36 protein-coding genes and 2 tRNA genes (1 of these 38 only partly in view) are annotated in these 45,371 nt (G+C 47.7%); 28 read left to right on the plus strand and 10 right to left on the minus strand.

Going from position 1 to position 45,371, the window contains the following annotated elements; genetic code table 11:
* The 4 genes from CIK04_RS15165 to CIK04_RS15180 form a co-directional block, all read left to right on the plus strand.
* A protein-coding gene (locus tag CIK04_RS15165; protein WP_225459864.1) for a hypothetical protein crosses the window boundary here: on the plus strand, nucleotides 1–333 show its 3' portion. The gene continues 117 nt to the left of window position 1, outside the view; the window shows 333 of its 450 coding nt (coding positions 118–450); its start codon lies beyond the left edge, outside the window; the stop codon is at nucleotides 331–333.
* The gene (locus CIK04_RS15170) at nucleotides 334–1,386 is read left to right on the plus strand and encodes a sulfate ABC transporter permease (RefSeq protein ID WP_097352210.1); all 1,053 of its coding nucleotides are present in this window, start codon (nucleotides 334–336) and stop codon (nucleotides 1,384–1,386) included.
* Between the two features lie 334 nt (nucleotides 1,387–1,720).
* The gene (locus tag CIK04_RS15175; RefSeq protein ID WP_097352211.1) at nucleotides 1,721–3,157 is read left to right on the plus strand and encodes a glyceraldehyde-3-phosphate dehydrogenase; all 1,437 of its coding nucleotides are present in this window, start codon (nucleotides 1,721–1,723) and stop codon (nucleotides 3,155–3,157) included.
* A 335-nt stretch (nucleotides 3,158–3,492) separates the two neighbouring features.
* Nucleotides 3,493–3,720, plus strand: coding sequence for a hypothetical protein (locus CIK04_RS15180; protein WP_011081691.1), 228 nt, complete (start codon nucleotides 3,493–3,495; stop codon nucleotides 3,718–3,720).
* Here the strand turns inward: CIK04_RS15180 and CIK04_RS15185 are convergent.
* Nucleotides 3,717–4,589: a LysR family transcriptional regulator gene (locus CIK04_RS15185; RefSeq protein WP_097352283.1), complete on the minus strand. Its 873-nt coding sequence runs from the start codon at nucleotides 4,587–4,589 to the stop codon at nucleotides 3,717–3,719. The genes CIK04_RS15180 and CIK04_RS15185 overlap by 4 nt on opposite strands.
* 104 nt (nucleotides 4,590–4,693) lie before the next feature.
* On the opposite strand from CIK04_RS15185, the gene CIK04_RS15190 reads away from it, so the two are divergent.
* Both CIK04_RS15190 and CIK04_RS15195 read left to right on the plus strand, forming a co-directional pair.
* Nucleotides 4,694–5,950, plus strand: a complete 1,257-nt coding sequence (locus CIK04_RS15190; RefSeq protein ID WP_097352212.1) for an adenylosuccinate synthase — start codon at nucleotides 4,694–4,696, stop codon at nucleotides 5,948–5,950.
* Nucleotides 5,951–6,141: 191 nt separating this feature from the next.
* On the plus strand, nucleotides 6,142–6,615 hold the full coding sequence (locus CIK04_RS15195) for a peroxiredoxin (protein WP_017421631.1): 474 nt from the start codon (nucleotides 6,142–6,144) through the stop codon (nucleotides 6,613–6,615).
* Nucleotides 6,616–6,698: 83 nt separating this feature from the next.
* On the opposite strand, the gene CIK04_RS15200 is transcribed toward CIK04_RS15195, so the two are convergent.
* From CIK04_RS15200 to CIK04_RS15210, 3 genes are read right to left on the minus strand one after another with little or no spacing between them, the layout of a single operon-like run.
* Nucleotides 6,699–7,313, minus strand: a complete 615-nt coding sequence (locus CIK04_RS15200) for a LysE family translocator (protein WP_026050675.1) — start codon at nucleotides 7,311–7,313, stop codon at nucleotides 6,699–6,701.
* A gap of 57 nt (nucleotides 7,314–7,370) precedes the next feature.
* Complete coding sequence (locus tag CIK04_RS15205; protein WP_097352213.1) at nucleotides 7,371–8,312, minus strand: LysR family transcriptional regulator; 942 nt, start codon at nucleotides 8,310–8,312, stop codon at nucleotides 7,371–7,373.
* The gene (locus CIK04_RS15210) at nucleotides 8,305–8,763 is read right to left on the minus strand and encodes an Lrp/AsnC family transcriptional regulator (protein ID WP_045610537.1); all 459 of its coding nucleotides are present in this window, start codon (nucleotides 8,761–8,763) and stop codon (nucleotides 8,305–8,307) included. Before CIK04_RS15210 ends, CIK04_RS15205 begins: the two co-directional genes overlap by 8 nt.
* A 255-nt stretch (nucleotides 8,764–9,018) precedes the next feature.
* Between CIK04_RS15210 and yjeH the strand changes: the two genes are divergently transcribed.
* Nucleotides 9,019–10,272, plus strand: coding sequence for an L-methionine/branched-chain amino acid transporter (gene yjeH, locus CIK04_RS15215; protein ID WP_015728177.1), 1,254 nt, complete (start codon nucleotides 9,019–9,021; stop codon nucleotides 10,270–10,272).
* 13 nt (nucleotides 10,273–10,285) lie between these two features.
* Here yjeH and CIK04_RS15220 read toward each other — a convergent pair whose 3' ends face one another.
* Both CIK04_RS15220 and CIK04_RS15225 read right to left on the minus strand, forming a co-directional pair.
* Entirely contained in the window at nucleotides 10,286–11,047 is a 762-nt protein-coding gene (locus CIK04_RS15220; RefSeq protein ID WP_038939603.1) for a class II glutamine amidotransferase, read from the minus strand.
* 12 nt (nucleotides 11,048–11,059) lie between these two features.
* Entirely contained in the window at nucleotides 11,060–12,517 is a 1,458-nt protein-coding gene (locus CIK04_RS15225; protein WP_176463351.1) for a PLP-dependent aminotransferase family protein, read from the minus strand.
* Between the two features lie 122 nt (nucleotides 12,518–12,639).
* Between CIK04_RS15225 and CIK04_RS15230 the strand changes: the two genes are divergently transcribed.
* Nucleotides 12,640–13,311: a pyridoxamine 5'-phosphate oxidase family protein gene (locus CIK04_RS15230; RefSeq protein ID WP_097352215.1), complete on the plus strand. Its 672-nt coding sequence runs from the start codon at nucleotides 12,640–12,642 to the stop codon at nucleotides 13,309–13,311.
* Here the strand turns inward: CIK04_RS15230 and CIK04_RS15235 are convergent.
* Complete coding sequence (locus CIK04_RS15235) at nucleotides 13,308–14,318, minus strand: AraC family transcriptional regulator (RefSeq protein ID WP_038939606.1); 1,011 nt, start codon at nucleotides 14,316–14,318, stop codon at nucleotides 13,308–13,310. The two genes, CIK04_RS15230 and CIK04_RS15235, sit on opposite strands and share 4 nt — an antisense overlap.
* A 106-nt stretch (nucleotides 14,319–14,424) precedes the next feature.
* Between CIK04_RS15235 and CIK04_RS15240 the strand changes: the two genes are divergently transcribed.
* From CIK04_RS15240 to CIK04_RS15265, 6 genes are all read left to right on the plus strand, one after another.
* Complete coding sequence (locus CIK04_RS15240) at nucleotides 14,425–14,754, plus strand: hypothetical protein (RefSeq protein ID WP_017421622.1); 330 nt, start codon at nucleotides 14,425–14,427, stop codon at nucleotides 14,752–14,754.
* A complete protein-coding gene (locus CIK04_RS15245) occupies nucleotides 14,751–15,974 on the plus strand; it encodes an HlyD family secretion protein (RefSeq protein WP_097352216.1) in 1,224 nt (407 codons plus the stop codon). The genes CIK04_RS15240 and CIK04_RS15245 overlap by 4 nt, the downstream gene beginning before the upstream one ends.
* A gap of 140 nt (nucleotides 15,975–16,114) precedes the next feature.
* Nucleotides 16,115–17,461, plus strand: coding sequence for a magnesium transporter (locus tag CIK04_RS15250; protein ID WP_011081708.1), 1,347 nt, complete (start codon nucleotides 16,115–16,117; stop codon nucleotides 17,459–17,461).
* A gap of 568 nt (nucleotides 17,462–18,029) precedes the next feature.
* Nucleotides 18,030–18,932, plus strand: a complete 903-nt coding sequence (locus CIK04_RS15255) for a GyrI-like domain-containing protein (protein WP_176463352.1) — start codon at nucleotides 18,030–18,032, stop codon at nucleotides 18,930–18,932.
* Between the two features lie 287 nt (nucleotides 18,933–19,219).
* Nucleotides 19,220–20,458, plus strand: coding sequence for a cytosine permease (codB, locus tag CIK04_RS15260; RefSeq protein WP_097352217.1), 1,239 nt, complete (start codon nucleotides 19,220–19,222; stop codon nucleotides 20,456–20,458).
* 9 nt (nucleotides 20,459–20,467) lie between these two features.
* Complete coding sequence (locus CIK04_RS15265; protein ID WP_097352218.1) at nucleotides 20,468–21,745, plus strand: cytosine deaminase; 1,278 nt, start codon at nucleotides 20,468–20,470, stop codon at nucleotides 21,743–21,745.
* Nucleotides 21,746–22,067: 322 nt separating this feature from the next.
* Here the strand turns inward: CIK04_RS15265 and CIK04_RS15270 are convergent, their stop codons facing one another.
* Complete coding sequence (locus CIK04_RS15270) at nucleotides 22,068–24,428, minus strand: Lon protease family protein (protein ID WP_039537266.1); 2,361 nt, start codon at nucleotides 24,426–24,428, stop codon at nucleotides 22,068–22,070.
* Nucleotides 24,429–24,696: 268 nt separating this feature from the next.
* Here CIK04_RS15270 and CIK04_RS15275 point away from each other — a divergent pair, with 268 nt between their 5' ends.
* Nucleotides 24,697–25,197 carry a hypothetical protein gene (locus CIK04_RS15275; protein ID WP_017421616.1) on the plus strand — a complete coding sequence of 167 codons (501 nt, stop codon included), beginning with the start codon at nucleotides 24,697–24,699 and terminating at the stop codon, nucleotides 25,195–25,197.
* Between the two features lie 14 nt (nucleotides 25,198–25,211).
* Nucleotides 25,212–26,840 (plus strand): ABC transporter ATP-binding protein, encoded by a 1,629-nt coding sequence (locus CIK04_RS15280; protein ID WP_080527429.1) that lies wholly within the window; start codon nucleotides 25,212–25,214, stop codon nucleotides 26,838–26,840.
* Between the two features lie 181 nt (nucleotides 26,841–27,021).
* Here CIK04_RS15280 and CIK04_RS15285 read toward each other — a convergent pair whose 3' ends face one another.
* Both CIK04_RS15285 and CIK04_RS15290 read right to left on the minus strand, forming a co-directional pair.
* Complete coding sequence (locus CIK04_RS15285; protein WP_097352219.1) at nucleotides 27,022–29,058, minus strand: prolyl oligopeptidase family protein; 2,037 nt, start codon at nucleotides 29,056–29,058, stop codon at nucleotides 27,022–27,024.
* A gap of 234 nt (nucleotides 29,059–29,292) precedes the next feature.
* Nucleotides 29,293–30,192: a LysR family transcriptional regulator gene (locus tag CIK04_RS15290; protein WP_097352220.1), complete on the minus strand. Its 900-nt coding sequence runs from the start codon at nucleotides 30,190–30,192 to the stop codon at nucleotides 29,293–29,295.
* A 212-nt stretch (nucleotides 30,193–30,404) separates the two neighbouring features.
* Between CIK04_RS15290 and CIK04_RS15295 the strand changes: the two genes are divergently transcribed.
* From CIK04_RS15295 to CIK04_RS15350, 12 genes are all read left to right on the plus strand, one after another.
* A complete protein-coding gene (locus CIK04_RS15295; RefSeq protein WP_097352221.1) occupies nucleotides 30,405–32,099 on the plus strand; it encodes an L-lactate permease in 1,695 nt (564 codons plus the stop codon).
* Between the two features lie 146 nt (nucleotides 32,100–32,245).
* Entirely contained in the window at nucleotides 32,246–33,001 is a 756-nt protein-coding gene (locus tag CIK04_RS15300) for a (Fe-S)-binding protein (protein WP_017421611.1), read from the plus strand.
* Nucleotides 33,001–34,431: a LutB/LldF family L-lactate oxidation iron-sulfur protein gene (locus CIK04_RS15305; protein WP_097352222.1), complete on the plus strand. Its 1,431-nt coding sequence runs from the start codon at nucleotides 33,001–33,003 to the stop codon at nucleotides 34,429–34,431. Before CIK04_RS15300 ends, CIK04_RS15305 begins: the two co-directional genes overlap by 1 nt.
* Complete coding sequence (locus CIK04_RS15310) at nucleotides 34,428–35,087, plus strand: lactate utilization protein C (protein WP_038969091.1); 660 nt, start codon at nucleotides 34,428–34,430, stop codon at nucleotides 35,085–35,087. The genes CIK04_RS15305 and CIK04_RS15310 overlap by 4 nt, the downstream gene beginning before the upstream one ends.
* A 311-nt stretch (nucleotides 35,088–35,398) precedes the next feature.
* On the plus strand, nucleotides 35,399–38,239 hold the full coding sequence (locus CIK04_RS15315) for an FAD-binding and (Fe-S)-binding domain-containing protein (RefSeq protein ID WP_097352224.1): 2,841 nt from the start codon (nucleotides 35,399–35,401) through the stop codon (nucleotides 38,237–38,239).
* Nucleotides 38,240–38,364: 125 nt separating this feature from the next.
* Entirely contained in the window at nucleotides 38,365–39,120 is a 756-nt protein-coding gene (locus CIK04_RS15320; protein WP_038968158.1) for a helix-turn-helix transcriptional regulator, read from the plus strand.
* A 125-nt stretch (nucleotides 39,121–39,245) separates the two neighbouring features.
* A complete protein-coding gene (locus CIK04_RS15325; RefSeq protein WP_097352225.1) occupies nucleotides 39,246–41,312 on the plus strand; it encodes a VIT and VWA domain-containing protein in 2,067 nt (688 codons plus the stop codon).
* 182 nt (nucleotides 41,313–41,494) lie between these two features.
* Nucleotides 41,495–43,366: an MFS transporter gene (locus CIK04_RS15330; RefSeq protein ID WP_097352226.1), complete on the plus strand. Its 1,872-nt coding sequence runs from the start codon at nucleotides 41,495–41,497 to the stop codon at nucleotides 43,364–43,366.
* A gap of 94 nt (nucleotides 43,367–43,460) precedes the next feature.
* Nucleotides 43,461–44,093, plus strand: a complete 633-nt coding sequence (locus CIK04_RS15335) for a cobinamide adenolsyltransferase (RefSeq protein WP_026130926.1) — start codon at nucleotides 43,461–43,463, stop codon at nucleotides 44,091–44,093.
* Between the two features lie 302 nt (nucleotides 44,094–44,395).
* The gene (locus CIK04_RS15340; RefSeq protein WP_097352227.1) at nucleotides 44,396–44,977 is read left to right on the plus strand and encodes a porin family protein; all 582 of its coding nucleotides are present in this window, start codon (nucleotides 44,396–44,398) and stop codon (nucleotides 44,975–44,977) included.
* Nucleotides 44,978–45,173: 196 nt separating this feature from the next.
* A tRNA-Ser gene (locus tag CIK04_RS15345) sits at nucleotides 45,174–45,264 on the plus strand.
* A gap of 32 nt (nucleotides 45,265–45,296) precedes the next feature.
* Nucleotides 45,297–45,369: transfer RNA gene (locus CIK04_RS15350), tRNA-Phe, on the plus strand.
* Nucleotides 45,370–45,371 lie beyond the last annotated feature (2 nt).

Raw genomic sequence — 45,371 nt, forward strand, 5'->3', positions numbered from 1 at the left:
TTAAGCACCAGCCAAGTTAAGATGATTTATCGCGGCAAAATGACGCAAATCGATGGCATTCCTTTTGAACTGCTCGATTTGCCCGCTTCGTCGCAACAACGTAATCAGTTTTATCAAATTTTATTGAACAAAACACCGTCACAAATGGCCGCTATTTGGGCCAAACAAACCTTTTCAGGACGCACAAAACAACCTTTTCAGCTATCGGAACAAAGCATTAAAGAGGTAATGGAATGGCTAGCCATTACTCCTTCCGGCATTGCTTATTTCCCAGCGAATGAGGTACCCAGTGACGTGCATGTGCTCTACCAATTTACGACTGAGGAAGAATAAATGAGGCTTAAATTTATTTTACCCTTGTGCCTACTCTGCTCTCCGGCTTACGGAGAATGGACGCTGTCGGACCAACTCACCATCAGCGGATTTGGCTCACTTTCTGCGAGCAAAAGCGATCAAACGACGCCGATCATCCAAGAAAAAGAATTTACTGATGAATGGTGCTACGACTGTGAAACCACTTTGGGCCTGCAATTGGATTGGTCGATGAATGAAAACTGGCGAGCATCGCTACAAGTCGTCAAGCAACCTCGTGATCACTTCTCTGAGCCCTCACTGGCTTGGGCTTTTGTGGAATATCGCTGGGATGATTGGAGCACCAAAATAGGCCGTCAGCGGATTCCTCTTTTTCTTATGTCTGAATACTTGTTTGTCTCACAGGCTTACCCATGGCTTCGTCCTCCTATCGATGTCTATGAAAGCGTGTTAGGCATCTCCAATTACGATGGCTTGTCACTGGACATGCAAAAGTGGCTCACTCCAGACATTCCGATTCGCCTAGCGAGCTTTGTTGCGAAGTCGAGCCGCGATGACTACGTGCTTTATGGTGAACCGCTCATCATCGACACCGACATTGCTTATGGCATCACCACCGAAATCGATTTTGATGAAAATCTGGTTAGGGCTGCAATCATGCACACCGTGTTTGAACAAACCTATCCAGCGAGCACCATCATTCCTGGAGGTGAGCAAGCGTTAACCTTGTTTAGTCTAGGTACCATTTACAACTGGCAACAGTGGCAATTTATTGCTGAGTTGCTTACAAGCAGTCGCTATCACTCCAATTGGTATGCCAGCGTTAACTACCAATGGAACGATCTCACACCCTATATCACCTACAGCCAAAGGAGAAAATCTGTCGAAAACGAAACATACAGCATAGGCTTGAAATACTCTCTATTGCCTAATTTGAGTGTTTATGGCGAATGGCTTTACATACAAAGCTCTAAAACTGTGATTAGCGGCCACTTTACTCAGCCTCAACTCCCACCAAACGAGTTGGTTGGTGAGGTAAACCTATTTAGCCTCGGCTTATCGTTTACTTTTTGAGTGTTAAAGTCGATCCATGTCTTACTTAAAGTGCAATAATTGAATTGCGTTACAACTCATGAGTGCTTTTATACATTATTTTCACAAAATAAGTTTCTGAGAATGAAAATGTCAATACGTATTTCGTTGTTCAAACCAACCAGATTACGGCTTAATTTCAATCAGTTACAGACATTTTATCTGTTTTATTTTTCCTAGCAGAATAACAACTTGCCGTGTAAACTCCCGCCACATAAATATTACAAGACTATTACAACCCTTATCCCTGCTTTCTGTTCCCCCTACATTCAGAAAGTAAGGTCAGCCCCAAAAACGTGAAAGGTCTAATACAAACATGAGTCCAGAGAAATATCTCCAAGACTGGCAAACCAGCCAAACGATTGCGGAATCCATCACTCCACTTATCGGCAAGCTGTACCGCCAAAAAGGTGTCGAAATCATTCTTTTTGGTAAAACCCTGATCAATGCAACCACCATCGACATTCTCAAAACTCACCGTGTCGCTCGACACTACACTGGCACTCCTCTTTCTCTTGAGCAAACACTACCTATCATCGAAAAAGTATGTGACATGAGCATTTCTGCTTGTCGTGTTGATGTTGGCCAACTTGCTCATCAATATTGGGAAAGCCATGACGATGTGTCTGCACTGGATGACTACTTACAAACCGCGTTAATTGGCGCATTGGATGTAGGTTCTTCGCTCGCATCACGAGATGTTGTGTTGTACGGTTTTGGCCGAATTGGCCGTCTATTAACCCGCCTTCTTATTGAAAAGAGTGGCCCTGGCTATCCACTAAAACTGCGTGCCATTGTTGTCCGGGGTGGACGAGATGGTGATTTGCAAAAACGCGCAAGTTTGCTTCGTCGTGACTCTGTACACGGCCAATTCAACGGCAGTATCGTCATTGATGAAGAAAACAGCGCATTGGTGATCAACGGCAACTTCGTTCAGATCATTTATGCGAACAAACCTGAAGAGGTCGACTACACCGCATATGGCATTCAAAACGCCTTAGTGGTTGACAATACTGGCGTGTGGCGTGATGCAGAAGGCTTAGGCCAACATTTGCAATGCCAAGGCGCTGCGAAAGTCCTGCTGACTGCACCAGGTAAAGGGGATATCAAAAACGTCGTATTTGGGGTGAACGAAGATGTGATTAAGTCAGACGACACCATCATCTCTGCCGCAAGTTGCACCACCAACGCCATCACACCAGTGCTGAAAGTGATTAACGACAAATATGGCGTCATCTCAGGTCACATCGAAACGGTGCACTCTTACACTAACGATCAAAACTTGATCGACAACTTCCACAAGGGCGATCGTCGTGGTCGAGGCGCGGCACTGAACATGGTATTGACCTCAACGGGCGCAGCCAAAGCAGTAGCGAAGGCACTGCCTGAACTGGCCGGGCGTTTAACTGGTAATGCGATTCGCGTCCCAACCCCGAACGTATCGATGGCAGTTGCTAATCTCAACCTTGAAAAAGGTACGACAAAAGAAGAACTTAACGAGTATCTTCGTGAAATGGCGCTGGCTTCACCACTTTCTGCACAAATTGACTATACCGATTCGACAGAGATTGTTTCTAGCGATCTGGTCGGCTCACGTCATGCGGGTGTTGTGGATGGTCAAGCAACGATTGCACAAGATAACCGCGCAGTGCTGTATATATGGTATGACAACGAGTTTGGCTATAGCTGCCAAGTTGTTCACTGTATGGAACAAATGATGGGTGTTCGTTATCAGACTTTCCCTCGTGTGTAATTAGCTTGCTCCACAACTAACGACACCTTGATAACGAAGCCACCAGCGGGTTTGTTTACCTACGACAAAGCCGCTGGTTCAAATATTTGTTCTCTTATAACGACAATAATAATCTCTCCCCCATTGCACCTGTACCCCCTGATACAGGTGCCTTTTAACCATCATATCGTTGTGTTGATCTTACCTTGTGGCCGTGGAAGCACATATTGGCTTTCCTCATCGACGAGCCAACTTGGTCAAATGTCAGCGCTTTGTACTTTTTGAATCATATTCATATTTCGTTCATCTTCACCACCGCAGTATGACTCCATAGAACAACCAAAGAGGCAATATTTATGAACCGCATTATTATGACTGCACTGACTGCGATTACCGCTCTGTTCACGCTCATGTTCAGCTTGCTCTTGGCAATTCCGTTGACCATCGTCGCTCTGATCACCGGAAAAAGAATCGAAAAGCAGCTAAAACAAGCCGCGCAACAAGCGCAAGCACAGCGCACACAACACGATGACGGCCAGCAGCACCGAGTCATCGATGGTGAGTTCGAAGAAGTCTCGCGTTAATGCCAATCGGTCGATTGCGCATACTCTTCAACCCACCCAAGTAATTGCTTCGCCGCTTTCGACAGAACTTGGTTTTGTCGCACGATATAGCCAAAGTCGGTTGCAGGAAAATCCTCCAAGTGCGTGACTTTCCTGCTTAACGTGGTTTTGGTATGCAAAGAAAAATCCGGCACAATTGCAGTACCAAATCCAGCCTCTGCCCAATCGATTTGCGCTTCGACACTCCCCACTTCCATCACTCGAAAACGAGGCAGATGCAATTTCGGCAAAGAGGCATCAATCAGCTCCCGTGTACGAGTATCGTGCCCAAGCAAGATGAGTGTGGGCTTATCTTGCATCTCCCATGCTTTATCCAACAAATCATCACCAAACGCACACCATTTAATCTGAGTCAAAGGCGTGAAGTGTAGCGGTTGACTCTCTTTTTGTGCGATCACAAAACCAATATCAGCACGGGCACTTTTGACCAATTCGACAGCTTGAGAAGAGGTGGTGTTAAACAAGGCTAAATCGATACCCGGATAGTCATTTTTGAAGCGTTGAAAAGGTTCAATCAGCAGCAAACGCGAAACAATGTCACTGGCTGCAATCGAGAGTGTTCCTTGCGTTAATTCATTGATGGCATTGAGATCGGATTGACAAATTTGCAGCTCATTGAGCATCAACTTGGCAGACTTTAACAATCGACGCCCCGCTGGCGTTAACTGAACTGGGTTTCGTTCGATCAATTTGGCTTTGGTTGTCTGCTCTAGCTGTTTGATATGCAGGCTGACATTGGGTTGTGTCATGTGCAGTTCATTGGCAGTTTTGCCAAAATGTTTCACTTCCGCCAAGGTAATAAACGTCTTCAACCAGTTCAGATCCAACACCGCCGACTCCATATGAGTTTCTTATTGACTTGATGAGTATAATTAATTTCTCTTATTAAGACTATCACCCTAAGATGCTTTGGTCTTATTTCGGAGGAATTGTCATGACGTCTATCGTTGTTGTGGGTGCAAACTGGGGTGATGAAGGTAAAGGCCGCATCGTTGATTTTCTAGCAGAAAACGCAGCGGCTAGCGTACGTTTCCAAGGTGGGAACAACGCAGGTCATACCGTAGTGAACCATTTTGGTACATTCAAACTTCATCAACTTCCTAGTGGTGTCTTCAACCCAGGTTGCCTTGCGGTGCTTGGCCCTGGCATGGTAATTAGCCCAGCACTGCTTACTCAAGAGTTGGCAGAAGTTGAACAATCTGGCGTGAAAGTGAATCTGTGCATTTCTGATCGTGCAACGCTGTGTCTACCGCTTCACGCACTAGAAGATACCCTAGAAGAACAACGCCTAGGCGACAAGGCTTACGGTTCCACTCGTCAAGGTATTGCTCCGGCTTACGGTGACCGCGTGATGAAAAAAGGCATTTTGCTGGGTTGGCTAAAACAACCAGAAGTGTTGGTCGATTGCCTGCAATTTATGTTGGATTGGAAACTGCCTCAACTACGCGCACTCTACCCTGAGTTCAAATTTGCGCAAACGGCGCAAGAGATGGCCGATTGGCTACTTGAGGTATCTGCCCCTTGGCGTGATGCGATTTGCAACGTGTCTGTTCCTTTAAAAGCACTGCAAGCAGAAAACCAAAGTCTACTTTTCGAGGCCCAACTGGGTGCAGGTCGTGATTTAGTGTATGGCGAATACCCATGGACAACCTCTTCTAACGTGGTTTCTGCCTACGCAGGCATTGGTAGTGGCTTACCAGCCCTTCGCCCAGAGCGTGTTATTGCTGTCGCTAAAGCCTTCAGCTCATCGGTGGGCACAGGGACGCTGATCACCGCAATGGAAGAGCAAGATGCGTTCCGTGAAGCGGCGAACGAGTTCGGAGCAACAACTGGCCGCCCTCGTGATATGGGTTACTTCGATGCCGTAGCCACCAAAAATGGGGTTGAACTGCAAGCCGCAACTGAAATTGCGCTGACCAAACTCGACTGTTTGACTGGCCTTGACGATCTGAAAATCTGTGTGGCTTATCAAGGTGATCACAGTGAGAACCCAATTTGGCCTCAAACCGCAGCGTTAGCACCGGTTTACGAGAAAATGCCAAGCTGGAGCGAAGACATCACTGCCTGCCGTCGTTTTGAAGATCTGCCTAAAGCCGCTCAGCAATATGTATTGCGTATTGAAGAACTGATGGGCGTTCCAGTGAGTATGGTCTCTGTTGGCCCTGGTCGCGAGCAAATGATCCTTCGCTAATCGATAGTCAATGGCTTAAAAAAATCCGGGCTCGCCCGGATTTTTTGTCTCTACCGATATCGACCCTCCCCAAACGCGCTCAACTAGGTGAAGAGCACTATCTCGATTAACCCCGCTTTTCATCCGTATTTAACTGATTGATTTCGTACTACACTGCTTGAGAACTCAATTCGTCAAATAAGGACAATAACATGATCGCTCAAGGCCAAACTTTACCTAACGCTACACTGAGCCAACTGACCAAAGAGGGAATGGTTCATCACCCTGTTTTAGAGCTGTTTGCTGGCAAAAAAGTCGTGCTTTTCGCCGTACCTGGGGCGTTCACCCCAACCTGTTCAGAAGCACATTTACCAGGTTATATCGTACTGGCTGATCAACTTAAGGCGAAAGGGGTCGATCTGATTGCCTGCGTTTCTGTCAACGATGCGTTTGTGATGAAAGCCTGGGGTGATGCACAAAACGCGGAAGAAATTCTGATGCTGGCGGATGGCGACGCGAGCTTTACCAAAGCGCTCGGCTTGGAAATGGATACCGCTGGGTTTGGGGGCCTTCGCTCTCAACGCTACGCGATGATTATCGACAACGGCGTGGTAACAACCCTGAATGTGGAAGCGCCAAAATCATTTGAAGTGAGTAACGCTGAAACGATTCTAGCTGCGCTTTAAGCCGCTTAAATCCAAAACAAAACGCAAGCTCTGACGCTTGCGTTTTTCTTGTTGCTCATCGGTAGCTAACGATTACTCGGCCATTACACCGTCATCACCACACGCGCTGCCAGCAAAATCAGCACCACGCCTGACAGGCGATCGATCAACTGTGCTTTGGAGCGAATTTTGTCCACTACTTTTGAGCTCGATAACACCAAGGTGATAAAGGTATACCAGAGGCCATCAACGATAAATGGCGTCGCGACGATAATCACTTGATTACTCAACTCATTCCCCAGCGCCACAAACTGGCTAAACAGTGCGATGAAAAACAGCGCAATTTTCGGACTGAGAATAGAAATCAAAAAACCTTCTTTGGCCGACTGCAAAACCGTCGTTTGCTCCCCCGATTCCAACTTGGCCGCCACACCACCTTTAGAGCGCAGCGCGTTGTAACCCAAGTAGGCTAAATAGCCCGCACCTGCGTAACTAATGGTTTTGAACAAGAGTGGGGATTGCTGTAACACCACCGCCAAACCAATTAAGGTCACGAAAGCGTATATCCCTATGCCAAAAGCGTGTGCCCAACTGGTGGCCAAACCATTGGCTCGCCCACCCGCTAACGCATGCTTCGCGACAATCGCCAAACTTGGCCCCGGCGACATCGCGCCCAAAATGCAGATCGTAAAAAGTGATAACCAAACTGTGAATGTCATAATCTTCTCCTGTGATGATTCACAGTAAGTCAATTTTCAAATGAACTGAAATCAAACTTAATCATGATTACCATGATTTGAAATCATACCTATTGAATACTCGCAACTCAGCATGACGCGGGTTACCTTCTCTCGTGCCCATCGATGAGCTGAGTCATGATCGTATTTGGGGTGCCACATTAACCAATATTGATGAATTTCCGTTTCAAACGGCAATGGGCAATGGCAAATAGGTTGACTCTTCGCCAAGTTCACTGCGATATGTTCGGGCACCACCATCAAGTAATCACTTTGAATCAGGACGTTCACCGCAGCGGAAAAGAAAGGCACTTGTAATGCAATGTGACGTGTTTTGCCCAACTTTCTTAATACACTGTCGGTTGCCGAGTCCTTATCACCACCGCCAGTCACTTTAATGTGCGAGTAGCTCAGCATCTCTTCCAAGCTCAACGCCACTTTGTCCGATAACGGATGGCCTTGACGCATCACACACACCGAGTAATCTTCACCGATTTTCGTGTAGGAAAGCTCTTTGGGAGGAGATGGCAACATGGTCGATGCCAGATGAATGCCCGTGTCGAGCAGGCTGTCTAAATATTGTGGCTGCCAAAGCCGGTAGGACAATGTCAGACGCGGGGCCTGCTCTATCAGAATACTGGAGAGCGTCGGTACAATGAACTGCGCAACATAATCGCTCGACGAGAGCACCAATTGCCCCTGCCAATCTTGCGGGTTAAATGCCTGATGATCAAAGAGGTGTTCAAACTCACTCAGTAACTGCACTAACTTAGGACGCAGCGCTTCTGCGTGTGGCGTCGCAACAAGTCGGTTACCTTCTCTGACCAACAGAGGGTCAGCGCAAAGTTCTCGTAACTGGGCCAACTGACGACTCGTCGCAGATTGCGTAATGTGTAATCTGTCGGCCGCTCGGCTAACATGACACTCTTCGAGCAACACGAGCAAAGAACGCAGTAAATTGAGATTGATGTTGTTAAGCATAATCAGACACTTTGGTGGTATTAAAGAACTCCGTAAGTACCGTATGAGTAATAACGTGTTTCAGTTCTGGGAAGGCTTGTAACTGCTCTCTGATCTGGTTCAACCGTGTCATGGTCGTCACCTCCACATAGAGCATCATATCCGTTTCACCACTGATCGCGTGGCACCACTTCACTCCATCGATAAGATAAATTTCCTTGGCATACGCTTCGCAATGATGGCTCGAAGCCGAAGTATCAAACTTCAACGCCAGATAGGCGGCAATTTTTTCGCTGGCCTTCTCCTCCGCGATATCGGCGTGGTAACCCAAGATCACCCCATCACTTTCCAACTTTTTGATTCTGGCCGTCACGGCAGAACGCGACAGATTGACCGCCTTCGCCATGTCAGTCACAGAGCTACGTGCATCGTTTCTCAGTATGGTGAGGAGCTGTTTATCAAATTTATCCATTTCTTCTCTGTGGTTAGCATCCCTAATCTCTCTCCCATTCTACTCACAACGCTCAATTAGTGAAGCAGTGAAAATCCACTTGGCTCTATTTGCCCGAGCCGCCACTTTGACGGCAATTGGCAACAAAAGCGTCAAAATGTCGGTGCGCAACATCACTTTGCTAGCTGCCATTTTCTGCAAAAGTCGATATGCTTGGTTAGCGCTTCCATTTCCATAATTATTCATTTTCTATGGAAGCGGCACAGGGAGCGTGTCATGAGTGAACTCAAACAAGAAATTACACTGTTGTCAGGAATTGGCCAGTTATCCACCACCTTGATGGGAACCGGATTGTTTATGATCCCCGCCATCGCCGCCAGTATTGCTGGTCAATATTCCCTCTGGGCTTGGTTGTTTCTGTTTGTGCTTATTTGCCCAGTGGCCCTCACCTTTGCTCAACTTGGCAAGCGCTACCCCAACGCCGGTGGTACGGCTTATTTTGTTCGCCAAGCGTTTGATAAACGCCTAGAAAGCGCGGTGGCATGGCTGTTTGTCTCGGTGATTCCCGTCGGGGTTCCCGCTGCGATTGCGCTCGCCGCTGGCTTTTTGCAGCAGTTACTGCCTAGCGCACTCAATCACGCCTTGATGGCTCAGTTGATCACCGTCGCGTTATTAGTGGCGGTCAACTTGCTCGGCGCACGCTCTTCCGGACACTTACAAACGCTGATTGCTCTGGCTATTTTCGCGCTTGTTGGCGCTTTCTTATGGCGCGGGGAAGTCAGTGTCGAGGATTTGCACATGCCCATTCTTACCAGTGACTCGCTCCTGCCTATTGGCGCAGCACTGGCGGTGATGTTTTGGTGCTTTGTCGGCATCGAAGCCTTTGCTCATATGGGGGAAGAGTTTAAAAATCCACAACGCGATTTTCCCATCGCTATCGTCATTGGTTGTTTTGTCGCGGGTGTGACGTACTGGGCTTGTTCGGTGGTGATACTCAAATTTGGCGCTTACGGTAGTGCTGAGTTTGACAGTGCTTCGATCCCTTGGCTAAGTGAGCAACTGTTTGGTACGCAAGTCAAAACACTGATCAGCGTGATTGGCTTTTCCGCCTGTTTTGCCAGCATCAATCTCTATACCCAGAGCCTCTCACGCATGATCTGGGCGCAAGCGAGAGAACATAATCCAAGTGGAAAAATGGCAAAAATTTCCCGTCGCGGCGTGCCCATCAACGCAACCTTAGTGGTGGGGTTGGTTTTGGCACTCGCCTGTCTTGTTGGCGAAATCTCTGGGCTCGATTTAGAGTTTTTCCTTAAATTGGCCAATAGCGTTTTTGTCTTAGTCTATCTGCTTGCTATGCTGGCCGCCTTCAAACTGCTGAATGGCCATGCGAAGTGGCTTGCAGGCGTCTCATTGATACTCTGCTCCTTGGTGTTTGTTTGTCTTGGTTGGTCAATGCTGTATGCACTGAGCGTTTTTGCTCTGTTTTTTCTGCAAGCGAAAAAGCAAATGAACAAGGCTGAGTCGGTTTAACTCAGCCAATAAGTTAGGCAATCGGATAACTAGTCACCGCGCTACCTTGAATGTGGGTGATGGTTTGGGGCGCAATCACTTGCCAACGGCACTGACCGTCCAGTGGTTCCGACGCGAGGATGATCGAATCTTGGCAATCTTGAATAAACACCGTCGGTGGGTCGCCTGCCGAGGCGTATCTCACGACCCAAAACTCGTCACCGTTTGAGATGCACATCGACGCTTTAAACGGCTCTGTGATCGCTTTTTCCTGCATGATTTGGTTCACTTCGTCAATCGTCTGTCGAATGGCGTTTAAGGGATCATGCTGAAGCCCATTTTTCATCATCAACAAAAAGATCAGCTCGCTGTCTGTGGTTCCGCGACGTTTGAGGTAAATCGCTTCGGGCAGTAATCGCTCTAAAGCAAACTTCACCGCGGCAAATTGACCTATCTGACCATTGTGTAAAAACATCCATTGCTCAAGGATGAATGGGTGGCAGTTAGAACGTGATACCGAAGTGCCCGTCGATGAACGAACGTGAGCCATAAAGCGATGAGAGCGAATGTGATGCGCTAATGAACGCAGATTTTCGTCCCCCCAAGCGGGAAGTACCTCATGGAATTGCCCTGGCGTTGCCCGCTCGGTATACCAACCTAAACCAAAACCATCGGCATTGACGCGGGTCACCGCTTTTCTCGCTTCAAGGCTCTGATGCACTAATGAATGTTCTGGTTCATAAACCAGTTTGTCGAGATAGATAGGCTCTCCTTGGTAGGCCAACCAGCGACACATAGATTTGCTTCCTTATTGATGGGACGATATTTGCTTAAACAAGCTTGCCAGTAGAGCGAGCTTGGCGTCAATCTCTTCCTCTGCCACATTACCGAATCCTAATACCGCGCCCTGCCAATCTCGTGGCGCGCAGGCTTCACTTTCATAATAGCTTAAAGGGCGAATCACAATGCCTTGCTTTAAACCTGCGGCGGCCCACTGTTGCTCCGAAGGCCCTTCGAACCAACGTACGGTCACATGCAACCCTGCGGCTTGGCTGATCACTTCCAAGCGCTGAGCAAAATGGCGTTCAATGCTCGTCACCATCGTTTGGTACTTCTGTGCATAGAGGCGACGCATCTTACGGATATGACGCATTAACGCGCCATCGGCGATAAATTCCGCCAACGCAGCCTGAGTATGGGTAGGCGAATCGCCACTCAAGGCATCTTTGATTTCGCAGCCTCTATCCACCAGCTCAGGGGGCAGGACAAGGTAGCCAAGTCGCAAACCGTTAAACATGATCTTACTAAATGAACCAATATACATAACGCGATCACTAGCGCCAATTTGGCTGGCTAGCCCTTGCAAGCTGGTATAGGGGCGATGCGCAAACTGGAACTCGCTGTCATAGTCATCTTCAATAATCCAGTGCTGTTTCACTCGGGCCCACTCAATGATTTGCACTCTCTGCTCAGTGCTTAAGGTGGTGCCCATCGGGTATTGATTGCTCGGCGTCAGGTAAACAAAGCGACACTTAGAAGCGAGCACGTCAGCAACATCAATGCCGCTTCTCACTGCGACGCTAAGCGGCTCCATCGGCATGCCCAATAAACAGGCCACTTTGCGCATTTGACTGTAACCCGGTTGCTCCATTAACAGTCGATCGCTTGCTTCTTTTGCGCACATCAGAGCAATGGTTAGTGCCTGCTGCGCGCCAGAGGTAATAATGATTTGCTCCGCTTGGCATTTCACAGAGCGACTCGACGCCAAGTAATCCACCAAGGCGCACCTGAGGGCGTAATCCCCTTTGACGATTTGATTGCCTAAGATGGTGCGCCGCGAATGTTGGCGTTGTAGATATTTTTGCCATTCAGGCAGCGGGAATTTTTCCAGATCCGGTACGCCGGGCGCAAAAGCTCGGTTGATCTTGATGGGTCCAAGTTCTGCTGTGAATTCCGCAATGCTCTTTTCTTGAGCTGGCGAAATCGCCATCTCTCCCAGATAGTGCTCTGGTAACTCAACCGCGACGTAGTAGCCCGAACCAGCTCGGCTTTCAATGTAACCCTCCGCACTAAGTTGCTCGTACACCGCGATGACGGTGTTGCGGCTCACATTGAGCGCCTGAGCTAACTTACGCGTGGCAGGCAAGCGCCCCTGCTTATTCCAAAGCCCGCGCGTTATTTTTTCTCGAATAGCGTCGTAAAGATCTCGCTGTAACACTCCTGTTTTTGGCGTCAGTGTCAGATCGCCGATTTCAATCGGTAGCATGGTCAGTCCCTTTTCCAATTGGATCTAAACATAAATCAAAATTGGACCTTATAGATAGACCAATTTGTATTTATTGTGCTTGTCATCTAAGCACTTCGCACGAGCACTAAAGGGAGAGAAGTATGTTGTCAGCAACGGACAGGACTCAAATTAAAAAAGCGGCACGTAAAGCAGTGCACGACGTCGAGCAGTTACATCGGATCATTGATGAAAGCTTGATCGCTCACATCGCCATTTCGGATGCCTCGGGACCCATTGTCATTCCGATGCTTGCTTGGCGTGTCGACAATCAAGTCTATATTCACGGCGCACGGAACAGCCGCTTAATCAAAGCACTGAGATCAGGGCAAAACACCTGCCTGACCTTTACATTATTCGATGGCTGGGTGTTGGCACGCTCTGCCTTTCACCACAGTGCGCACTACCGAAGCGCGGTGGTTTTTGGTCAATTTAACGTGATAGAAGAGAATACAGAAAAGGATCGCTTGTTGAATCATTTTATTGAGCAGATTGCCCCCGGTCGCACCGAGCAGGTTCGCTTAAGTAACGAAAAAGAGCTCAATGCCACCGAGCTGCTGGCCATCGGATTGGAAGAAGCGTCGGTGAAAATCAGTGCATTTGGTGTCAATGACGATAGCAGCGATCTCGATCGCCCCGTTTGGGCGGGCATCTTGCCCTATCGAACCGTTGTGGGGCCATTAGTGGGTGTGGATGAACAAGAGGGCCTAATTCCACAACCAAATTACGCATCAGCGTATGGGAAACGATGGTTTTCTACCCCGTTGAACGACTAACGAACATCGTGGAAACGCTGCAGGTACTCTTTGGGCGTGACTCCACGATGTTTCTTAAACATGCGGTTGAAGCTGGCGATATTGGTATAACCTAATCGCCGAGAAACGTCCTCAATGGTAACCCCTTGAGTGAGCGCATTGACCGCTTGATTACTAAGAACATATCCACAAACCGTCGAAAAATTTAGCCCTAGCGCATGCAATCGCCGCTGCAGTTGCTGTTCTGACATAGATATCAGTTCCGCAACTCGATTGAGCGTTGGTAAACCATAATGACAGCTGTAGTTGACCAGCTCGTAAATCGATTTTAGCTCATCGTCAGGTACTGGCATGTTGAGTAAATCATCCAGATCAGCAAAGTTCATTGCCAGCCGCTTGTTGGCTATTGTTTTTTTCTGCCTAACGGCCAAACGCTCGTCAGAATGAATCCAAACTTCCGTGCGCTTGTGATTCCAACCGATTTCACAACCAAAAAAATCTTGATAACGCTGACGATTTTGTCGTGAGCCTGAAATCATCACCCGTTTTGGGCAAAAGTCTTCACCAAGATATTCACGTAATACTTTGGTCATAAACACTGCGATGCGAATACTATCGTGAACTTTCACATCGGAGTGAATAAACGGATTGTCGTAAGTCCATTTGAGGATGGCGCCAATCTGCGCTCCCGCCAAAAACGCCCCCGATTGCAGACAGCTAACGCCATAGTTGATGCGGCGGATGGTTGTGGAGAGATCATGCCCCGAAAAAAGCCAGCGCCCTACCGCACCAAATTTTGCTATGTCCACTCCACTGGTCAAATTAAGAATGAAATCGGGTTCAGTCACCTGCTCCAACTGGGCGTACATCCGGTTCACTTCAGAAAGCGGGATCAGGTTCATCGGTTGCTTAAACACAGAGTGCGGAATGACCAGTTGCTCGTTGTCCAAGCCATACATCTGCTTCGCATTGAAGTAGAGATTCACTATAGAAATGGCGCGGATGAAGCGCACAGATTTGATATCCATAAACAGATCACGTCAATTAGAGCTAAATTTTGAATTAATCTGTCACAAAGGAAGACGACTTTCAAATCCTGATCACAATGACGCGAAAAGATTAAAGGAGAAATGAATGAGTCTACTTAGTGTCCCTTTTGTTGGAACAGGCGCGGATACTGCCTTACATGTGATGGCAACCGTCGTATTGGTCGCGAGTGTTGCGGCAGCAGGATTTGGCTTTTGGAAGATTCACGAGCTTCCGATCAACAAAGCACACAGCAAAGATCATCATCAAATTGGCCTCATTACCGCCCTTACCTGGATTGGATTTTTATGGCATTGGGTATGGGTATTGGCTGTCATCCTTGCTTTCGTCGACATGGACAAAGCGATTATTCATTTGCGTGATACCTGGAAAGGCACACCCGAAACGGACGCCCAGCAACAGGAGAACGCACAATGATTGAAGGTTTAGCGGTATGGGCGCTGTTCATCTATTTGCTGCGCATGGTGGGTATGCCTTGGAACAAAGCGACCAAGTCGTTTGCGTACCTAGGGGGGGCTTCTTGGTTGATGTTTGTTTGGGTTGGATTGATCAATTTCACGCCAATGGACATTTCTGGCGGCTCGGTGGTGCAATCGCCACACATACAATTGCGCCCAGACTCCAGCAACGTCAACGGTAAAGTTGAACAAATCTACATTTCGCCCAATCAAGAGATCAGTAAAGGTCAGCTCATTTACCAACTGGATGACACGCCTTATCAAATTGCGCTCAACCAAGCCCAAGTGACAAGCCAAGCTGCGCAAGTGGCTCTCAAAGTCGCACAAGAAGACATCGCCATTGCTCAGGCGAGTTATGAGGCGGCGTTGCAAGACCTAGAAACATCAAAAAGTCAGTTGGCAGCAGCGAAAGCCGATCATCAGTTGCAAGCCAAAACATTAACGCGATACGTCGAACAAAACCGAGTGGTGAAGAACACCATCACGCAGAATGACATTGACAAGCAGACAACGGCGGTGGAACTGGCGAAACAGAACATTGCGACCTTGCAATCGTCCTTGAAGAAGAAAGAAGTCGATGCAAGCCGCGCAAAACTCGACATTACCAAGGCAGAGTTAGCCGTCGAAACCCGCACCGCCGATCTTGCCAAGGCGAAAGAGCAAGTTGCACGCGCGCAATGGGATCTGGACAGCACCTTGGTTTACGCCCCAGCCGATGGCTTTGTCACTAACTTCATCTTGCGTGAAGGGCAACGTGTTTCCATGATGCCAAGGCTGCAAATGTACACCAACGAAAAATACGTTTTGATGCGTGTTAATCACCAAGCCATTCGCAATATCAAACCGGGACAAATGGCGGAGTTCGCATCTTCGGTCTACCCCGGAAAAATTTTCTCTGCAGAAGTCGAAGGCATCGTGGAAGCGACTGGAGAAGCGCAAGGCAATCTGCTCGGTTGGGATGACTCCGTGCGCATGACCACTGGCAAAAACCTCGCCAACAAGCATCACTTTGTGCGTTTAAAAATTGATGAACCAGAAGGCTACGACTTACCTGTCGGTTCAGTGGGCTTGGCATGGGTCAGCGGTGAAAAACCCATTGATTTCCTCGCTTTCTTAGACGTGATTCGCGGCATCATTATCCGTATGAAGTCTCAGTTGTACTTTTTCTACTCCATCTAACCATTAAGACCGCCCTGAGCGGTCTTACCTCTTTCCTTCTCAACACTTTATTTTCTCGACCGCCTTTGAAATCCCCGCACTTTCCAGTACCTTATCCAACATTATAATTTTCATTGTTTTTATTTTTCGGGGGATACTTTGTGAGCGAATATCAGGATCTACCCTTACTGATCGAGCAGATTGCACAAGCAGAAGATGCTGAGCAGATCGTTTTGCTCAACGATTCCATCGAGCATGGTCTCGAATCCGGCTCGATTGCACTGATTTTAGAATCGCAACCCGTTGATGATCGTGTGCGCTTGTGGCGTGCTTTGCCATTGGAAATGCACATTGATGTGCTAACCGATATGCGTGCCGACGCGCGCTATTCCGTCATCAATGCCTTATCTGAGATAGAACTCAAACTCACCTTAGCGAAACTTGATAACCTTTCGTTGATCGAATGGGCAGATTCATTGCCTGAAGAGATCATCAACGAAGCACTGTCGTTGATTCAAAAAGATGAACTTGAACTGTTCGACTTGGCGAACAAATACGGTGATGACGAGCTAGGCCGTTGGGCTGAGCGAAAAATCATTACCTTACCGTTTAATATCTCCGTTGATCGCGCAAAACGATTGATGGAAAAATACAGTTTTGACACGCCGCAGCAAGTCTATCTCATCAATAAAAAGAAACAGTTTCGGGGTGTTGTGAATTACTACGAAATTTTGCGTAGCGAAGGCCATACCGTACTCAAGAATTTAGTGATCGACCCTGTCATTCTGCTAAGTAGTAAGATGGCGCTGGCGGAAGCCGTCGAAGCCGTCGAGCACAGTTCCTTACCTGCACTTCCTGTGGTTGATGAAGACCAAACACTGATTGGCGAGGTCGATTGGCAGTTTGCCCTCACCACACAAAGGGAAATTTACGAAGCGCGTTTAATGGCTGGTACGGGTATGGACGAAGGGGACGACCTCTTCGCACCAGTCATCAAAAGTTCGAAAAAACGCGGTGTATGGCTCGGGATTAACTTGCTCACCGCGATACTTGCCTCTGTCACCATTGGTCTGTTTGAAGACGTGATAGCGCAAGTGGTGGCGCTGGCAGTGTTGATGCCAATAGTCGCTTCGATGGGGGGCATTGCCGGTAGTCAAACCTTAACACTGATGGTTCGTGCTATGGCGCTCAATCAGATCACACCAGGTAACCGCTTTGCCTTGTTCAAAAACGAGTTCGGCATCGGTGCGATAAATGGCTTGCTTTGGGCGATCATCATCGGTGGGCTTGCGGCTCTTTGGTTCCAGTCCCCTCTCCTTGGCGGAACCATCGCATTAGCGATTATCGTTAATATTATTACCGCGGCGATGTTTGGCGTGCTGATTCCAATCATTCTCGACAAATTGGATCTGGATCCCGCACTGGCTGGTTCCGTGATTCTTACTACCGTCACAGATGTGGTTGGTTTCTTTGCCTTTCTTGGCACAGCCAGTTTGGTTTTGCTGTAGGCAGCCATCACCGCATTTAGTATCTTGACCTCAAGGTGAAAGAAAACGGAAGCTCGAAGCTTCCGTTTTTAGTTCCGTTATTCTGCCTTTTGACTTTATCAACCCAAATCACACTGACATCACACTACACTCGCAGGGCGACACACCTCACCCAATTTATAAATAGATTTATTATTAGATTTAGTTATTACACCACCCTATCAATAGCGTTTTAATTATAATTCGCAAAACGCAATTGCAATTTGCAACCACCACAGCAAGCTAGGCAACCAATATCACAGAAACCATGGTAAAAACGCGGAATTTAGCGCTAAAAAAAGTTGGCACGCTTTCTGCTTATATAAACATGACCCTTATTAAGCCGAGGGTCACCTAGCCAACTGACGTTGTTAGTGAACTTGATTTGTTCACATATATATAAGCCAATCGCACCTTTTGCGGTTGGCTCTTTTTTTATCTGTCCGCTCTAACTTCCCTACGAAACACTTTCCTTTCTTTGTCAAATTCTCTTAGGCTATCGAAAGATTCATTATTCAAAACCCATCATTGCAATCCATCCGTCATGATTATGAAAACCAATTATCAACAACGTTTGATCCCAGTGATCCGCTATCTCGAGAACCACTTTGACACGCCTCTAAATCTAGAAGAAGTTGCTCGGCTGGCCCACCTTTCTCCTTACCATTTCCATCGTATCTTTAAAGCGGTCACTGGTGAGACGCTTAATGAATACTTACGTCGCCTTCGACTGGAAAAGATTGCCAATCTGCTGTTTTACAGCAAACCCAGCGTGACTGAGGTGGCGCTAGACTATGGATTCTCCAGCTCACAAAGCTTAGCGAAAGCATTTCGGCAGCATTTTGGACTTACGCCCTCACAGATTCGACAGTGTGAAACGCTTGAACAGTTTGCTCTGGTACTGCAAGAGAGCAAGATAGGACACACGCTGCGCAAGAATGGACACGAAGCACTCACAGAACCCTCATACACTGGAGGGGAATCACAAACATGGAGTAGCACAATGGATATTCAAACATTCCCAGCCAGTAAAATTGCCTATATTCGTGTCACTGGTGAGTACGGCAAAAACTACGAACCAGCCACACAAAAGTTATATCAATGGGCAGGACCGCGTGGTTTGGCGGGCAACACCTGTATTTTCATTTATCATGATAACCCTGAGATTACCCCTGCGGGCAAATGTCGAACGGACATCTGCTTGCTCAACTGTGAAAAGGCAGAGGGAAATGGCGAGATCGAAATCAAAGACTTTCCTGGCGGCGAGTATGCGTTCATCCGTAAAACTATTACCGATAACGCGCAATATGCCACCGCGTGGGACGAGTTGATGGCACGGCTTGTCGAGCGTGGCTTGGAGTCGGATGAGCGTCCTTGCTTTGAGTTGTATCATTCCTATGATCCGCAGACCCAGCATGCGGATGTCAGTTTCTGCACTGCCGTCACAGCCTAGATCGAAAGTGGGTGAGCGACTGCTCACCCATGCTCACAAACAAAACGTATTAATGTCAGATAATTCATAAAAATAAGCGATAAAACAAACTTAATACCACTCTTTATTTTTAATTTATTGAAAATTATATCCATTTGTTTTTACTAAACAAAAAACCAAAAAAGTAAAATGCAAACGTTTTATTAACAAAAACACCATTGACAGCCTTATTTTCATCACCATAATACGCGCCGTTTACCCAAAATTTGGGTCTATAATGACTATTCTATTGTATCGTGGAGGTAAAAATGGCGGCCGATAATAACTTCAGTTTGGGCCCGGTTCCCAACTCAGCCAGAAAAGGCGTCGCGTCTTTAACCATGGTGATGTTAGGGCTCACCTTCTTCTCCGCGAGTATGTGGACAGGCGGTTCACTCGGTACTGGACTTTCATTTAACGATTTCTTCCTCGCTGTTCTCATTGGTAACCTCATCCTCGGTATTTACACTTCTTTTCTTGGTTACATTGGCGCTTCTACTGGTCTCTCTACTCACCTTCTCGCTCGTTTCTCTTTTGGTTCTAAAGGCTCTTGGCTTCCTTCCGCACTGCTCGGCGGCACACAAGTCGGTTGGTTTGGTGTTGGCGTGGCCATGTTTGCGATTCCAGTCAACAAAGCGACAGGCATTGATACCAACACCCTCATCGTCATTTCTGGTCTATTAATGACGGCGACGGTTTACTTCGGTATCTCTGCACTGATGATATTATCTGCCATTGCCGTACCGGCGATTGCCCTGCTCGGCGGATATTCAGTGCTCGAAGCAGTCAACAGCGTAGGTGGTGTGGCAGAGCTGCAAAAAGTACAACCTGCGCAACCGCTGGACTTCTCTGTTGCCCTCGCAATGGTGGTTGGCTCATTCGTCAGCGCGGGTACCCTGACTGCGGACTTCGTACGATTCGGCAAAAAGCCAAAAGGTGCAGTGATGGTCACTATGGTGGCATTCTTTATCGGCAACTCACTGATGTTTATCTTTGGTGCTGCGGGCGCGGCAGTCACTGGTCAATCCGATATCTCCGAAGTGATGATTGCGCAAGGTCTGCTTATCCCGGCGATCATTGTGCTTGGTTTGAATATCTGGACCACCAACGACAACGCGCTTTACGCATCCGGTCTAGGCTTCTCAAACATCACAGGCTTGCCAAGCAAATACATCTCCATGGTGAACGGTTTGGTCGGCACGTTATGTGCTCTATGGCTGTACAATAACTTTGTCGGCTGGTTAACCTTCCTGTCGCTTGCCATTCCCCCCATTGGTGGCGTCATCATTGCGGATTTCTTTATCAACCGTAAGCGTTATTCCAATTTCGCCGCAGCAGAGTTCCAAACGGTCAACTGGGCTGGCATTATCGCCGTAGCGATTGGTGTGGCCGCAGGTCACTTCCTTCCTGGTGTAGTGCCAGTCAATGCGGTACTCGGCGGCACAATCAGCTACCTAATTCTCAATCCTATTCTAAATAAAAAGAGACTGGCCGAGCTGCCAGCGTAAGGAACCATCATGACAACACTATTGATCAAGAACGCAACGCTTAAAGGACAGGAAGGTCTCCAGCAAATTTTGATTGAGGATGGTCAATTCACGCGCATTGAAGACAACAATGTCGAACTCAATTACACCGGTGATGTTCTTGATGCCGAAGGCGGCATGGCGGTCGCCCCTTTCTGTGAGCCGCACATTCACCTAGACACCACGCAAACCGCGGGTGAGCCAAGCTGGAATATCTCTGGGACACTTTTCGAAGGCATCGAGCGTTGGGCTGAGCGTAAAGAGACGTTGTCGATTGAAGATGTCAAATCACGCGCGAAACAAACACTTAAGTGGCAAATCGCCAACGGTGTGCAACACGTTCGTACTCACGTTGACGTATCAGACCCAACACTCATTGCCTTAAAAGCGATGGTGGAAGTGCGTGAAGAGATGAAAGAGTGGGTAGACATCCAAATCGTTGCGTTTCCGCAAGAAGGCATTCTTTCTTACCCGAACGGCAAAGAGTTGCTAGAGGAAGCGGTTCAATTAGGTGCGGATGTGATTGGCGCGATTCCTCACTTTGAGTTTACTCGTGAATACGGCATTGAGTCGCTGCATTACGTTTTTGAACTGGCACAAAAATACGACCGTTTGATCGATGTGCACTGTGATGAAATTGATGATGAGCAGTCACGCTTTGTTGAAACTCTGGCGGCGTTAGCGCACAAGTTCAACATGGGCTACAAGGTAACCGCAAGCCATACAACGGCGATGGGCTCTTACAACGGTGCATACGCCTCTCGCCTCTTCCGTTTGCTGCGCATGTCAGGCATCAACTTCGTGGCGAACCCGCTGGTCAACATCCACCTTCAAGGTCGCTTTGATGACTACCCGAAACGTCGTGGTGTGACTCGTGTAAAAGAGATGCTCAACGCCAACATCAACGTCTGTTTTGGTCACGATGACGTGTTTGATCCTTGGTATCCGCTCGGCACAGCAAACATGCTGCAAGTGCTGCACATGGGTCTGCATGTTTGCCAAGTGATGGGGTACGACCAAATCAACAACTCGCTTGATCTGATCAGCACCAACTCAGCGCGTACGCTGAACATTCAAGACAAACACGGCATTGAAGCAGGTAAACCTGGGAGCTTACTGATCCTTCCTGCGGAAAATGGTTTTGATGCCGTGCGTCGCCAAGTACCGGTTCGCTACTCTGTTCGTCACGGTAAAGTGATTGCAGAAACACAACCTGCGACAACGCACATCAACCTTAGTGAACGTGAGCAAGTCACTTTTCAGCGCTAACATTGGTGATAAATGCCATTGAAGACGAAATTGGCCCATCGGGCCAATTTTTTCATTCAACACCATTAATGTGGAATCAATCTCACATAAATATTAAGTAATTTAATAATAAATTGTGGAATATTTGCGCACTTAAAAAATCACGACTAGTGTTAATACAACCCAGTGAACCTGAAAAGAGATAGCGAATTTTCAGAATTCACTAACAACGTCACACTCACAACTCTCATATCAATGATAATAATTCAATATTAAACGGCTCCCTTAGGAGCCGTCTTTGTTACTAGAAAACCAAAACATAAGATATTGATTTTATTCGTTATCACTTTCTCAGCGCGTTGAGTTTTGCTTGAGCAATACCAAAGATAGTGTCAATTGGGTAGCTGCCATCATCGGTGGGCTCGCCCGCCGATTTGCCGGTAAAGATCTCAATGGCTTCGGTGACATGGTCAATCGCCCAAATATGGAAATCGCCTTTTTCTACGGCTTTAACAATATCTGGTCTCAACATCAGATTATGCACATTCGAGCGTGGAATAATCACCCCTTGTTGATCATGACGACCTTTGATAGCACACACATCAAAGAAGCCTTCGATCTTCTCGTTCACGCCACCAATCGGCTGTGACTCACCAAATTGGTTCATCGAGCCGGTGATCGCGATATCCTGTCGGTTTGGCTGTTTAGAAAACGCCGACACGACGGCACACAACTCCGCCATGCTGGCGCTGTCGCCATCCACACCGCCATACGATTGCTCAAACGTAATCGTCGTCGTCAGTGGCACCTTAGCGTTGCGGCCAAATACCGATGAGAGGTAAGCCGACAATATCATCACGCCTTTAGAGTGAATGCTGCCCCCCAAATCCACGCTACGTTCAATATCGATCACCTCACCATCACCATAACAAGTAGTGGCGGTAATACGGTTTGGCGCGCCAAATGCGTGATCACTGGTACTCAAAACAGAAAGCGCATTTACTTGGCCCACCGCACTACCTTCGGTACGAATTAACGTGGTGCCATTAATAAATCCTTCCATCACAGCATCTTGCAATCGGCTCACTCGCATTTCTTGATTGCTCAGAGCCTCCTCAACGTGGCCGATGCGGATCATGTTAGAGTTAGACTGCTTGGCCACATAGTTCGACTCACGTAGCAAATTGGCAATGTGCGCCGAATGCAATGAGAGCTTGCCTTGGTCGCCCACCAGACGAGAGCTGTGCTCAATGATGCGCGCAATGGCTTTCTTATCGCAATGCAACATGCCATTGTCGTGCACCACACTGGAGATAAAGCGCGCGTACTGAAGTTCAGATTCCGGTGTACGCTTCATTTCATCTTCAAAATCGGCGGTGACACGGAACAGCTCGCTGAACTCTGGATCGTAGTGTTGTAACAACTGATACGTGCGATAGTCACCAAACAAAATGATCTTGATGTCGAGTGGAATCGGTTCCGGATCAAGTGACACCGCGCCTGTGAGAGTCACCTCTTTCTCCAACGAGGTAAAGCTGAGCTGACGAGAACGAAGCGCTCGCTTTAGACCATCCCACACATACGGCTGCTCTAGCACTTTTTGTGCATCCATCAACAGCACACCACCATTGGCTTTGTGCAAGCTACCCGCACGAATTAAGGAGAAATCGGTAAATACCGTGCCTTTGAATGTCGCGGTTTCAATTGAGCCAAACAGCGTGTGATAGTTCGGTGTTTCTTCTACCACAATAGGAAACTCACCCTTCTTGCGACTCACTAGCACGTTCACTTTATAGCGGCGCGGCAGTTTCTTATCAAGAGAAGCGGTGGCCACTTCACCTTGCTCACCCGTTTCCTCCAAAAAGATATCGGCGTTTTCGATGATGTCTTTTTGCAGTTCCGTTAAATAGGTTTTGATCTCTGGATATTGTGAATAATCGAGCTTAAGTTGCTTGATAAAATGCGTAATCACATCGCGAGTGACATCGTCATTGAGCTTTTTGATTTTCTCGCTGTAAGACTCTTCCCATTCGGTTAAGTTACGCACCATCGAACGAAGGTTCACCTCAAGTTCGTCGATACTTGCTCCAAAGTACTCCTGCTCTTTACGGCTTAGAGCATCAAAAGTCTCCTCCGTATGCAGTTCTTCACCGTTCAACGCGACAAACTGGTAATCACCTTGTGTGGTAATTGTCAGGCTAATGCCTTTTTCTTTGGCATCTTTCGTAATGCGCTCGAGTTCTTGTTCCTGCTTTTGTACCAGTTGGTTTTTCAGCTTATCGGCGCGTGAATAATACATTTCATTATCAAACGCCAGCGGCATTGCGTTGACCAACTTGGTCATCAGCTTCTCAATATCATTACGGAACTGAACGCCCACCCCTTGCGGTAACTTGAGCACTTTTGGGGTGCGAATATCTTCGAAGTTCGCGACATAGCACCAATCATACAATGCATTCACGTCATGTTGATGGCGGTTTAAATAGCGCAAAATCATCGTACGCTTACCTAGGCCATTCTGGCCAATGGCGTAGATGTTGTAACCTTTTTCCTTGATTGACATAGCAAACTCAACCGCTTTTTGAGCGCGTTCTTGCCCCACAATCTCGTCAATCGGAGCCAACTCCTTGGTTGACTTACATGGCAGTTGTTCTAATTCAGCCACAGAATAGAGTTGTGCTGCGGATAATCTTTGAATCGCCATAGCTGCCTCCTTGTTTATTGTTCTTGTCATTCTTCCCAGTTAGCTCAATCCATTCTTCGCTATATTGAGCTCTCAGGAGGTTCTTTACTCCACACTACCTCAAGTCTAGTCGGAAATAATAGAATTTTTAGTGACTTATGCAACACGCCAGCGCAAGTGAGCATAAATGCAGCAATTGTTAAACAAAACAACGCAAATGATATAAACTTGCATTTGATAATAAGTTTCATTTAAACTTCAGAAATCGCGTTTTAGACAGGAGAGTAAAGTGAACATCGAACAATGCTGGATGCGCTTTCTTAAAGCCCAAGAGTTAATGGAACAAGGTCATTGGCCGGAAGCTCATCACTTATTTAGTGAAGTGCTCACTTACTTGCCTACCCATATTCAGTCAGCCGCGCATGGCTGCGAACTCAAACCGTGTCAGCTCGTTTGTTTGCTCAGTGGATTGCGTGACGCCAGTATCATGCAGTCTGAACTGTATAACCGCATGGGGCTCTATCAAGACGCTTTTTCTACCCTCAATAACACCTATGCTCTGTTCCAATTTGTGGCACTTGAGCAAAGTGAACTCATTCAACGTGTGCACTCCATGTTAAGCAAACATTGCGATGATTTGCTCTCGTACATGACGGCGTTTTGCCGAGCACAACGTAATGCACAATGGATGCTGGAGTTAGATCATGTCAACCGCGCACACGCGCAGTTTGCAACGCTACAGCTTTTTAATGGTAGCGCTCCACAGCACGCTTCTCGCGTCCTTAACTAAGACAAGGAATTACAATGTCATCAAGAACCATTCTTACGGTGAACAACCTCTCGGTCAGTTTTAAGACCAACGATGGAATCGTCGATGCAGTTAAGAATGTTAGCTTCGATCTCCAAGCCGGAGAAACCCTCTCGATTGTCGGTGAATCTGGCTCCGGCAAGTCTGTCTCTTCCAGTGCTTTGATGAAACTGTTACCCAATAACGCGATTGTCCATTCGGAATCATCAATTTTGTTTGAAGGGGAATCGATTCTTGAGAAATCGGAACAAGCGATGCGCAAGGTCCGAGGCGATCGCATCGGGATGATTTTCCAAGAACCAATGACGTCACTCAATCCATTTATGCGTGTGGGCATCCAAGTTGCAGAAGCAATGATGTGTCACCGCAAGGTGACGAAAAAACAGGCAAAACACCGAGTACTGGAGTTGTTCGAGCTCGTTCATTTACCGAATCCGCAACAGGCGTACACAAAATTCCCTCACGAATTTTCTGGAGGCCAATTGCAACGCATTATGATCGCGATGGCATTAATCAATGAACCAGAAATTTTGATTGCCGACGAACCCACGACCGCACTAGACGTTACCGTTCAAGCGGAAGTGCTCTATCTGATCAAAGAGATTCAAGCCAAGATGGGCATGGCGATTCTGTTCATCACCCATGATTTGGGTGTGGTGAAACATTTTGCCGATCGCGTTCTGGTGATGTGCAAAGGGGAAGTCGTTGAAGAAGGGAGCACACAAGCGCTGTTTGCCAACCCGCAGCACGACTACACAAAGATGCTGATCAATTCCATTCCAAAGGGAAGCAAAGAAGCGGTTGATGAATCTGCCCCTATGCTGCTCAAAGCGCAAGATATTCGTGTTAAGTTTCTCGTCAAACCTCACTTTTTACCGAGTCGAAACCAATATTTCGAAGCAGTCAAAGGCATCTCGCTGCAATTAAAACAAGGCGAAACACTCGGTATCGTGGGTGAGTCGGGTTCTGGAAAATCGACACTCGGGCGCGCGCTCATCGGTTTATTGCCTTCCACTGGTGAGATCGAATTTCAAGGTCAATCACTTGCTCAGTTAAGTGAAAAAGCGCGTTTTGACCTCAAGAAACAAGTACAGATGGTATTCCAAGACCCGTATGGTTCGTTGTCTCCCCGCATGACAGTGGGCGAAATCATCACCGAAGCATTGACGGTTCACCGCCCTGAGCTAAGCAAGCAGCAACGTATGAGCATGGCACGTGAAGCGCTGAAAGAAGTGCGTTTGGATCCGACGTCGATTAACCGTTATCCACACGAATTTTCCGGTGGCCAACGTCAGCGCATTGCGATTGCACGGGCGTTGATCCTCAAACCTGCGTTTATTCTGCTCGATGAACCCACCTCGGCACTGGATCGCTCTGTCCAATTGACGGTCATCGACTTACTTAAAGATCTGCAGAAAAAATACAACATCGGCTATCTGTTTATCAGTCATGATCTTTCGGTGGTTAAGGCCTTGTCTGATCGCGTACTGGTGATGCAAAAAGGCGAAGTGATGGAGCAAGGGTGTGCTGACGATATTTTCCACCAGCCAAAAAGTGACTACACCAAAAAACTCATCAGCGCGTCGTTTGATCTCGATGAGCCAATGATTGAAGAAGTCGCTTAAATCGACTCAAACGAGGACCAACTCGCTAGTTCACCATACAACGTCAATGGAATAAGTGGAACATGGCTGTTCTTGGCTTGGCCGCCAACCCAATAGTGACTTGGGCTTAAAATAAGAGTCACAAACAAAAATGCCGCGAACATATCGCGGCATTTTTACATCACTTTGATGAGTAAACGGATTACTTTAATGCGGTGATTCCCATATTGAACAACGTAAACGCATACATATCCGCAGAGAGATCGATCATTTTGCTCATCGGCATACCCGCGCCGTGTCCGGCATTGACATCAATTCGGATCAGCACCGGGTTCACGCCTTGGTGTTTCTCTTGCAGTTCGGCGATGAACTTATAAGAGTGCGCAGGCACGACACGATCATCGTGATCGGCTGTAGTCACAAGGGTTGCCGGGTAAGCAGTGCCTTCCTTGACGTTGTGCACCGGAGAGTAGCCCAACAAATACTGGAACATCTCTTCACTTTGTGCCGATGTGCCGTAATCATATTTCCAACCTTCACCAGAGGTGAAAGTGTGGTAGCGCAGCATGTCTAGCACCCCAACCGCAGGCAGTGCTACTTTGAACAGCTCTGGTCGCTGAGTCATGCAGGCACCAACAAGCAGACCGCCGTTCGAGCCACCACGAATCGCAAGAAAATCCGAACTGGTGTACTGCTGTTCAATCAAGAACTCGGCGCCAGCAATAAAGTCATCAAAAACATTTTGCTTTTGCAATTGCGTTCCAGCATTGTGCCAAGCCTTACCGTATTCACCGCCACCACGTAAGTTAGCGACCGCGTAAACGCCACCCAACTCAAGCCAGCTGGCTACCATGCCTGAAAAGGCAGGCGTCAAACTGACATCAAAACCGCCGTAGCCATAAAGAATCGTCGGATTTTTACCGTTGAGTTCAATCCCTTTCTTATAGGAGATGATCATGGGGATCAAGGTGCCATCTTTCGATGGGTAGAACACCTGTTGTGATTCAAACTGAGTGCGATCGAAAGGCGCTTTTGACTCTTGGAACACATGAGACTCGCCACTCTTCACATCCAATGAGAAAATCGTCGGCGGTGTGACGTAATTGGTGAATGTGTAGTAGAGCGTAGTTTGGCTCTTCTTCCCTTCGAGCCCCGTTGCGGTGCCTTCACCGGGTAGCGTAATTTCTCGAACTTTTTCCCCTTGGTAGCTGTACTGCACGACTTTTGACAGCACATCAACCATGTAGGTCGCAAAAAGGTAACCACCTGCCGCCACCACCTCGAGAGGCTGATCTTGCTCGGCGATTAAATCACGCCATTGACCACTTTCAATATCCACACTTATCACTTTGCCGTTTGGTGCGTCTAAGTTGGTATAGAGAATAAAATGGCGACTTGTTGAGTCTAAAAGTTCAGTATCAGAGTCCACATGATCCAACAAGGTGTAGACCGATTGATCTTCACTTTGCAGATCAACATAGAACAAACGGTTACCTGACGTCGACTCATGGCCGCTGATGACGAGATAGCGATCATCTTCGCTTGTCTGTCCATAAACGTAGCGATGTACTTCACCCTCACCTTCACCGAAAACCAACACATCATCGGATTGTGGCGTGCCCAATCGGTGAAAATAGAGCTTGTGTTGTTCTGTTCTGGCTGACAACTCACTGCCTTGTGGTTTGTCATAACGTGAGTAGTAGAAACCTTGGTTGCCGAGCCAAGAAACACCGGTGAATTTCGCGTCGACGATTTCAGGTTCGATTTGCTCACCTGTTTCAGCATCGATCACAAAAATCTTGCGCCAGTCACTTCCCCCTTCTGAGATGGTGTAGGCCACCAACGAGTCATCTTTCGAGAAGAAAACACCGCTAAGTGACGTGGTGCCATCTTCAGAAAACCCGTTCGGGTCAAGAAACACCTGTTCTGGCTCTTGGCCTTTACGACGGTAAAGCACACTTTGGTTTTGCAAACCATCATTCTTATAAAAATAGGTGTATTCCCCATGCACAAAAGGCTGAGACGATTTTTCGTAATCTTGACTTGCTGCGATTTGCTCTCTGAGCTGCTGGCGAAAACCAATTTGTCCTAAATAATCGAAAGTCACTGAGTTTTGCCCAGCGACCCATTCAGCGGTGTCTTCACTACGATCGTCTTCTAACCAACGATAGGGATCGGCAACTTGATGCCCAAAGTAATGATCAACAATTGGGTCTTTACGTGTTTTGATGTACTGCATAACGTCCTTGTGACTCTTTGTGTAAAGCACTTTCTATAAAAAGCATCAAGGCCTTTTGGCCTTGATGCTTTAGGGTTTGCTTATGGTTGTAATGAGAATAATTTTCACCCCTTAACTTAGGGCTTACTGCGCTGTTTTCAAGCTAAAGATTGCAACATTTCTTGAAATGATGACTCAATCGCAATTTATTACCTATCATCAATCAACGTCAGCGCCTCTCAACATCAGCAACACTCAAAAATAGTGGGAAATGGTCAGATAACGCTCCCGAATATGCTCAATCAGTAAACGCACTTTGTTCGGTGGCTGGCGAGTAAACGGATAGACCGCGTAGATGCCCAATTTTTTGCCGACTTGCTCTGGAAAAATATCCACCAGCTGAGCATTACGAAAATCGTGGTACACCAAGCAGCGAGGAACATAGGCAATACCATGGCCACCTAACGCGGCTTTGCGCAAAGCCGTCGCGTTGTCGGTCGAAAAACACCCTGCTACACGTACAATGTAGTTGCCTTTATCCCCTTTAAACTCCCACTCTGACGCCCCTGTGGTTTGGTAGGCATACTGCAAGCAGTTGTGCTGAGTTAAATCGGTAGGAACGAGCGGTTTTCCATGTTTGGCAATATAGGAAGGAGATGCGCACACCACCCATTGGGAATCGAGAATATGTCGAGCAATCAAGCTGGAATCCTCAAGATAACCCGTGCGAATGACCAAATCATAGCCACCTGACACGAGGTCAACAAATCGGTTATCTAACGACATATCGACGGTTAATCCTGGGTGCTGGTTACAAAATTCGGCAACCGCATCCGCCAATATCAAGTCACCCGAAATCGTCGGTACCGACATTTTGATATGGCCACTGACATTCTCTCCAAAGCCTGCAACAGCATCCATAGCCTCCTGAGTGGCTTGCTTCACATTTTTGGCACTATGCAGTAACGCCTTGCCCGCCTCGGTCAACGTCAATTTTCGCGTTGTTCGATATAATAATTGAGCGCCAATTTCTTCTTCAAGTCGCGCAATTCTTTTGCTAACCACCGAATTTGTAAGGCTATTTTCTTCAGCCACCTTACTAAAACTGCCCTGTTCAACCACTTGGCTAAATAAGATTAAGTCATCTGCACGCATTGGATTATGTCATTTTTGGAAGGAATGATTTTCATTATTTCCCTATATCAATAAAAAATAAAGGGGTAAATTCACGCCAAATTAACAAGCCCATTACAAAAACAATAAGCTTTTTTCAATTATCCGTGTCAGTTGAACACTGCAATTGGAAGTCAGACCAACCTGATAACCCTACCCCATCAAGGTTGATCAAGCTGTACGAGGAAGTACTTATGAGTGAAACAATGTTAGCCCTTTTGGCCTTTTCGCCAATTGTGGTCGCTGCCATCCTACTGGTCGGTCTCAACTGGCCGGCTAAAAAAGCCATGCCTGTGGCCTTCGCACTCACTGTGGTGATTGCCCTCTTTGGTTGGGACATGTCCACCACCCGCGTCATCGCTTCTGTGCTACAAGGCCTTGGCATTACCGTCTCCGTGTTGTGGATTGTATTTGGCGCCATTTTCCTGTTGAACACGTTGAAACACACCGGAGCCATCACCACCATTCGCAACGGCTTTACCGATATCTCCGCTGACCGCCGCATACAGGCGATCATTATTGCTTGGTGTTTCGGCTCTTTTATTGAAGGCGCATCTGGTTTTGGTACGCCCGCTGCGATTGCCGCGCCTCTTCTGGTCGCCATTGGCTTTCCCGCGCTTGCGGCGGTACTGATGGGAATGATGATCCAATCCACACCGGTTTCTTTTGGTGCCGTTGGAACACCCATTATTGTCGGTGTGAACAAAGGTCTTGATACGCATAACATCAGCGAAGCATTGATCGCTCACGGCTCAAGTTGGGATATTTACCTACAACAAATCACCTCAAGCGTGGCGCTGATCCACGCCACTGTTGGCACCATCATGCCTGTGCTGATGGCAATGATGCTGACACGCTTCTTTGGCAAAAACCGCAGTTGGAGTGAAGGGTTAGATATTCTTCCTTTCGCCCTATTTGCTGGTTTCGCTTTCACTGTGCCTTATGCGTTAACTGGCGTTTTCTTAGGCCCTGAGTTTCCTTCTTTGATCGGTGGTTTAGTCGGTCTTGCTATTGTGGTGACGGCGGCCAAAAAAGGCTTTCTCGTGCCAAAATCACAATGGGATTTTGAAGCCGAGGACAAATGGCCAGCAGAATGGTTAGGCTCACTCAAAATCGATCTTGAACAAGTGCAAGGCAAACCGATGAGCCTGGTAAAAGCGTGGACACCTTACGTGCTTTTGGCAGTGATTCTCGTCGCCAGCCGCGTAAGTGCTGACTTCAAAGCTTTGTTAACGGGTATCAGCATCAGTTCTGGGACTATCTTAGGCGAAGCTGGTATCAGTACGGCGTTCCAACCGCTCTATTTACCTGGTGGCATCTTAGTGTTTGTCGCGTTACTTGCCGTGCTCATTCAAGCCGGCAGCCTCAAGCCAATGGCAAAAGCGCTGGGCGAATCCAGTAAAACCCTTGTTGGAGCTGGCTTTGTACTTGTCTTCACCATTCCAATGGTTCGCATATTTATCAACTCGGGTGTCAACGCGGCGGATCTCGCCAGTATGCCCGTCACCACCGCCAATTTTGCCGCTGACTTAGTTGGCTCTGCATTCCCGGCGTTGAGTGCCACCGTTGGTGCCTTGGGGGCATTCATCGCCGGTTCCAATACAGTGTCAAATATGATGTTCAGCCAGTTCCAATTTGAAGTGGCACAAACCTTGACCATCTCCAGTGCGGTTGTGGTGGCACTGCAAGCGGTGGGCGCGGCAGCGGGTAACATGATCGCTATTCACAACGTGGTTGCCGCTTCTGCCACTGTTGGGCTGCTCGGTCGCGAAGGTGCGACACTGCGCAAAACCATTATCCCCACTTTCTACTACCTTGTAGTCACGGGCATCATCGGTTTAACACTGATTTACGGTTTGCAGATCACCGATGCACTCATGACACCGTAGATAACCAGATTCATAACGACAACGAGCGGCAGGTGTAACCTGCTGCCAAACCAATATGGCGTAGCGGTCGCATACCCCGACAACCATAGCGTAGTCACTGCGCTATCCGCTACCACTACGCCATTCTTTACACGGGAGCACAGCCAATGCGTATTTATCCGGCAAAACCTGACAAAGTTTATTTCTACGCCACTTGCCTCGTCGACATGTTTGACCCAGAAGCAGGGCTTGATGCCATGACGCTACTTGAGCAACAAGGTATTGACGTTATCTTTGTCGAAAAACAAACCTGCTGCGGCCAGCCAGCTTACTCTTCGGGATACGATGAGGAAGCCAAACAAGTTGCCCTCAGTCAAATTGAGTTATTTCCACAAAGCTACCCCGTGATTGTGTTATCAGGTTCGTGTGGCGGCATGATGCATCATCATTACCGCCGTCTTTTTAAAGGCGATTCGCAAGAAGCCCAAGTGAGCCAATTCTGTGACCGAGTTTTTGAGCTCACCGAATTTCTCGTCAATGTGTGTCGCGTCAAGCTCAATGACCAAGGTCAACCAACCTCAGTGGTCATGCACACGTCCTGCGCGGCTCGTCGGGAAATGAATGTGCATGTCACCGCAACAGAGCTGCTTTCACAACTCGATAATGTTGAACTGCGCATGCAAGACTATGAAAGCGAGTGCTGCGGCTTTGGCGGGACGTTCTCTGTTCGTCATCCCAACATTTCTCAAGCTATGGTGGAAGACAAAACCCGCCATATCGAGGCCACTGCCGCTGAGACACTCGTCAGCGCAGACTGGGGCTGCTTGCTCAATATCAACGGGGCATTTGAGTATCAAGGTAAAGCGATCAAAGGTCGCCACTTGGCCAGTTTTCTACTCGAACGAATTGGGGGGAAAGCCTAATGTCACAAACTCCACAACAGTTCCATCAGCAAGCTAAAGTCGCACTCGCGGACCCGCAGCTCAGAGCCAACTTCCGTGGTGCGATGGATTATCTGCGCGACAAACGTAAACTCGCCTTTGCTGACCCTGCCGAGGAAAAAGCGATTCGAGATCTGGCAGAAGCCATTCGTCAACGCTGCTTAAGCAAGTTACCGCAACTGCTAGAAAAGCTTGAGTTCAACTGCTATCGCAACGGTATTCATGTCCATTGGGCAGAAAATGCTGACGAAGCCAATAGCATCATTGCCAGCATTGCTAACGCTCATCAGGCGAAAATGATCATAAAAGGTAAATCGATGGTCAGTGAAGAGATTGAGATGAACCATGAGATGGCAAAACTGGGGATTGAGTGCTTGGAAAGTGATATGGGGGAATACATCGTCCAACTCGACGGCGACAAACCTTCCCATATCATCATGCCAGCCATCCACAAAAATAAGCAGGAAGTGAGTGATACCTTCGAGAAAAATCTCGACAACTTCACGCCAACAACCGATGTAGATGCTTTGATTCAAACTGGCCGCCAGCGCTTACGACAAAAATTTCACGATGCCGATATTGGTTTATCTGGCGTCAACTTCGCCGTTGCTGAAACAGGCACCTTGTGTTTGGTGGAAAATGAAGGGAACGGGCGCATGTCCACTACCGTGCCGAATGTGCACATTGCGATTACTGGCATTGAGAAGGTGGTGGAGTTTTTGACCGATGTGCCGCCGCTCTACAGCGCATTAACCCGCAGTGCGACCGGACAAGCGATTACCACCTATTTCAATATGATTACCTCACCACGTAAGAATGGTGAAAAAGATGGCCCGCAGGAAGTGCATTTGGTGCTGCTTGATAATGGCCGCTCACAAGCTTACCAAGATGAAGAGTTACGCAAAACGCTGCAGTGTATTCGCTGTGGCGCCTGCATGAATCACTGCCCTGTTTACACCAAAATTGGCGGCCACGCCTATGGCACCGTCTATCCGGGTCCTATTGGTAAGATCATCTCTCCTCATTTACTAGGATTGGAAAAAACACAGGATCTCGTTACCGCATCAAGCCTTTGCGGCGCTTGTGGAGAAGTATGCCCGGTACGCATCCCCATTCCTGAAATGTTGCAACGCCTGCGACGAGAAGCGAAAAATGATCCCATGCCCGATCATGCACCACTTCGCGGCCAAAACGCGGCGCACAATGGTTTGGAAACGGCGGCGATGAAAGGCTTTGCTTACGCGGCGCGTCATCCCTCGCTCTACCATGCTGGCACGGCCATCGCCAGCAAAATGCGTAACCTGCTTCCGGCAAATCTCGGCCCTTGGACCCAATGCCGCACGGCGCCAAAACCGGCAGAAAAATCCTTACACCAATTGATGGCAGAAAAACGCAAAAGAGGTGAATCATGAGCCATGCGAAAAACAACATACTCAATCGCCTCAAAGCCGCCAATGCGATTGAAAAAAGCTCGGCGCACTTGAGTTATCAACCGTGGGGACACGAAAAGAATGTCACTCAGAATGAAAAAGTGCACCGCTTCATCACTGCCATGGAAGCCAGCCACGCCGAAATGCACACCATAGAAGCGTCACAACTCGAATCCACCATCGCGCGTATTGTGTCAGACAAAGCATGTCAAACCGCCGCTATTGGCACGGATGGAGAATACATTCACGCCTTTCGCAACGGACTCGCTCAAGTGAAAGTGGTGGAATTTGAACGCCACATTGAAGAATGGAAGAGTGAGCTTTTTAACCAAATCGATGTCGGTATTACTCATGTTTTAGCCGGTATTGCCGACACTGGTGCTTTGGTGTTGTGGCCGAGCGAATATGAGCCCAGAACCTTGTCCTTGGTGCCTCCTAAGCACATCGCGGTGATCAAACAGTCGACTCTTAAGTGTAATTTCCTTGAGGTCATGGTAGAGCAAGAGTGGGCGCATCACATGCCGACCAACGCACTGTTGATTTCTGGCCCGTCCAAAACGGCGGATATCCAACAAACGCTGGCCTATGGCGCGCACGGACCAAGTGAGCTCGTGGTGCTATTACTTACCGATCAATAAGCGAAAAACGTAACCTCAGCCTCATCGTTGAGGTTTTGTTTCTCAGCCATTGAGACGTTTTCATACAAACATGGCACGATGCTTTAACCCAAATAGAAAACATCAAGAGCAAATACGTCGCAGCAATGTAAAAACATATACCCCAACTACTTGGCGTTACAGGTAGGCGGCCAGTGAGGTTATCCGCATGAACATAGACAGACTATGTGATTGGGCCGGGCTGGCGTGCCAGTGAATGAGCATAGCCAACACCGCTGCAGCTTCAAGTAGGAAGGGGATAAACCGAAAAACGCTGCAAAACAAAGGAAGCAATGATGGTCAATAACTTAGATAACGCCACCTATCAAAAACTGGCTGCGGTGTTTGCTACCCGCATTGAGCAAGCGCGCATCATTACCCAAGAAGCCAAACGCTTAGCCTACGGTACCGACGCCAGTTTTTATCGTTTAGTGCCAAAGATCGTCTTACGACTCAAGGATTTGCAAGAAGTCATTTTTGCCATTCAAAGTTGCCGAGAGCTCCATGTTCCCTGCACGTTTCGCGCAGCGGGCACCAGCTTGTCTGGGCAAGCGGTCTCTGACTCTGTGCTCATCACCCTAACCGACGATTGGCGAGGCCATGAAATTGTCGACGATGGCAATAAGATCATTCTTCAACCTGGCGTGATCGGCGCGGATGCCAACCGATATTTGGCCCCTTTTCAGCGCAAAATTGGCCCCGATCCCGCTTCGATTAATACCTGCAAAATCGGCGGCATAGCCGCCAATAATGCCAGTGGCATGTGCTGCGGCACCGCACAAAATTCCTACCGCACCGTAGATAGTATGAAGATCGTTTTTAGTGACGGCACCATACTGAACACCGCAGATGAAGCCAGCATCGCCGCCTTTAAGCAAAGCCACGCTTCGCTCATTTCCGGCATCGAAGCGCTTTGCCAACAAGTGGCTGATAATAAAGAACTATCAGATAAAATTAAGCACAAGTATCGTCTTAAAAACACCACAGGTTACGCTCTTAATGCCCTGGTGGATTACCAAGATCCGATTGAAGTCATTGAACACTTGATGATTGGTTCAGAAGGCACCTTAGGCTTTATTGCCGAGATCACCTATAACACCGTCATTGAGCACCCCAATAAAGCCTCGGCGTTGTTGGTCTTTGCGACCATCGAAGAAGCCTGTCGCGCCGTAACGACTCTATCCAAATTACCCGTGGCAGCCGTAGAACTGATGGATGGACGCGCCCTTCGCTCTGTTGCCGACAAAGCGGGCATGCCCAGCTTTATTCAATCGTTGGATCTCGAAGCCGCGGCCATTTTGGTTGAGTCTCATGCAAGCTGCCAAACGACGTTAGATTTACAATGTAAATCTGTTATGGATGCACTAGCAGAGTACACCATCATTGAATCTGTGCCGTTTACCAGCGATGCTGCGACCGTTGCGACACTATGGGGAATTCGCAAAGGCATGTTCCCTGCCGTGGGAGCGGTACGCGAAGTCGGCACCACGGTAATTATCGAAGACGTTGCTTTTCCAGTGGAAAACTTAGCTAACGGCGTGCGTGACTTACAAGCCCTGTTTGATCGCTACCAATACGGTGAAGCGATCATTTTCGGCCATGCTCTCGAAGGCAACTTGCACTTTGTTTTCACCCAAGGTTTTGACAGCCAAACAGAAATTGACCGCTACGGTAAATTTATGGATGAGGTTGCGGAGTTGGTTGCGGTTAAATATCAAGGATCACTCAAAGCAGAACATGGTACAGGGCGTAACATGGCCCCCTATGTTGAGCTAGAATGGGGCCGTGAGGGCTACCAGTTGATGCAACAGATCAAGACGATCTTCGATCCCCAAGGTCTGCTCAATCCAGGAGTCATCATCAATGACAATCCCCATTCGCATATAGAAAACCTCAAGCCCATGCCTGCTGCCGATCCTTTGGTGGATCGCTGCATTGAATGCGGGTTTTGTGAACCCGTTTGTCCTTCGAGAACACTGACGCTTTCTCCTCGTCAACGCATCGTGCTTTATCGAGAGTTGCAGCGCCGAGTGCGTGCGGGAGAACAAGTACAAGCCTCTGAATTAGAGAAAGTTTTTGAATATCAAGGGATTGATACTTGTGCCGCAACCGGTTTGTGTGCCGATCGCTGTCCCGTTGGCATTAATACTGGCGATTTGGTCAAAAAACTTCGTACCGCTAAGTATGAGAAGTTTACCCCCATTGCCAAATGGACTGCGGACCATTTCAGCACCACAACCGCCATTGCCAGAAGTGGTCTACGTGCTAACCAGTTAGCAAGTCAGGTGATTGGCGCGCCAACGGTGGGCAAACTGACTAATGGCTTACGCTCACTGACTAAAGGATCAACACCCATCTGGTATCCAGAGTACCCCACGGCAAATCAACACTCACTCGGTAACACCGCATTTCCTATCACTGCAACAGAAAAGAAAGTGGTATACATGCCTTCATGCGCCAGCCGTAACATGGGGCAACAGGCAGATGCCCCTGATCAACGATCACTGACAGAGGTGACATTGTCACTTATAAAGAAAGCGGGATACGAAGTGATCATCCCTGCGCAATTGAGCAATCAATGTTGTGGCATGCCATACGACAGCAAAGGGATGAACGAAATAGCAACAAATAAAGCCAAACAGTTGGAAGAAGTATTGTGGCAGGCGAGTCGTGAAGGAACCTATCCTGTGCTGATGGATACCAGCCCTTGTGCCAAACGCAGCATTGAGCAGTTTAGCCAACCAATAGAAGTGCTTGAACCGACAGGCTTTGTCAGCAAGTATCTCTTACCACATCTCGATATTACCCCACTCAACGAAACCGTCATGTTACACGTCACCTGCAGTTCAAGGCGCATGGGGCTGGAAAATGCCATGATAACGTTGGCCAACGCGTGCACATCCCGCGTCATTGTTCCTGAGCATATTCAATGTTGTGGTTGGGCGGGCGATAAAGGATTCACCACCCCAGAACTCAACGCAGCCGCGGTTCATCCGTTAAAAGCGCAAGTGCCGAGTGATTGCCAACGGGGTTTTAGCAATAGCCGAACCTGTGAAATTGGTTTGTCGCATCACAGTGGCATTCCCTATCAATCCATTCTCTATTTGGTTGATGAAGCCTCATCTCCTCGTTAAGAATAGCGAGGATAGACACTCCTCTTCTGGGCTCCCGTTATTGGAGCCCTTTTCACTCGTCCCTGTCGCAATTTGGTTTTCATCAAGGCATACTGAGCCCTTCTCCAACACAAAGGAAATCCCCCATGTCAGAATGTAACTTATTGATTGCCGAGCTAAAAAAACAACTCAAGTTGCAAGGCGTTCACTATTCTGACATTGCTCGCTCACTGGCACTCAGTGAAGGCTCCGTGAAACGGCTCCTCGCAGAAGGCAGCCAGATTAGCTTAGAACGGCTGGAACGTATTTGTCAGTTGGCAGGCTTGGAAATGAGTGAGCTTTTTAAACTGGTGGCCAAGCACGATCAAGGCATTGTTGCACTGACCTATGAGCAAGAAAAGCAACTTATCGACGACAAAGCCCTGCTGCTGGTCTCTGTTTGCGTGGTGAATGGCTACACCTTTGAGGAAATCCGCCAACAATATCAATTTAGTCAACCAGAGTTGATTCAAAAACTCGCGCAGTTAGATCGGCTCAGTATCATTGAGTTACAACCAAACAATCGAATTAAGCTTAAGATTTCCAAAGAGTTTTCTTGGATTGCTGGTGGTCCTATCCAACGATTTTTCCAACAACAGGTACAACAGGCGTTTTTCCACAGTTACTTCTCTGCTTCGGATGAAAAATTGGTCATGGCAACCGGATTGATGTCGACGCCGACCAACCAAAAAATGCAGCAAAAACTGCAAAAATTGATCACTGAGTTTTATGCCGCCTGCCAAGATGACAGTGAACTCGCGATTGAAGATCGTCACGGCACCTCGATGGTTCTCGCTATCCGACGCTGGACCTTTCCCATGTTTTCTGAGTTAGAAAACAGACCAACCGAGCGAGAAAAGTAACACCAATTACACCAAAGGTAACGATATACGTTACTTTCATCATTAAAATCGCCTCAAAAGGTCACTTCTGCCATTCTGCCTGCCATAGGAACGGTGCAACACCGTTATTTCATGGAGGCAACAAAATGAGCATTCAACATCACCATAAAGCGGCGCTGAGACAACTGCTGGCATTCCTTGTCATCATCTTATCGGTGCTCGTTAGTCCAAGCTTACTGGCTAGCGGATTGTTAACCCCTGCCGATAGCCGTTTTCAACCACTAACCATTCAGTCTCAACACGTTAATGTCGTCATTGAAGATGGTTACGCTACGACATCCATTGAACAAGAGTTCTTTAACCCTAACGATCAAAGCTTAGAAGCACTTTACTCCTTTCCTATTCCTGAAAAGGCGGTGGTGGGCGAATTTATCTATTGGATCAATGATCGCCCAGTGATTGCAGAAGCCGTCAGTAAAGCAAAAGCGCAAACGCTCTATCAAGAGCAAAAAGCGCAAGGAGCCTCGACCGCCATTACAGACAAAAACGAATTCAAAAGCTTTGATATCCGTGTTTTCCCTGTTTTACCCAACCAAAGCGTGAAAATTAAGCTGGTTTATCTTCAAGATGCCTTAATCGATCATGGCATCGGCCGCTACGTTTACCCAATGGAAGAAGGTGGTGTCGATGCGGCAGCGGATGCATTTTGGTCTCGTAATACCCACGTTGAGCAAGCTTTTTCTTTCAACTTGGAAGTACGTTCGGCCTATCCAATTGATGGTTTAAGACTGCCTGCGCATCCTAACGCCATCATTTCACAAACCCCACAAGGTGAGCATCTTGTTTGGCAAGCCAGTGTGACCAATCAGCAAAACGTCGAAGAACAGAGCTCGAGTGCCAAGCAAACCGCCTTTACACTCGACAAAGACATCACCGTTTATTGGCGTTTACAGGAAGGTTTACCCGGTCGTTTAGAAGCAGTTAGCTATCGTGACCCTCAACAAAGTGAGCGCGGAACCATCAAACTGACCTTCACCCCAGGCGATGACCTTTCCGCTATTCAACAAGGTCGTGATTGGGTGTTTGTACTCGATAAGTCAGGTTCAATGTCAGGCAAGCATACCACCCTAACAGAGGGCGTTAAACGTGGTTTAGGCAAACTCCCCTCTGGAGATCGATTCCGAATTTTGATGTTCGATAATCGAGTCCAAGAGATCACCAACGGTTTCATCGCCGTCAATCAAAATAACGTGACACAAGCGATTGAGACCATCAATCAAATCGCCACTGGCGGCGGCACCAATCTCTATGATGCACTGGAACGCGCAGTATCTGGCCTAGACAGTGACCGAACGACAGGGATCATTTTGGTCACCGATGGGGTTGCCAATGTCGGTGTGACAGAGAAAAAGCAGTTCCTGAAACTGATGCAGCGCTACGACGTTCGTCTCTACACCTTCATCATGGGTAACAGTGCCAACACACCGCTGCTTGAACCAATGACGCAAGTATCCAATGGCTTTGCGACCAGCATCTCCAATTCAGATGACATTCTTGGCCACATTATGAATGTCACCAGTAAACTAACTCACCAAGCGTATCGCAACATCCGCTTAGACGTAGATGGGGTAAAACTCAACGATCTGACACCTGAGAACATCCACTCTCTTTATCGAGGTGAGCAACTTACGGTCTTTGGTCACTATACCAAAGCGGGTAACAGCACCATTACACTGTCAGCCAAGGTCGATGGCATCACACGCAAGTACCAAACGACCATTCAGTTGCCAGAGCAACAGCTTGAAAATCCAGAAATTGAGCGTTTATGGGCCTTCTCAGCCATTCGAGATATTGAGTCCAAGATGCAGTACTTGGAGCAAAATGATAACGAAAGCGAACAAGCAATCGAATCTATTGCCTTGGAATATGGCTTGCTCACGGACTACACCTCGTTACTTGTGGTCGAAGATGCGGTGTTTGAGAAAAATGGCATCAGTAAAACAAACCAACAACGTGTAGAAAAAGAACAAGCGGCAAGAGAGCTTCGCCAACAACAAGGTATAACGGATAACCGTGCAGACAAGCAGCAGCCAATGTTCACCCAACCAGCCCCTTCGCATGGCGGCGGCGGTAGCGGTGGTGGTTCAATGACTCTGTGGCTCATCGTCGTTCTTGGCTGTGCATTGATGCTACGCCGTAAAACAAACGCTTAAAAAGCACAATATGAGCGGGAATAACCTTCCCGCTCTGATTCACAAAAGACAAAAGAAACCGAGGCATTTTTCTGTACTCGTTTTGAATATTTAGACACAAAGGACTGTGGCTGCGCTTTCGTTCTTTTCTTCATGATAGTAATGAACTCAGCAAGGCACTAAACAAGATCAAAGAGGCTAACATGTTTTTATCGCGTCGATTTTTTCCTTACTTCTGCACTCAGTGCTTGGGTGCCCTCAACGATAATATCTATAAGAATGTGTTACTGCTGATGGTGACTTATAGCCAAGTGGAACAGCTTCCACTGCCCATTGACTTATTTGTGAATCTCGCGGCGGGCTTATTCATCTTACCTTTCCTTCTTTTTTCAGCCCATGCTGGGCAAGTCGCTGACAATATGGACAAGGCACGATTAATTAAGCGCCTAAAACAGATTGAACTGTTGGTGATGGGCTGCGCCGCCATCGCCATTTTGACGCAAAGCTACATCGCGATGCTGATTCTGCTCTTTCTCACCGGGACTCAATCGGCCTATTTTGGCCCGGTTAAATACTCCCTGCTTCCACAAGCACTCAAAGCCAACGAGTTGGTCAAAGGCAATGCTTGGGTAGAGATGGGCACCTTCGTTTCTATTTTGCTTGGCACACTCACCGCAGGCGTGCTGATTGCGTTAGAAAATGGGCTCTACATTACCGCAGGCTTAGTATTGGTGCTGGCGTTACTTGGCGTTGTCAGCAGCCAAAAAATGCCCGCACTACCATTGCAAACACCTGCTAAAAAAGTACAGTTCAAACCTATTTCCGGCTTAGTCAGCACGCTGAAGAATGCGCAGAAAAATCGTGGAATCTGGATGGCGATCTTAGCCATCAGTTGGTTTTGGTTTTTAGGCGCCACCTACCTGACTCAGTTCCCCAACTTCGCAAAAACGCACCTCTATGCAGACAGCACGGTCGTTTCTGTGTTGCTGGCACTGTTTTCCATTGGCGTCGCTACGGGTTCATGGCTGTGTGAAAAACTCTCTTTTGATCAAGTGGAACTCGGTATTCTGCCTTTTGGCATTGCCGGCCTCACTCTGTTTGGTGGTGACCTACTTTTTGCTCTGCCTAACGTGGCACAGTTTCCATCCGCCTATTGGCAAGCCGCTGATTTCGTGCAGCACGCTCAACACTGGCGCGTGATGGCGGATCTTTTTATGGTGGGAGTCAGCGGTGGGCTTTTCATCGTTCCACTATACGCTTTCATTCAATCTCGTGCAGAGGATGGCGAATGTGCGCAAGCAATCGCGGCCAATAACATCATGAACTCGCTATTTATGGTGGCATCGGCAGCACTCTCCATCTTTGTCTTAACCGTAGTAAAGCTGAGCATTGTGCAATTGTTCGCCTTGTTGGCACTGATGAATTTGGCCGTCGCCATTTATGTTTACCGCCAAGTACCCGAGTTTACCCAGCGATTTATCAGCTATCTGATTAGCCACATAATGTACCGAGTGACGATTAAGGGCCGTAGCGGCATTCCCCAACAAGGAGCAGCGCTGCTGGTTGCGAACCACGTGAGTTACGTTGATGCACTGATCTTAATGGGTATTTCACCGCGACCGATTCGCTTTGTAATGGCAAAAGGCATTGCTGAGATTCCACTACTGAAATATGTGTTCCGCCATGCAGGCGTGATTCCCATCTGCTCTCCGAAAAAATGTGAAAAAACCTATCAAAATGCATTTAAACAGATTGCTCAAGCATTAGAGCGAGGCGAGCTCGTTTGCATTTTTCCAGAAGGTCGCCTGACATCGGACGGCAACTTGGGCGAGTTTAGACCCGGTGTGGAAACCATTCTCAAAGACAACCCTGTGCCTGTTATTCCCGTTGGGCTAGTTGGACTGTGGGGATCTTTTTTCAGCCACAAACATGGACATGCGCTCACCTCTTTACCTCGTCGATTCTGGTCGAAAATCAGCGTTAACGTTGGCGAAGCGATAGAAGGTACAGAAGCCAACCGACATCAACTGCAGCAAGAGGTACAAAAGTTGGTTGCTGTACCCCGTTCACAGTAAGCCATTATTTTTCATGAGATAATCTAAACATTAGGTCGCCCCAAGTCGCTTGGTATTACCGGTAGCGAGGGAATAAGGGATGGAGAGTAAAGCAATGAAAATCATTATTTTGCACGGTTTATATATGCATGGCTTAGTGATGCAGCCTCTCAGCTTGCGCCTAAAAAAATTGGGTTATCAAACACAAACGCTCACCTACAACACAGTCAATATTGATGAAGAAAAAGTTTTTCAATCCATAGACAAAGCGCTCAGCACTACGACGGGGAATGTGCTAGTTGGCCATAGCTTGGGAGGCTTGATGATTAAACATTATCTTGCCTCTCGTCGCCCTGCCCTTCAGCAGATCTCACATGTGGTGGCCATTGGCTCGCCGCTCAAAGGCGCTTCCATCGTAACGAAAATTCAAGAGCTTGGTTTAGGTGCGATGCTTGGCAATTCGCCAAAACATGGGCTCAATATGCATGAGGATATTTGGGATTTCCCTCAGAAGCTTGGCAGTATTGCAGGCACTATTCCATTGGGTGCAAGACCCTTCTTACTAATGGATACACAGACAATGTCCGATGGGACGGTCACGGTGGAGGAAACAAAGATCTCAGGTATGACTGACCACGTTTTGACGAAAAATAGCCACACCAGCATGATATATAGCCGTTATATTCCAGATCAGATCGATCATTTCATCCAGCATTCTCACTTCAGACAAACCGAGAGCGTTAATTAAGGGTTAACTGAATAAGCAAAATCAAAACAAAAAACAGCGCCCAATAATGCAAATATATCACTAGCAATAAATATGAAATTTATATATTATCTCTCGCGGTTATAAAACAGTGTTCAAAACCAATGCTAGACCAAAGCAGTTAAGAACTAAGTTGTTTGAAACCATGCATAGAAAACTGTTGTTAGCGCTCATGAAAAGACCACAAATCGAAACGTCAAGCTCAATGCTTGCTGTCATTCTGATTTGAAATACATATCACTATAAAAAGCGCCTGACATCCTAATAAAACATAGGAAATAACAATGAAAATGAAAGCGATCGCTCTGACGTTATTGAGCCTAAGCGCTATTTCAGCAGCACACGCAGACACGAAAGTAAACGGCTTCTACCTTGGTGCTGGTGCTGGTTCTACGGAATTTGACAGTGATCAGTCTGTCACCGGTAAAGCCGATGGTAACGCACTAAAACTGATCGCCGGTTATCAGTTCAACCGTATCGTTGGTATCGAAGCACAATACAGCAAATACGGTGATGTGAAATTTTCCACACCGCAAAATACTTGGACTCCGACTGCACTTTCTTTGAATGCCAACCTTGGCTACACCTTTGCAAATGGCCTTCGTCCTTATGGTATTGTTGGCCTTTCAGCATTAGATCTTAGCGAGTCAACCAAAACCCTTGAAAGTGACAGTGGCGCTGCTATCCACTTTGGTTTGGGCTTAGAGTACGCGCCACCAACATTGAACGGCCTAGCGTTCCGTGTGGGTTACGATACTGAAATTTTTGGTATCAGCACCGAATATGACCTAAATGGCACCAAAGTAACGGAAGACGTTGCTTACAGCCTAGGTGCATTCTACGCAGGTGCCACGTACAAGTTCTAATGTGTACTGCACAATCTTGCTTCAAAGGGCCTTACGTACGGCCCTTTTTATTTTTCGTTTTGGAAGAATAGATTGAATAAAAAAGAGACCGAGCGCGCAAAAACAGAGCAAACAAAACATAAAACGGCGACAAATCAAGCGATTGAACTTTTTCCACTTTACATCATCCACGCTTCCCCCTATTATCTCGGCCCATGGAGAGATGGCTGAGTGGTTGAAAGCACCGGTCTTGAAAACCGGCGTACGTTAATAGCGTACCTAGGGTTCAAATCCCTATCTCTCCGCCACATTGCATTGTTGAGCTGATGCTGAACAATTTGCCTCGATAGCTCAGTCGGTAGAGCAGAGGATTGAAAATCCTCGTGTCGGTGGTTCGATTCCGCCTCGAGGCACC

This window comes from Vibrio sp. 03_296 (assembly GCF_002265885.1).

What these genes read in the sequence shown, in the direction of transcription:
- CIK04_RS15195 (WP_017421631.1), top strand. Translation starts at nt 6,142, where the DNA reads ATGATCGCTCAAGGCCAAACTTTACCTAACGCTACACTGAGCCAACTG.
- CIK04_RS15265 (WP_097352218.1), top strand. Translation starts at nt 20,468, where the DNA reads ATGACAACACTATTGATCAAGAACGCAACGCTTAAAGGACAGGAAGGT.
- CIK04_RS15340 (WP_097352227.1), top strand. Translation starts at nt 44,396, where the DNA reads ATGAAAATGAAAGCGATCGCTCTGACGTTATTGAGCCTAAGCGCTATT.
- codB (WP_097352217.1), top strand. Translation starts at nt 19,220, where the DNA reads ATGGCGGCCGATAATAACTTCAGTTTGGGCCCGGTTCCCAACTCAGCC.
- CIK04_RS15305 (WP_097352222.1), top strand. Translation starts at nt 33,001, where the DNA reads ATGTCACAAACTCCACAACAGTTCCATCAGCAAGCTAAAGTCGCACTC.
- CIK04_RS15210 (WP_045610537.1), bottom strand. Translation starts at nt 8,763, where the DNA reads ATGGATAAATTTGATAAACAGCTCCTCACCATACTGAGAAACGATGCA.
- CIK04_RS15320 (WP_038968158.1), top strand. Translation starts at nt 38,365, where the DNA reads ATGTCAGAATGTAACTTATTGATTGCCGAGCTAAAAAAACAACTCAAG.
- CIK04_RS15335 (WP_026130926.1), top strand. Translation starts at nt 43,461, where the DNA reads ATGAAAATCATTATTTTGCACGGTTTATATATGCATGGCTTAGTGATG.
- yjeH (WP_015728177.1), top strand. Translation starts at nt 9,019, where the DNA reads ATGAGTGAACTCAAACAAGAAATTACACTGTTGTCAGGAATTGGCCAG.
- CIK04_RS15180 (WP_011081691.1), top strand. Translation starts at nt 3,493, where the DNA reads ATGAACCGCATTATTATGACTGCACTGACTGCGATTACCGCTCTGTTC.
- CIK04_RS15220 (WP_038939603.1), bottom strand. Translation starts at nt 11,047, where the DNA reads ATGTGTCGCTGGTTGGCCTACCAAGGAGAGCCTATCTATCTCGACAAA.
- CIK04_RS15255 (WP_176463352.1), top strand. Translation starts at nt 18,030, where the DNA reads ATGAAAACCAATTATCAACAACGTTTGATCCCAGTGATCCGCTATCTC.
- CIK04_RS15300 (WP_017421611.1), top strand. Translation starts at nt 32,246, where the DNA reads ATGCGTATTTATCCGGCAAAACCTGACAAAGTTTATTTCTACGCCACT.
- CIK04_RS15245 (WP_097352216.1), top strand. Translation starts at nt 14,751, where the DNA reads ATGATTGAAGGTTTAGCGGTATGGGCGCTGTTCATCTATTTGCTGCGC.
- CIK04_RS15315 (WP_097352224.1), top strand. Translation starts at nt 35,399, where the DNA reads ATGATGGTCAATAACTTAGATAACGCCACCTATCAAAAACTGGCTGCG.
- CIK04_RS15175 (WP_097352211.1), top strand. Translation starts at nt 1,721, where the DNA reads ATGAGTCCAGAGAAATATCTCCAAGACTGGCAAACCAGCCAAACGATT.
- CIK04_RS15225 (WP_176463351.1), bottom strand. Translation starts at nt 12,517, where the DNA reads ATGCTACCGATTGAAATCGGCGATCTGACACTGACGCCAAAAACAGGA.
- CIK04_RS15200 (WP_026050675.1), bottom strand. Translation starts at nt 7,313, where the DNA reads ATGACATTCACAGTTTGGTTATCACTTTTTACGATCTGCATTTTGGGC.
- CIK04_RS15235 (WP_038939606.1), bottom strand. Translation starts at nt 14,318, where the DNA reads ATGGATATCAAATCTGTGCGCTTCATCCGCGCCATTTCTATAGTGAAT.
- CIK04_RS15330 (WP_097352226.1), top strand. Translation starts at nt 41,495, where the DNA reads ATGTTTTTATCGCGTCGATTTTTTCCTTACTTCTGCACTCAGTGCTTG.
- CIK04_RS15230 (WP_097352215.1), top strand. Translation starts at nt 12,640, where the DNA reads ATGTTGTCAGCAACGGACAGGACTCAAATTAAAAAAGCGGCACGTAAA.
- CIK04_RS15290 (WP_097352220.1), bottom strand. Translation starts at nt 30,192, where the DNA reads ATGCGTGCAGATGACTTAATCTTATTTAGCCAAGTGGTTGAACAGGGC.
- CIK04_RS15270 (WP_039537266.1), bottom strand. Translation starts at nt 24,428, where the DNA reads ATGGCGATTCAAAGATTATCCGCAGCACAACTCTATTCTGTGGCTGAA.
- CIK04_RS15280 (WP_080527429.1), top strand. Translation starts at nt 25,212, where the DNA reads ATGTCATCAAGAACCATTCTTACGGTGAACAACCTCTCGGTCAGTTTT.
- CIK04_RS15190 (WP_097352212.1), top strand. Translation starts at nt 4,694, where the DNA reads ATGACGTCTATCGTTGTTGTGGGTGCAAACTGGGGTGATGAAGGTAAA.
- CIK04_RS15285 (WP_097352219.1), bottom strand. Translation starts at nt 29,058, where the DNA reads ATGCAGTACATCAAAACACGTAAAGACCCAATTGTTGATCATTACTTT.
- CIK04_RS15295 (WP_097352221.1), top strand. Translation starts at nt 30,405, where the DNA reads ATGAGTGAAACAATGTTAGCCCTTTTGGCCTTTTCGCCAATTGTGGTC.
- CIK04_RS15205 (WP_097352213.1), bottom strand. Translation starts at nt 8,312, where the DNA reads ATGCTTAACAACATCAATCTCAATTTACTGCGTTCTTTGCTCGTGTTG.
- CIK04_RS15310 (WP_038969091.1), top strand. Translation starts at nt 34,428, where the DNA reads ATGAGCCATGCGAAAAACAACATACTCAATCGCCTCAAAGCCGCCAAT.
- CIK04_RS15325 (WP_097352225.1), top strand. Translation starts at nt 39,246, where the DNA reads ATGAGCATTCAACATCACCATAAAGCGGCGCTGAGACAACTGCTGGCA.
- CIK04_RS15170 (WP_097352210.1), top strand. Translation starts at nt 334, where the DNA reads ATGAGGCTTAAATTTATTTTACCCTTGTGCCTACTCTGCTCTCCGGCT.
- CIK04_RS15240 (WP_017421622.1), top strand. Translation starts at nt 14,425, where the DNA reads ATGAGTCTACTTAGTGTCCCTTTTGTTGGAACAGGCGCGGATACTGCC.